The 57,124-nt window shown below is 71.6% G+C and carries 49 protein-coding genes and 1 pseudogene (2 of these 50 cut by a window edge); 28 read left to right on the forward strand and 22 right to left on the reverse strand.

The annotated features are described in order from the left end of the window. On the forward strand, window positions 1–544 hold the 3' portion of the coding sequence (locus OHT01_RS05780; protein ID WP_328552026.1) for a hypothetical protein. The gene continues 155 nt to the left of window position 1, outside the view; only the last 544 of its 699 coding nucleotides appear in the window; the start codon falls outside the window, past its left edge; it ends in the stop codon at window positions 542–544. Between the two features lie 132 nt (window positions 545–676). Here the strand turns inward: OHT01_RS05780 and OHT01_RS05785 are convergent, their stop codons facing one another. Both OHT01_RS05785 and OHT01_RS05790 read right to left on the reverse strand, forming a co-directional pair. Next, window positions 677–2,398 carry an acyl-CoA dehydrogenase gene (locus OHT01_RS05785; RefSeq protein WP_328552027.1) on the reverse strand — a complete coding sequence of 574 codons (1,722 nt, stop codon included), beginning with the start codon at window positions 2,396–2,398 and terminating at the stop codon, window positions 677–679. 425 nt (window positions 2,399–2,823) lie between these two features. Next, on the reverse strand, window positions 2,824–3,060 hold the full coding sequence (locus OHT01_RS05790; RefSeq protein WP_328552028.1) for a hypothetical protein: 237 nt from the start codon (window positions 3,058–3,060) through the stop codon (window positions 2,824–2,826). Between the two features lie 330 nt (window positions 3,061–3,390). Here OHT01_RS05790 and OHT01_RS05795 point away from each other — a divergent pair, with 330 nt between their 5' ends. Both OHT01_RS05795 and OHT01_RS05800 read left to right on the forward strand, forming a co-directional pair. After that, window positions 3,391–4,410, forward strand: coding sequence for a PHP domain-containing protein (locus tag OHT01_RS05795; RefSeq protein ID WP_328552029.1), 1,020 nt, complete (start codon window positions 3,391–3,393; stop codon window positions 4,408–4,410). 340 nt (window positions 4,411–4,750) lie between these two features. Next, window positions 4,751–5,710 (forward strand): SDR family NAD(P)-dependent oxidoreductase, encoded by a 960-nt coding sequence (locus tag OHT01_RS05800; RefSeq protein WP_328552030.1) that lies wholly within the window; start codon window positions 4,751–4,753, stop codon window positions 5,708–5,710. 299 nt (window positions 5,711–6,009) lie between these two features. Here OHT01_RS05800 and OHT01_RS05805 read toward each other — a convergent pair whose 3' ends face one another. Beyond that, entirely contained in the window at window positions 6,010–7,332 is a 1,323-nt protein-coding gene (locus OHT01_RS05805; protein ID WP_328552031.1) for an ROK family transcriptional regulator, read from the reverse strand. 168 nt (window positions 7,333–7,500) lie between these two features. On the opposite strand from OHT01_RS05805, the gene OHT01_RS05810 reads away from it, so the two are divergent. Genes OHT01_RS05810 through OHT01_RS05825 form a run of 4 tightly spaced genes read left to right on the forward strand, consistent with a single transcriptional unit; the run spans window position 7,501 to window position 12,119 of the window. Further along, a complete protein-coding gene (locus OHT01_RS05810) occupies window positions 7,501–8,814 on the forward strand; it encodes an ABC transporter substrate-binding protein (protein ID WP_328552032.1) in 1,314 nt (437 codons plus the stop codon). 14 nt (window positions 8,815–8,828) lie between these two features. After that, window positions 8,829–9,830, forward strand: coding sequence for a carbohydrate ABC transporter permease (locus OHT01_RS05815; RefSeq protein ID WP_328552033.1), 1,002 nt, complete (start codon window positions 8,829–8,831; stop codon window positions 9,828–9,830). Continuing rightward, a complete protein-coding gene (locus tag OHT01_RS05820; protein WP_328552034.1) occupies window positions 9,823–10,725 on the forward strand; it encodes a carbohydrate ABC transporter permease in 903 nt (300 codons plus the stop codon). The genes OHT01_RS05815 and OHT01_RS05820 overlap by 8 nt, the downstream gene beginning before the upstream one ends. 35 nt (window positions 10,726–10,760) lie before the next feature. After that, the gene (locus OHT01_RS05825) at window positions 10,761–12,119 is read left to right on the forward strand and encodes a GH1 family beta-glucosidase (RefSeq protein ID WP_328552035.1); all 1,359 of its coding nucleotides are present in this window, start codon (window positions 10,761–10,763) and stop codon (window positions 12,117–12,119) included. Window positions 12,120–12,430: 311 nt separating this feature from the next. Here the strand turns inward: OHT01_RS05825 and OHT01_RS05830 are convergent, their stop codons facing one another. Together OHT01_RS05830 and OHT01_RS05835 are read right to left on the reverse strand one after the other, a co-directional pair. After that, window positions 12,431–13,414: a phosphotransferase family protein gene (locus OHT01_RS05830; RefSeq protein WP_328552036.1), complete on the reverse strand. Its 984-nt coding sequence runs from the start codon at window positions 13,412–13,414 to the stop codon at window positions 12,431–12,433. Between the two features lie 137 nt (window positions 13,415–13,551). Next, complete coding sequence (locus tag OHT01_RS05835; protein ID WP_328552037.1) at window positions 13,552–14,502, reverse strand: DUF3626 domain-containing protein; 951 nt, start codon at window positions 14,500–14,502, stop codon at window positions 13,552–13,554. An 84-nt stretch (window positions 14,503–14,586) separates the two neighbouring features. Between OHT01_RS05835 and OHT01_RS05840 the strand changes: the two are divergent. After that, a pseudogene (locus OHT01_RS05840) lies at window positions 14,587–15,080 on the forward strand (FBP domain-containing protein). Between the two features lie 116 nt (window positions 15,081–15,196). Here OHT01_RS05840 and OHT01_RS05845 read toward each other — a convergent pair. After that, window positions 15,197–15,793 carry a TIGR03086 family metal-binding protein gene (locus tag OHT01_RS05845; protein WP_328552038.1) on the reverse strand — a complete coding sequence of 199 codons (597 nt, stop codon included), beginning with the start codon at window positions 15,791–15,793 and terminating at the stop codon, window positions 15,197–15,199. A gap of 119 nt (window positions 15,794–15,912) precedes the next feature. Here OHT01_RS05845 and OHT01_RS05850 point away from each other — a divergent pair, with 119 nt between their 5' ends. From OHT01_RS05850 to OHT01_RS05860, 3 genes are all read left to right on the forward strand, one after another. Then, entirely contained in the window at window positions 15,913–17,181 is a 1,269-nt protein-coding gene (locus OHT01_RS05850; protein WP_328552039.1) for an FUSC family protein, read from the forward strand. Window positions 17,182–17,297: 116 nt separating this feature from the next. Continuing rightward, window positions 17,298–18,359 carry a hypothetical protein gene (locus OHT01_RS05855; RefSeq protein ID WP_328552040.1) on the forward strand — a complete coding sequence of 354 codons (1,062 nt, stop codon included), beginning with the start codon at window positions 17,298–17,300 and terminating at the stop codon, window positions 18,357–18,359. A 113-nt stretch (window positions 18,360–18,472) separates the two neighbouring features. Further along, complete coding sequence (locus tag OHT01_RS05860) at window positions 18,473–19,723, forward strand: lactonase family protein (RefSeq protein ID WP_328552041.1); 1,251 nt, start codon at window positions 18,473–18,475, stop codon at window positions 19,721–19,723. On the opposite strand, the gene OHT01_RS05865 is transcribed toward OHT01_RS05860, so the two are convergent. Both OHT01_RS05865 and OHT01_RS05870 read right to left on the reverse strand, forming a co-directional pair. Beyond that, window positions 19,691–20,425, reverse strand: a complete 735-nt coding sequence (locus OHT01_RS05865; protein WP_328552042.1) for a DUF2470 domain-containing protein — start codon at window positions 20,423–20,425, stop codon at window positions 19,691–19,693. The genes OHT01_RS05860 and OHT01_RS05865 overlap by 33 nt on opposite strands. A gap of 138 nt (window positions 20,426–20,563) precedes the next feature. Continuing rightward, on the reverse strand, window positions 20,564–21,172 hold the full coding sequence (locus OHT01_RS05870) for a TetR/AcrR family transcriptional regulator (protein WP_328552043.1): 609 nt from the start codon (window positions 21,170–21,172) through the stop codon (window positions 20,564–20,566). Window positions 21,173–21,280: 108 nt separating this feature from the next. On the opposite strand from OHT01_RS05870, the gene OHT01_RS05875 reads away from it, so the two are divergent. Further along, a complete protein-coding gene (locus tag OHT01_RS05875; protein ID WP_328552044.1) occupies window positions 21,281–22,762 on the forward strand; it encodes a cytochrome P450 in 1,482 nt (493 codons plus the stop codon). A 76-nt stretch (window positions 22,763–22,838) separates the two neighbouring features. On the opposite strand, the gene OHT01_RS05880 is transcribed toward OHT01_RS05875, so the two are convergent. Continuing rightward, entirely contained in the window at window positions 22,839–23,684 is an 846-nt protein-coding gene (locus OHT01_RS05880; protein WP_328552045.1) for a pentapeptide repeat-containing protein, read from the reverse strand. 127 nt (window positions 23,685–23,811) lie between these two features. Between OHT01_RS05880 and OHT01_RS05885 the strand changes: the two genes are divergently transcribed. After that, the gene (locus tag OHT01_RS05885) at window positions 23,812–24,822 is read left to right on the forward strand and encodes an SDR family oxidoreductase (protein ID WP_328552046.1); all 1,011 of its coding nucleotides are present in this window, start codon (window positions 23,812–23,814) and stop codon (window positions 24,820–24,822) included. 3 nt (window positions 24,823–24,825) lie between these two features. Here OHT01_RS05885 and sigJ read toward each other — a convergent pair whose 3' ends face one another. The 10 genes from sigJ to OHT01_RS05935 form a co-directional block, all read right to left on the reverse strand. Next, window positions 24,826–25,725: an RNA polymerase sigma factor SigJ gene (gene sigJ / locus OHT01_RS05890; RefSeq protein ID WP_328552047.1), complete on the reverse strand. Its 900-nt coding sequence runs from the start codon at window positions 25,723–25,725 to the stop codon at window positions 24,826–24,828. 49 nt (window positions 25,726–25,774) lie between these two features. Further along, window positions 25,775–26,608, reverse strand: coding sequence for an enoyl-CoA hydratase/isomerase family protein (locus OHT01_RS05895; RefSeq protein WP_328552048.1), 834 nt, complete (start codon window positions 26,606–26,608; stop codon window positions 25,775–25,777). A 92-nt stretch (window positions 26,609–26,700) separates the two neighbouring features. After that, window positions 26,701–28,002 carry an alpha/beta fold hydrolase gene (locus OHT01_RS05900; RefSeq protein ID WP_328552049.1) on the reverse strand — a complete coding sequence of 434 codons (1,302 nt, stop codon included), beginning with the start codon at window positions 28,000–28,002 and terminating at the stop codon, window positions 26,701–26,703. A 135-nt stretch (window positions 28,003–28,137) separates the two neighbouring features. Next, window positions 28,138–29,163, reverse strand: a complete 1,026-nt coding sequence (locus OHT01_RS05905) for a LacI family DNA-binding transcriptional regulator (protein ID WP_328552050.1) — start codon at window positions 29,161–29,163, stop codon at window positions 28,138–28,140. Window positions 29,164–29,239: 76 nt separating this feature from the next. After that, complete coding sequence (locus tag OHT01_RS05910) at window positions 29,240–30,664, reverse strand: BNR repeat-containing protein (RefSeq protein ID WP_328552051.1); 1,425 nt, start codon at window positions 30,662–30,664, stop codon at window positions 29,240–29,242. 128 nt (window positions 30,665–30,792) lie between these two features. After that, window positions 30,793–31,113: an L-rhamnose mutarotase gene (locus tag OHT01_RS05915; RefSeq protein WP_328552052.1), complete on the reverse strand. Its 321-nt coding sequence runs from the start codon at window positions 31,111–31,113 to the stop codon at window positions 30,793–30,795. A gap of 97 nt (window positions 31,114–31,210) precedes the next feature. Continuing rightward, complete coding sequence (rhaS, locus tag OHT01_RS05920; RefSeq protein WP_328552053.1) at window positions 31,211–32,296, reverse strand: rhamnose ABC transporter substrate-binding protein; 1,086 nt, start codon at window positions 32,294–32,296, stop codon at window positions 31,211–31,213. Window positions 32,297–32,333: 37 nt separating this feature from the next. Then, entirely contained in the window at window positions 32,334–33,326 is a 993-nt protein-coding gene (locus OHT01_RS05925; RefSeq protein WP_328552054.1) for an ABC transporter permease, read from the reverse strand. Then, window positions 33,319–34,359: an ABC transporter permease gene (locus OHT01_RS05930; RefSeq protein ID WP_328552055.1), complete on the reverse strand. Its 1,041-nt coding sequence runs from the start codon at window positions 34,357–34,359 to the stop codon at window positions 33,319–33,321. The genes OHT01_RS05925 and OHT01_RS05930 overlap by 8 nt, the downstream gene beginning before the upstream one ends. Window positions 34,360–34,414: 55 nt before the next feature. Next, on the reverse strand, window positions 34,415–35,932 hold the full coding sequence (locus OHT01_RS05935) for a sugar ABC transporter ATP-binding protein (protein ID WP_328552056.1): 1,518 nt from the start codon (window positions 35,930–35,932) through the stop codon (window positions 34,415–34,417). A gap of 414 nt (window positions 35,933–36,346) precedes the next feature. Between OHT01_RS05935 and rhaI the strand changes: the two genes are divergently transcribed. From rhaI to OHT01_RS05970, 7 genes are all read left to right on the forward strand, one after another. Continuing rightward, window positions 36,347–37,507 (forward strand): L-rhamnose isomerase, encoded by a 1,161-nt coding sequence (rhaI, locus tag OHT01_RS05940; protein WP_328552057.1) that lies wholly within the window; start codon window positions 36,347–36,349, stop codon window positions 37,505–37,507. Window positions 37,508–37,972: 465 nt separating this feature from the next. Continuing rightward, on the forward strand, window positions 37,973–40,012 hold the full coding sequence (locus OHT01_RS05945; protein WP_328552058.1) for a bifunctional aldolase/short-chain dehydrogenase: 2,040 nt from the start codon (window positions 37,973–37,975) through the stop codon (window positions 40,010–40,012). 5 nt (window positions 40,013–40,017) lie between these two features. Further along, on the forward strand, window positions 40,018–41,478 hold the full coding sequence (locus tag OHT01_RS05950) for a rhamnulokinase (protein ID WP_328552059.1): 1,461 nt from the start codon (window positions 40,018–40,020) through the stop codon (window positions 41,476–41,478). Window positions 41,479–41,725: 247 nt separating this feature from the next. Next, entirely contained in the window at window positions 41,726–42,553 is an 828-nt protein-coding gene (locus OHT01_RS05955) for a (Fe-S)-binding protein (RefSeq protein WP_328552060.1), read from the forward strand. After that, window positions 42,550–44,028 (forward strand): LutB/LldF family L-lactate oxidation iron-sulfur protein, encoded by a 1,479-nt coding sequence (locus tag OHT01_RS05960; protein ID WP_328552061.1) that lies wholly within the window; start codon window positions 42,550–42,552, stop codon window positions 44,026–44,028. The genes OHT01_RS05955 and OHT01_RS05960 overlap by 4 nt, the downstream gene beginning before the upstream one ends. After that, the gene (locus OHT01_RS05965; RefSeq protein ID WP_328552062.1) at window positions 44,025–44,705 is read left to right on the forward strand and encodes a LutC/YkgG family protein; all 681 of its coding nucleotides are present in this window, start codon (window positions 44,025–44,027) and stop codon (window positions 44,703–44,705) included. The genes OHT01_RS05960 and OHT01_RS05965 overlap by 4 nt, the downstream gene beginning before the upstream one ends. Before the next feature lie 301 nt (window positions 44,706–45,006). Then, the gene (locus tag OHT01_RS05970; protein WP_328552063.1) at window positions 45,007–45,816 is read left to right on the forward strand and encodes a COG4705 family protein; all 810 of its coding nucleotides are present in this window, start codon (window positions 45,007–45,009) and stop codon (window positions 45,814–45,816) included. Window positions 45,817–46,035: 219 nt separating this feature from the next. Here the strand turns inward: OHT01_RS05970 and OHT01_RS05975 are convergent, their stop codons facing one another. Further along, a complete protein-coding gene (locus tag OHT01_RS05975) occupies window positions 46,036–46,716 on the reverse strand; it encodes a TetR/AcrR family transcriptional regulator (RefSeq protein ID WP_328552064.1) in 681 nt (226 codons plus the stop codon). A gap of 313 nt (window positions 46,717–47,029) precedes the next feature. Between OHT01_RS05975 and OHT01_RS05980 the strand changes: the two genes are divergently transcribed. The 3 genes from OHT01_RS05980 (at window position 47,030) to OHT01_RS05990 (ending at window position 50,745) form a co-directional block, all read left to right on the forward strand. Beyond that, window positions 47,030–48,604 (forward strand): acyl-CoA carboxylase subunit beta, encoded by a 1,575-nt coding sequence (locus tag OHT01_RS05980; protein ID WP_328552065.1) that lies wholly within the window; start codon window positions 47,030–47,032, stop codon window positions 48,602–48,604. A gap of 20 nt (window positions 48,605–48,624) precedes the next feature. Then, window positions 48,625–48,864 (forward strand): acyl-CoA carboxylase subunit epsilon, encoded by a 240-nt coding sequence (locus OHT01_RS05985; RefSeq protein WP_328552066.1) that lies wholly within the window; start codon window positions 48,625–48,627, stop codon window positions 48,862–48,864. A gap of 108 nt (window positions 48,865–48,972) precedes the next feature. After that, entirely contained in the window at window positions 48,973–50,745 is a 1,773-nt protein-coding gene (locus OHT01_RS05990) for an acetyl/propionyl/methylcrotonyl-CoA carboxylase subunit alpha (protein WP_328558035.1), read from the forward strand. Between the two features lie 135 nt (window positions 50,746–50,880). Here the strand turns inward: OHT01_RS05990 and OHT01_RS05995 are convergent, their stop codons facing one another. Continuing rightward, on the reverse strand, window positions 50,881–51,846 hold the full coding sequence (locus OHT01_RS05995) for a pirin family protein (RefSeq protein WP_328552067.1): 966 nt from the start codon (window positions 51,844–51,846) through the stop codon (window positions 50,881–50,883). Window positions 51,847–52,025: 179 nt separating this feature from the next. Here OHT01_RS05995 and OHT01_RS06000 point away from each other — a divergent pair, with 179 nt between their 5' ends. The 5 genes from OHT01_RS06000 (at window position 52,026) to OHT01_RS06020 (ending at window position 56,479) form a co-directional block, all read left to right on the forward strand. Beyond that, complete coding sequence (locus OHT01_RS06000; RefSeq protein ID WP_328552068.1) at window positions 52,026–52,556, forward strand: MarR family winged helix-turn-helix transcriptional regulator; 531 nt, start codon at window positions 52,026–52,028, stop codon at window positions 52,554–52,556. A 2-nt stretch (window positions 52,557–52,558) separates the two neighbouring features. After that, on the forward strand, window positions 52,559–53,032 hold the full coding sequence (locus OHT01_RS06005) for a MarR family winged helix-turn-helix transcriptional regulator (RefSeq protein WP_328552069.1): 474 nt from the start codon (window positions 52,559–52,561) through the stop codon (window positions 53,030–53,032). A gap of 109 nt (window positions 53,033–53,141) precedes the next feature. Next, window positions 53,142–53,489 (forward strand): tetratricopeptide repeat protein, encoded by a 348-nt coding sequence (locus OHT01_RS06010; protein WP_328552070.1) that lies wholly within the window; start codon window positions 53,142–53,144, stop codon window positions 53,487–53,489. A 299-nt stretch (window positions 53,490–53,788) separates the two neighbouring features. Continuing rightward, window positions 53,789–54,448 carry a peptide deformylase gene (locus OHT01_RS06015; protein ID WP_328552071.1) on the forward strand — a complete coding sequence of 220 codons (660 nt, stop codon included), beginning with the start codon at window positions 53,789–53,791 and terminating at the stop codon, window positions 54,446–54,448. Window positions 54,449–54,892: 444 nt separating this feature from the next. After that, entirely contained in the window at window positions 54,893–56,479 is a 1,587-nt protein-coding gene (locus OHT01_RS06020) for an ABC-F family ATP-binding cassette domain-containing protein (RefSeq protein ID WP_328552072.1), read from the forward strand. A 251-nt stretch (window positions 56,480–56,730) separates the two neighbouring features. On the opposite strand, the gene OHT01_RS06025 is transcribed toward OHT01_RS06020, so the two are convergent. Next, a protein-coding gene (locus OHT01_RS06025) for a dihydrolipoyl dehydrogenase family protein (RefSeq protein ID WP_328552073.1) crosses the window boundary here: on the reverse strand, window positions 56,731–57,124 show its end. It continues 1,040 nt past the right edge of the window; the window shows 394 of its 1,434 coding nt (coding positions 1,041–1,434); its start codon lies beyond the right edge, outside the window — the gene reads right to left on this strand; the stop codon is at window positions 56,731–56,733.

A 57,124-nucleotide genomic window follows, 5' to 3' on the forward strand; every position in this document is an offset into this window, starting at 1 on the left:
CGATCTCGCCAGCGGCCACGTCCTGGTGGCACTCCTGATCGCCACCCTGGGGGCCATCCTGTTCGGGGGTGTTCTGGGAGCCCTGCAATGGCTGGTCGTACGGCAGCGGGTGCCCCTTCCCCGCAAGGTGTGGATCACCGCCAACATCGGGCCGGCACTGCTGGCCTGGCTCCTCGTGATCATGCCTGCCGTGATCACCGCCCAGGACTCCGGCAAGGACGTGTCGACGACCTACCTGCTGGCCGCCAGCCAGAGCCTGGCGCTCGGCCCCCTGCTCGGCCTGTCGCAGTCCATGGTGCTCCGCAAGGTCACCGGACGCTGGGCCTGGTGGATCGGAGCCAACCTGGCCTCCTGGCTGATCGTCGACGCCGTCATCTACCTCCTGGGCCGCCTGACCGGTGACCTCGACGTCCTCACCGGCGACGGATCGCTCGTGGAGATCTACCTGACCCTGATCGCCACGACACCCCTGACCGGCCGAGCCCTGCTGTGGGTACTCGCCCCCTCGGCCCTGACCGGGACAGCGGCCGCGGAGCCGCCGTGACGGTCGGCGCAGCCCCGGGGCCGCCGTGACGGTCCCGGGCGCCGTCCCGTGGCATGCGCCGGCCGCGGACGACCGACCCGCGCGCCGGGGGCCTGCGGCCGCGGGTTCTCCGCGCGACCGCAGGCCTCCGCGTCAGGGCCGCATCTCGTAGGCGCCGGACAGGGCCTCGACCTGGGACCAGACGCGGGCCAGGCGCTCCGGGTCGGCGACCGGGCGGCGGATGGCGGCCAGCGCCCAGGCCGCCTGGTCCTCGGTGGCGGCGGCCTTGCCGTGCAGCTCGGTGGCGTAGCCGGAGAAGTCACGGACCAGGACGGCGAAGATCTCGTCCAGCAGGTCCTCGTCCAGGCCGGTCAGCTCGGCCTGCTCCAGGACCAGTTGGCCGTAGACCACGAGGGCGAAGAGGTGGCCGAGGGCGAGGGAGAAGTCGAGGTCCCGGAGCTGGGCCTTGTCGGGGGTGTGCCGGGAGAGCAGCTCGCACAGCCCGTCCGCCTGCTCCCGGAAGCGGGCGACGTTGGGCAGCGCGGCGAACCGGTCGTAGGCGATGCGCCAGTCGTGGAAGCGGATGGCACCCAGACCGCGGGCCGGACCCTGCGCGAACAGGAACGTGTCGTCCGCCGGATCGAGGCGGGTGGGCACGGGCGCGTAATCGGCGGGCTGGAACAGGTAGTTGCCCATGAACTTCTGGATGAGGGCGAGGTTGACGTGGACCGTGCCCTCCAGCTTGGGCAGGCCGCGGATGTCCCGGCACGCCTTGTCGAAGTAGGTGTCCTTCTCGAAGCCCTTGGCCGCGATGACGTCCCAGAGCAGGTCGATGACCTTCTCGCTCTCGGTGGTGACCTTCATCTTGGTCATCGGGTTGAAGAGCAGGTAGCGGCGGTCGTCGGGACCGGCGGAGCGGAAGTAGTCGGCGGCCCGGTCGCTGAAGAGCTTCATGGCGGCCAGCCGGACGTAGGCGTCGGTGAACTCACGGCGCACATGCGGGAAGTCGGTGACCGGGTTGCCGTACAGGACGCGGTTGTGGGCGTGGGTGACCGCCTCGTACATGGCGTGCTCGCAGATGCCGACGCCCACCGTGCACAGGTTGAACTTGCCGATGTTGACGGTGTTGAGCGCGGCGTCGAAGGCGGCCTGGCCGGTGTGCATCACGTCCGCGGCGCGCACCGGGTAGTCCTCCAGGCGGAACTCGCTGACGAACATCTGCGAGTTCACGACGTTCTGCACCAGGTGGTAGTCCGGGTGCCGGCTGTCCGCCGCGAAGAAGACGTAGCCCTCGGGGCCCTCGATGTCGGAGCGGCGGCCGAAGACGGAGACCAGTCCGGCGACGTTGCCGTTGCCGATGTAGTACTTGGAACCGTCGGCGCGGAAGCCGCCCTCACCGTCGGGGGTGAGGACCATGTCCGTCTGGTAGATGTCGGCGCCGTGGCTCTTCTCGGACAGGGCGAAGGCCATCACGTGTCCCTCGGAGAGCAGTCGCGCCGCACGGGCGCGCGTCTCGGGGTTCGCGCTCTGCCACACCGGGCCGAGGCCGAGGATGGTGACCTGCCAGGTGTACCAGTAGTTGAGGCCGTAGAAGCCGAAGATCTCGTTGAGGGCGGCGTTCCGGGCGGTGTCCCAGCGCTTGTTCGCGTCGCCCCCGCCGTCGGCGGACGGGGTGAGGAAGGTGGCGAACAGGCCCTCCTTGGCGGCGAACTCCAGGAAGTCGGCGTACCAGGCGCGGTCCATGTAGTCGCCCAGCAGTGCCGTCTTGCCGCGGGTCTCGAACCAGTCGATGGTCGCCCTCAGCAGGCGGCGGGTCTCCGGGTCGAAGTGCGCCGGGTCGTAGGTGTGCGGGTTGAAGAGCAGGCTGTTCGCCATGGCAAGTTTCCCTCTCGAATGCGAGTTGAGGTGTCCGCCGGTGCTCCGGCGCAGGGGACCAGGACATTGTTACCCTCCAGTAGGGTGTCATGGGCCGTGAAGTCACCTCGTTCGAGGGCGTGCTGGGCGGGGCCGGGCGAGGTGCGGTCGAATCCGATCCTGTCCCGGGCAGGGAACCCGTCGAGCCGGGCGGGGTGGCGTACGGCGTCGCCGCGGCCGTGAACGCCCCCGTTCCGGACCCCGGCGAGGAGTTTCCGTACGTGGACACGCAGCCGTTCGACGTGCCCGGCCGGCCGGGTGCGACCCGGTGCAGCAGGGTCCGGCCGTTTACAGACCGGGTTCGGCCGAGTGCGGCCGCGTTCGGCCGAATCCGCCCGGGTTCAGCCCGAGCGGCTGCGAGACGCACCCGCGGGGCCCGAGTGGCGTCAGCGCGGATGCCAGGTGAGTTTGTCGCCGCCCACCCAGCGGACCACGTCGGGGTCGTCGAGATCGTGGACCGTGATGCCGTACGCCGCCGCGTACTCCAGGACGTCCGTGATCGCCTTCGCCTCGCCGACCATCTCGCCGTCGATCTCCATGATCCGGAACGGCGGCGTGCCCGGCTGCACCCCGAGCACCATGATCCGTGGGTTGGAGATGTGAGGGCTCGCACTTTCGGTCATAGCTAGAGCGTAAAGCGGTTCCCGCCGTTCCCGCTGGTCAGCGGTGGAGCACCGGGAGCCTGCCGCCCGCGCCGCCCGGAACCCGGCGCGGGCGGCGGCGATCCGGGCGTTCGCCCAGCCGGGTGAGCCGCCCGGTCCGGCCACCGGGGACCCGCGGCCGCCCCGCCAGGGACCCGTCACGGCGCCGCGCCAGGGCCCCGGTCACAGCCGTCGCGCCGGGGACCCGTCGCAGCCCCCGGGGCGCTGATCCGCCGTGCGCTCCCGCGTCGGCTGGGCAACCCTGGGGGGTGGAGCGTGCGGCGGCCGACGCGACCGCCGGAAGGAGTGCCGATGGACCCCGTCGAGGCCCTGGACCGGATCGCGTTCCTGCTGGAACGGAGTCTGGCGCCCACCTATCGCGTCCGGGCCTTCCGGACTGCGCAGACCCTGCTCGCCGGGCTGCCCCCCGACGAGGTGCGCGAGCGCGCCGGGACGGGTGCGCTGGAGTCGCTCAAGGGCATCGGCCCGAAGACCGCGCAGGTGGTGCGGGAGGCGCTGGCCGGCGAGGTGCCGGGCTACCTGCAGAAGGTGGAGCGGGAGTCCTCCGGACCGCTCGCCGAGGGCGGCGAGGCCCTGCGGGCACTGCTGCGCGGGGACTGCCATCTGCACTCCGACTGGTCGGACGGCGGGAGCCCGATCGAGGAGATGGGACGTACGGCCGCGCGGCTCGGCCACGAGTGGGCGGTGCTCACCGACCACTCACCGCGGCTGACGGTGGCGAGCGGCCTGTCGCCGGAGCGGCTGCGCGAACAACTGGCGGTCGTCGCCGACCTCAACGAACGATGGGCTCCCTTCCGGCTCCTCACCGGCATCGAGTGCGACATCCTCGACGACGGATCGCTCGACCAGGAGCCCGAACTGCTGGAGCGGTTGGACGTGGTGGTCGTGTCCGTGCACTCCAAGCTGCGCATGGACGCGCGGCCGATGACCCGCCGGATGGTCGCGGCCGTACGCAACCCGCTCTCGGACGTGCTCGGGCACTGCACCGGGCGGCTGCTCGGCGGTCGCGGCCGGCCCGAGTCCGAGTTCGACGCGGACGCGGTCTTCGCGGCCTGCGCCGAGACCGGCACGGCCGTCGAGATCAACAGCCGCCCGGAGCGCCTCGACCCGCCGCGCCGGCTACTGCGCGAGGCGGTCGACGCGGGCGTCCTGTTCTCCCTGGACACCGACGCGCACGCGCCCGGTCAGCTGGACTGGCAGATCTACGGCTGCGCGCGCGCCGAGGAGTGCGGGGTCCCCGCGGAGCGTGTCGTCAACACGTGGGCCCTGCCCGAGCTGCTGGCCTGGGCCAGGACCCGGGAGACGCCGTGACGCACGTCACCGCCCATGGGGTCGTTCCGGGGAACACCCATAGGTAGTTACCCGTTGAACAAACCGTGGGTGCGGATGGGACAGTGTCCCCGGGCCTCACCTCTGCCCGCAGGGACGATCGTCCGGCTGAAGCCCTGCGGAGCGTTTCGCCGAGAGGCGACCGCCATCGGTGCCCACCACAGTCGACCCCGACCGCGATTCCCCCGTCCGGTCGGGGTCTTTCCCTTGCCCGGACCGAAGCACGGCGCGGCGGACCGGTCGGTCCGGACCGGGGACGCCCTTCGCCTCTCCGGCCGTGTCCGGTTGACTTCGAGTCCGCTCCAATTCGTAGCGTGCGGGCATGAGCACTGCACAGCACAGGATCGGTTCGGGATTCGGCGCCCGGAGCACCGCCGACGACGTCCTCCAGGGAATCGACCTCTCCGGCAAGCTCGCCGTCGTCACCGGCGGCTACTCGGGGCTCGGCCTGGAGACGACCAGGGCGCTGGCCGGGGCGGGCGCCCGGGTCGTGGTCCCCGCCCGGCGCCCGGCGACCGCGCGCGAGGCACTGGAAGGCGTCGACGGGGTCGAGACCGACGAGCTCGACCTCGGCGACCTGGACAGCGTGCGCGCCTTCGCCGAACGGTTCCTCGCCTCGGGCCGTGTCATCGACATCGTCATCGACAGCGCCGGCATCATGGCCTGCCCCGAGACCCGGGTCGGCCCCGGCTGGGAGGCCCAGTTCGCGACCAACCACCTCGGTCACTTCGCGCTGGTCAACCGGCTCTGGCCGGCGATCGAGCCGGGCGGCGCGCGGGTCGTGTCCGTGTCCTCCGCCGGCCACCACTACTCCGGCATCCGCTGGGACGACGTGCACTGGCGGACCGGCTACGACAAGTGGGAGGCCTACGGCCAGGCGAAGACGGCGAACGTGCTGTTCGCCGTGGAGCTCGACCGGCGCGGCCGGGACTCCGGCGTACGGGCCTTCTCGCTGCACCCCGGCGGCATCCTCACCCCGCTCCAGCGGCACCTGCCCAAGCAGGAGATGGTCGAGCGCGGCTGGATCGACGAGGACGGCAAGCCGCTCGACCCCGAGGGCTTCAAGACGCCCCGACAGGGTGCGGCCACCCAGGTGTGGGCCGCGACCTCACCGCGGCTCGCGGGACTGGGCGGGGTGTACTGCGAGGACTGCGACATCGCCGAGAACGCCCCGGCGGACGGCACCCGGACCGGCGTACGCGGCTACGCGACCGACCCCGCCGAAGCCGCCCGGCTGTGGGAACTCTCGGCGGAGCTGACCGGGGTGAACGCCTTCGCGTGAACCACGCGGGGGTGGGCGCGTCGGCTCCCTCGACTCCGGCGCCGGTTCCGGCGCCGGTTCCGGTTCCGGCTCGGGCTCCGGCTCGGGCTCCGGCGCACCAGGAGTCTGCCGTGAACTCCCTGATATCCGCGGTGAGTTGTTCGCGGCGTGCGGCGAACAGGCCGTGGCCCGCGTTCTCGTAGACCCTGAACCTGCTGTCGGGCACCAGCTCCGCCGTCGACGGGGCTCGCGGCGTACGGCATGGGGGCGCGCGAGAGCACGGGGCGGCGGCCGGTACGCCGTCCGGTGGTCCGGGAGGGTCAGTGCGGCGCCCGTTCCTCCAGGGCCGTGCGCCAGGCGGGTGACGGGCCCGTGGGTACCGGTTCCTCCCGTCGGCCGCCACGCGCGAAGAAGTCGGCCAGCGGCAGGATCGCGGCGCCGACCGTGACGGCGTCGGGGCCGAGGCGACCGAGGTCGATGGTGACCCGCTGGGCCGGATAGCGCAGGGCGTACGAGGAGGCGTACCGGCGGACGGCGGGCAGGAAGCGGGAACCGAGCTGGAGGCCGGCCCAACCGCCGATGAGGATGCGCTCGGGCTGGAAGAGGTTGATCAGGTCGGAGAGCCCCGCGCCCAAGTACTCGGCGGTCTCCTCCAGGACGGCGAGGGCGATGAGGTCCGGCTCGGTCCCCTCGGGCGGGTACGCGGCGGCGAGCATCGCGGTGAGCGCGGTCTCCTCGTCGGTGCCCTCCGGAGGACGCCCGCCCTCCTCGCGCCAGCGGTCCAGGAGCGCCTCGGCGCCCGCGTAGGCCTCCAGACAGCCGAGGGCACCGCAGCGGCAGCGGCGACCCCTGACCCGTACGGTCAGATGCCCCCATTCGACCGACCGGCCGTTCTCCACCTCCTCGGTGACCAGGCAGGCGCCGACACCGGAGCCGAAGAGGACGACCACCGCGTTGCGGGCCCCGCGTCCGGCGCCGAACCACATCTCGGCCTGGCCGAGGGTGCGGGCGCCGTTGTCCGCGAAGTACGGCACGGCGTCGGGGAGTTCGCAGGCGGAGCGGAGCAGGGACTCCAGCGGGACGGCGTCCCAGCCGATGGTCTGGCCGTGCACCACCGCGCCCCGCTCGGGGGTGCGGGCGACGATGCCGGGCACCCCGATACCGACGCCGAGGAGCTGCCCGGGGGCGATGTCCGCCTCGGCGAGGACCTCGGCGATGCCGTCCCGGATATGGCCGACGATGACGTCGACGTCGTACTCCTGGCGCCTGAGCGGGCGGTCGGTCTCGTAGCCCTGGCGCTCCAACGGCCTTTCGGCGCGGGCGAGTTCGGTCAGGGTGAGGTCGAACAGCTCGATACGGACGCGGGTTTCACCGACGTCGACGCCGATCATGTGGCCACTGCCGGGCACGACCCGCAGCAGGGTGCGGGGGCGGCCGCCGTCGGAGTCGACGCTGCCGGCCTCCTCGACCAGGCCGTCGGTGACGAGTTCGGCGACCACGTTGCTGATGGATCCGGAACTCAGTCCGGTCGCGGGACCGAGCTCGTAGCGGCTCATCGGCCCGTCGAAATACAACCGTTGTAGTACGGCGGTGCGGTTGCCCCGTCGCAGGTCACGCACTGTCCGTCCGTTCCGCCCCGCCATGTGATGTCCCTTCCGGCCTGCCCGAACTGCAAGATACCCCTGCGCGATCCCTTGACGCGACTTTCTTCCGGGTCTTAACTCACGTCCTAAATTAAGCCATGAGGATCGTTCGGGAAGTGAACGCGGACGCCCCTCCTGGCTCCCTCCGGGAAAGGGACATAAGCAGCCATGCGCAGAATCCGAGCCGCGGCCGCAGGTGCGGTCACCATCTCTCTGCTGACCGCCGCGACCGCCTGTGGCGGCGGCTCGTCGAGCGGCGGGTCCAACGCCTCGCCGAAGACGCTCACGTACTGGGCGTCCAACCAGGGCGCCAGCATCGAGATCGACAAGAAGACGCTCGCCCCCGAACTGGCGAAGTTCGAGAAGCAGACCGGCATCAAGGTGAAGCTGGAGGTCGTCCCCTGGTCCGACCTGCTGAACCGCATCCTCACCGCCACCACCTCCGGCCAGGGCCCCGACGTCCTCAACATAGGCAACACCTGGAGCGCCTCCCTGCAGGCCACCGGCGCGCTGCTGCCGTGGGACGCGAAGAACTTCGCCAAGATCGGCGGCAAGGACCGCTTCGTCGACTCCGCGCTCGGCTCCACCGGCGCGGCGGGCAAGGACCCCGCCGCGGTGCCGCTGTACTCGATGGCGTACGCGCTCTACTACAACAAGAAGTCGTTCGCCGACGCCGGTATCTCGGGCCCGCCGGCCACCTGGGCCGAGCTGGTCGCCGACGGCAAGAAGCTCTCCAAGGGCGGCAAGTGGGGCCTCGGCGCCGAGGGTTCGAACGCCTCGGAGAACATCCACCACGCCTTCGTCTTCGCCAAGCAGCACGGCGCCGACTTCTTCACCGCCGACGGGACGGCCGACTTCACCAACGACGGGGTCGTCTCCGCGGTCAAGCAGTACGTCGACCTGATGGCGAAGGACAAGATCATCGCCCCGGGCAACGCCGAGTACGCGCAGAACCAGTCCGTGAGCGACTTCGCCAAGGGCAAGAACGCGATGCTGCTGTGGCAGTCCGCGGCCGCCAACCTCAAGGCGCAGGGCATGAGCGAGGACGCGTACGGCATCGCTCCGGTGCCCGTGCAGTCCGGCACCCCGGGCACGGGCGCGAACGTCAACTCGATGGTCGCGGGCATCAACCTCGCGGTGTTCAAGAACACCAAGAACCTCGACGGCGCCACGAAGTTCGTGAAGTTCCTGACCAGCGACGCCGAGCAGAAGATCCTCAACGGCGCCTACACCTCGATCCCGCCGGTCAAGACCGCCCAGACGGACACCGCGTTCAACTCCCCCTCGAACGCGGTTCTCAAGGACACCCTGGCCAAGAGCGCCGCGGCACTGCCGCAGGTCGCCGACGAGTCCCAGTTCGAGACCGCGGTCGGCACGGCCATCAAGGGCCTGTTCGCCGACGCCGCCGGCGGCCGTGCGGTGACCACCGCGTCGGTGAAGGCGGCGCTCGAGAAGGCCCAGCAGCAGATGCCGAAGAAGTGAGTGCGGACACCTCCATGACCACCACGACCGCCGCCTCCGCCGAATCCGGCGAGCGGACGGTGCGCAAGAGCTCCCCCGGTGCGGCGCGCGGCCCGCGCCGCACCGGGCGGATCAAGCGCATCGGACTCCCCTACCTGCTGCTCCTGCCCGCGCTGGTGCTCGAACTCCTCGTCCACCTGGTGCCGATGGTGATCGGCATCGTGATGAGCTTCAAGGAGCTCACGCAGTTCTACATCCGCGACTGGGGCACGGCGCCCTGGGCCGGCTTCGACAACTACTCGGTGTCGGTGCACTTCGACGAACCCGTCGGCGAGGCGCTGCTGCACTCCTTCTTCGTCACCATCGCCTTCACGCTCCTGTCGGTCGGCCTGTGCTGGCTGATCGGCACCGCGGCCGCGATCTACATGCAGGACAACTTCGTGGGGCGGGGTGTGCTGCGGGCCCTGTTCCTGGTGCCGTACGCGCTGCCCGTGTACGCGGCCGTGATCACCTGGGTGTTCATGTTCCAGCACGACAACGGCCTGGTGAACCACGTCCTGCACGACCAGCTGCACCTCACCGACAAGCCGTCCTTCTGGCTGATCGGCGACAACAGCTTCTACGCGCTGCTCACCGTGTCCGTGTGGAAGGGCTGGCCGTTCGCCTTCCTGATCGTCATGGCGGGCCTGCAGAACATCCCGGGCGAGCTGTACGAGGCCGCCGCCCTGGACGGCGCGGGCCTGTGGCAGCAGGTGCGCCGCATCACACTGCCGTCACTGCGGCCGGTCAACCAGGTGCTGGTACTGGTGCTCTTCCTGTGGACGTTCAACGACTTCAACACGCCGTTCGTCCTGTTCGGCAAGACCGCCCCGGACGCGGCGGACCTCATCTCGGTCCACATCTACCAGGCGTCCTTCGTCACCTGGAACTTCGGCACCGGCTCGGCGATGTCCGTGCTGCTGCTGCTCTTCCTGCTCGTGGTGACCGGCGTCTACCTGCTGCTGACCTCCCGGGGAAGGAAGACGGCCGATGTCTAGCATCTCCACCACCACCCGCCCGGCCACCGCCCGGTCGGCCGCCCCCCGCTCGCCGATGGCGCCGCCGCGGTCCTTCCTGTGGTCGCGGCGGATCTTCCTCACCCTGCTCACCGGCTTCGTCCTGGTGCCCGTCTACGTCATGGTCTCCAGCTCGCTGAAGCCGCTCGCGGACGTCTCGGGGAAGTTCCGCTGGATACCGAGCGGCCTGACGCTGCGGCCGTACGTCGACATCTGGTCGACGGTGCCGCTCGCGCGGTACTTCGTGAACTCGCTGATCGTGGCGGGCGCGGCCACGATCTGCTCGGTCGTGATCGCCGTCTTCTCGGCCTACGCGGTCAGCCGCTACAACTTCCGCGGCAAGCGTGTCTTCACGGTCACCGTGCTGTCCACCCAGATGTTCCCCGGCATCCTCTTCCTGCTGCCGCTGTTCCTGATCTACGTCAACATCGGCAACGCGACCGGGATCGCGCTGTTCGGCTCGCGCGGCGGTCTGATCCTCACGTATCTGACCTTCTCGCTGCCGTTCTCCATCTGGATGCTGATCGGGTACTTCGACTCGGTGCCGCGCGATCTGGACGAGGCGGCGCTGGTGGACGGCTGCGGGCCGCTCGGCGCGCTCTTCCGGGTCGTCGTCCCGGCCGCGATCCCCGGCATCGTCGCCGTCGCCGTCTACGCCTTCATGACCGCCTGGGGCGAAGTGCTGTTCGCGTCGGTGATGACCAACGACGCCACCCGCACCCTCGCCGTCGGACTGCAGGGCTACTCCACGCTCAACGACGTGTACTGGAACCAGATCATGGCCGCCTCGCTGGTCGTCAGCGTCCCCGTGGTGGCCGGCTTCCTGCTGCTCCAGCGCTATCTCGTCGCCGGTCTCACGGCGGGCGCCGTCAAGTGAGCCATGCCAACCCCATTGATGACGAAGGGACTTCAGTGACCATCGACTTTGCCGCCCTCCCCGAGGACTTCCTGTGGGGAACGGCCACGTCGGCCTACCAGATCGAGGGAGCCGTCGCCGAGGACGGCCGCTCCCCCTCCATCTGGGACACCTTCTCGCACACCCCCGGCAAGATCGACAACGGCGACGACGGGGACGCCGCCTGCGATCACTACCATCGCTGGCGCGAGGACATCGGGATCATGCGCCAACTCGGCACGAACGCCTACCGGTTGTCCATCGCCTGGCCGCGGGTGATGCCGGGCGGCGACGGCCCGGTCAACGCCAGGGGGCTCGACTTCTACGACGCGTTGATCGACGGTCTGCTGGAGGCGGGCATCACGCCCTCGGTCACCCTCTACCACTGGGACCTGCCGCAGGTGCTCCAGGACCGGGGCGGCTGGCCGGCCCGTGACACGGCGCACCACTTCGCGGCCTACGCGTCGGTCGTGGCGGAGCGGCTCGGGGACCGCGTCCAGCACTGGACCACCCTCAACGAGCCGCTGTGCTCGGCCTGGATCGGCCACCTGGAGGGGCGGATGGCCCCGGGCCTGACCGACCTGACGGCCGCGGTCCGCGCCTCCTACCATCTCCTGCTCGGCCACGGGCTCGCCACGCAGGCGATCCGCGCCGCGGCGCCGGGTGCTCAGATCGGCATCGTCAATAACCTCTCCAGCATCGAGCCGAACACCGACCGTCCCGAGGACGTCGCGGCGGCGAAGCGGCTGGACGGGCACACCAACCGGTGGTGGCTCGACCCGGTGCACGGCCGCGGCTTCCCCGCCGACATGCTGGAGGTCTACGGGGTCGAACTCCCCGAGGCCGCCGGTGACCTGGAGACGATCGCCGCGCCGCTGGACTGGCTGGGGCTCAACTACTACTTCCCGTCCAGCGTGGTCGACGACCCCACCGGTCCGGCCCCGCACGTGCGCACGGTCAGCCGTCCCGGCGTGCCCCGCACCGGGATGGACTGGGAGGTCGAGGCCGCCGGCATCGAGCGCCTGCTGCTCCGCCTGACGAACGACTACGGGGCCCGCAAGCTGTACGTCACGGAGAACGGCTCCGCCTATCCCGACGTCGTACGCCCCGACGGCAGCGTTCACGACCCGGAGCGCCTCGCGTATCTCGAACAGCACCTGGCGGCCTGCGCCTCGGCCGCCCGCAAGGGCGTCCCGCTGGCCGGCTACTTCGCCTGGTCGCTGCTGGACAACTTCGAGTGGGCGTACGGCTACGACAAGCGGTTCGGTCTGGTGCACGTCGACTACAAGACCCAGCAGCGGACGATCAAGGGCAGCGGTCACCGGTACGCGGAGATCGTCCGCAAGCACCGCGGCAGCGCACGCGACGCGGCCTGACGGCGACGGCGACGGCGCGCGAGCGGCACCAGGTCCTGTCCCGCAAGGGGCAGTTCGCCGCGGAGGCCGCGCCAGGTGCTCCTGCCGGGAACGGCGCGGCGCGGAGCCGCGCCGGGTGAACCTGCCGAGAAGCTCGGTGCTGAAGCCGCGCCAGGTGCTCCGGTCGGTCCGGAGCACTTGGCGCGGCTGCCGCGCCGAACGCCCCCACCGGGAACGGCCGGCGCGGCAGCCTCGCCGAACGCTCCCGCCGGAACGGCTGGCGCGAGCCTCGCCGAACGCTCCCGCCGGGAATCGGCAGCGCGGGAGCCGCGCTAGCCGTTCCCGTCGCCAGGAGCGGCCGCGATGCCGGCGATCTCGTCGAGGGCGGCCGTCAGCAGCGGGGCCACCACCTTGCGCACCCACGCGACGCGTTCGTCGCCGGGAGCGCGGGGCACGGTCTCGACGAGCATGATCAGGTAGAGGTAACTGCGGTACAGCGCAAGTCGTTTCGTGGCCGATTCGTCGAACTCGACCGACCCGGCCAACTCTCGATAGCCCGTCAGGAAGTGAGCGTCACCTCGGATGTCTCCGAGCAGGGCCAGGGAGACGAAGTCGGCGAGCGGGTCCCCCCAGAGCATGCGCTCACCGTCGATCAGACCGCCGATCCTGGGGCCCGCCGCGGTCCGCTCGACCAGGATGTTCCCCTGCCACAGGTCGAAGTGGACGAGGCTGGGGACGGTGACCTCGTCCAGCGCGTCGAACGCGGTCCGCGCCACGCGGGCCACCTGGTCCACGGGGCGAGGGAGCCAGGCCCGGTAGCGGCGGGCGTCGTCCAGAAGGGCGTCGTACATCGCGGTGAACGCGGTCCGCCAGTCGGGGGCGAGCGGGCCCAGCGCTCCGGAGGGATAGCCGAAACCCGGGCCGGACACCCGGTGCAACCGGGCCACCATCCGGCCCAACTCCTGTCGGAGCGGACCTCGTTCACCATCGGGGAGGTTCCCCCAGGGCTCGCCGGGACAGTGCGTCATCAGCAGGTGGCCGTCGCCGGGTTCCCCGACCGTCCGGGGCACCGGTACGCCGGCTTCGGCCGCCCGACGATAGAACTCCGCCTCGGAGAGCAGGAGATGCCTCTCGTAGGCCAGGGCCGGGGCGGTGTCCGGCGGTGGGACCTTCAGTACGTATCTGGTTCCGTCGGTGAGCCGGAGCTCCTCGACCGCGTTGTAGGTGCCGCCGGACAGCATCCGGCACCCGGCAAGGCTCCCGGACGCCAGGCCCGCTTCGTCGAGCACCCGTCTCGCCCGCTCCCAACTGTCCACGCCTTCCCCCTCGGGTCGCCCAACTGGCGCGTCCACTTTGCCAGATGGGACCACGGGGCCGCCGCCGATGTACGGCGTCGAGTCCACCGCGCCCGGCAGAACGCAGGGGGTGTCCTCCCGTACCCGGCCGCTCGCTCCTACCCGCTGGACGTCCTGGCGCCTGCGGTGTCGCGTGTCGCCGTGCCCGCGCCCGGGGGAGCGCCGAAGCGGGCGAGGCAGTGCCAGACCTTCTTCAGGTCCTGCGGGTCGTGGCGGCCGCTGCGGGCGGCGTCCCCGATGATCCGCGGGTCGAGGACGCCGTCCTCGGCGATACGGGCGCCGAGTTCGACGAATTCGGGACCCCGGAAGCCGGGGTGCAGGCGCAACTCCTCCGTGCCCAGCCGGTATCCGGGATGCCAGGCGAGCGGGCAGGGCAGGAGACGTGCGGCGGCCTCGACGGGTGTGCCCCGGTAGCAGGCGTCGAGGACCAGCGTCTCGACGTCTCGGGCTACCTCGACCCGTCCGTGCACCTGTGCCTCGATGTAGTCGTCGAGGGCGTCGCGTCCGTCCGCCTCGGCCTCCTCGACGAGGGACATCCCGGCCGCGACGCCGAACGCGGACGGCTCGGCCGCGCTGTCGGGGTAGCAGAAGGTGGCGCGGCGCAGTGTCGCACCGGTCAGCCGGAAGTACGAGGAGCCGAACCGGGGTGCCGCCCCGACCGGTTGGCGACGGAAGTCGAGGGCGCCGTAGACCGGGCGCTCGTCGGGAGGGGCGGTGTCGTAGGCCCCTCCGAAGATCCGGCTCTCCCAGCGCCACCGGTCGCCGCCTGGGTGGGCGGTCAGCCCGCCGTTGCTCGTACCCGTGACGAACTGCGAGCGGTAGAAGCCGTCCTGGGCCAACGCCTCCAGGATCGAAGTCCCGCGCACGCGCCGGTCCGGGTGGAAGTTCAGGGTCAGCCGCAGCGCGGGATCGAGTGCGGGCCCCGAGGACCGGGCCGCGACATGGCGCAGGGCCCGCTCCCGCGGGGTGCCCCGGTGCCCTGCCGTCGGGGCACCCCCGAACCGCGGCCCATCCCCGTGCCGCTCCGTCGGGCCTTCCCCGAAATCCATTGGTTCCCCCCTCATGAAACTAGATACCTTCGACAAAAACCTAGGACCCCTAGGTTCTGTCGTCGGCACCCAGGAGGACTCCCCATGAGATCACTCACCGAGCGGGACATCCGCACTTCTTTTCTCAACTGCTCCCGGGGCGAGGCCAAACGGCTCGCGACGCCTCGCGATCTCGACGAACGTCCCTGGGACGACCTGGACTTCCTGGGCTGGCGAGATCCCGGAGCCCCGGACCGCGGCTATCTCGTCGCCGAGCGGGACGGTGGCCTAGCCGGCATCTGCCTGCGCCTCCCCTCCTCCCGGCGCGGGCTCCGCACCGCAGCATGTGTTCGCTGTGCCTGACCACGCACCCGGGCGACGGGGTCTCCCTGATGACGGCCCGCAAGGCGGGTGCGGCGGGCCGCGAGGGCAATTCCGTCGGCATCTACAGCTGCGCCGACCTCGCCTGCTCCCTCTACGTCCGCGGGAAGAGGGACCTCCGCTCGGGAAGCCGCTTCGAGGAGACCCTCACGACCGAGCAGCAGATCGCCCGGACGGTCGGCAATCTGTTCGCCTTCCTGGCCAAGCTGGACGACTGACCCGCGACGGGTCCGGCACCGGGGCCCAGGGGGAGGCGGGGCTGGTACGTCGTGGAGCGCCGGGCTCCACGACACGCATCCGGCCGCTCTCCGCCGCGGGCCCGGCGCCGGACGCGTCAGGAACCGGCCGGGGTCCAGTGCGGGTCGCGGCCCAGGAAGGCGAGCAGTTCCTCGGCCCGGCCGGCGCCCTCCGGGACCTCGCGCGCGGCGGCGAACACGCCGAACGACGCGCGGAGGTGGTCGGCCAGCCGGTCCGCAGCGAGCCGGATGCCCTCGGCCAGATCGTCGTCCAGCGGGGAAGTCTGGCCGGTCGCCACGGCGATGTCCCAGGCGTGCACGCCCGCGTCCATGGCAGCGGCCGCGGCCGCCACCCGCAGCGGCAGGGGGCCGAGCGGCGTCGCCACCTCGTCGGCGTCGGCGGGCAGCCCCGCGTAGACGCCGGCGACATCGGCGAGGACCTTGTCGAGCGATGCCGTCGCGTCGGCGCCCAGCCCGTCGACGGGGTGGAAGGCGTCCTCCTCGGGCCACCCGCTGCCGGTGATCGCCGCGCCGTACGCCTGCTGATCGAGTCGCGCGTGGTTGAGCACCTGGCGCACCGTCCACTCGCCGCACGGAGTCGGCGCGCCCCACGCGCCCTCCGGGACGCCGGCGACCGCCTCGCGCAGCCGGTCGTGCGCCCGCGTCAGCAGTTCGATGCCCTCGACCTTGCTCATTCCGGTGCCTCCTGAAGCCGTACGACCCAGTTGATGCCTTCAATCTAGAACCCCTTGCGGACAGATACGGTCCGCAAGCAGGACGTTCGGTACCCCTGTTAAACGGGAAGGCCCCAAGGATGCAAGAGGCACGTGGTGAGTGGTCGGCATCCGTCGCGAAGATCGTGGAGCGGCGCCGGGAGCCGGTGGTCGTCCAGACACTTCGTTCGACGGCCGCCGCGACGATCGCGTACGTGGTGGCCATCCATCTCAGTCCCGAGCCCGCGCCGCTGACCGCGCCCCTGACCGCGCTGCTGGTCGTCCAGGTCACCCTGTACTCCACGATCACCACCGCCGTCCGACGGGTGAACTCCGTGGTGGCGGGTGTCGTCATCGCCATCGGCTTCAGCAGTCTCGTGGGCCTGACCTGGTGGAGCCTGGGCCTGATCATCCTCGCCTCGCTGGCGGTGGGCCATCTGGTCCGGGTCAGCGAGTTCGTGCCCGAGGTGGCGATCAGCGCCATGCTGGTCCTCGGCGTCACCAGAGTGGGCGACACGGCGTGGGCCCGCGTGCTGGAGACGCTGATCGGAGCGGTCGTCGGGCTCGCCTGCAACCTCGTGCTCGCGCCACCGGTGTGGGTGGGGGTCGCCGGTGAGTCCATCGAGGATCTGGCACGCCGGATGCGGCAGTTGATGATCCGGGTCGGCGAGCAGGCCGCCGGACACACCCCGTTCCATGTGGCGGCCGAGCGGCTGCACGAGGCCCGTCGGCTCGACCACGACATCGCCGGGGTGGACGCGGCCCTGCGGCAGGCCGAGGACAGCCTCAAGCTCAACCCGCGGGTGCGCGAGGGGCTGCTGCACCGGGTCGTCCTGCGCACCGGCCTGGACACCCTGGAGATCTGCACCGTGGTCCTGCGGGTCCTCGCGCGCAGCCTCACCGACCTCGCCAAGGAGCGGGAGCCGCAGCCGCTGTTCGAACCCCAGGCGGGGGCCGTCCTGGAGGAACTGCTGTCCGAGATCGCCGACGCGATCGTCAGCTTCGCGGTGCTGGTGACCACCGATGTCGCCCAGAACGCCGCGTCCGCCGAGGAGCGGCTCAGCGCGGAACTGTCCACGGCCGCCGCCACCCGCGACAAGCTGGCCCAGCTGTTCCTCGAAGAGGTCCAGCGCGACGCGAGCCAGTGGCAGCTCCACGGCTCGGTCCTGACCGAGGTCACGCGCATCATCGACGAACTCGACACCGAGCACCGGACGCGCCGCCTCCTGGAGGAACTGGACCGCTGTGCCGCCGCGGAACGCGAACGCCGGCCCCGCCTGACACGGTTGCGGCGCCGGCTGCGCCTGCCGTCCCGACTGCGCCGGAGGCGGAACCGTTCGGCGGCGTCCGATCGTTCTCGTTCTCAGTGACAGGTTCCGTATGACGAGTTCCGTATGGACGAGTTCCGTATGAGGCAGTGGCACGACGGGGTGGAGCGGCCGGCCGCCCGGCGTCGCCGACGGCAGGACGACGAGGGGGCGGGCGGATGACCGAGGACACCGTGCGGATCGACGGGGACGCACTACGGCTGCCGGGAGGGGTGCAGGTGCGGTTCATCCGGACCCTGCGCCTCCCTGAGACGGGCACGCACGCGCTGCCGCCGGGACTCGGCGAGTTCCCCGTGCGGCGCGTCGAGGACTACGGGGACCGGGTGCCCGCCGAGTGGCGGGCCCGCGGCGGTGTGATGCTGCCGGTGTATCTGCGCGAGGCCATGTGGCTGAGCTTCGCCGGGACGACGGAGCCGGCCGCGCTGCAGGTCGGCGTGGGCAAGGTGTGCGCCGTCTCGGGCAGGCCGTGGAGCTCCCGGCTCGGCCGCGACCCGCAGAACTACCTCGTGCTGCCCCGCCAGCCATGGCTCGACGGAATCAACTCGGGCAAGGGCACGGTCCGCCAGTTCGTGGCCGTACCCCTGGGCCTCGGTGCGACGGTCGAGGGCCAGGTCACCGGCGAGGAGGTCTGGGGCGGCGTCCAGCTCCAGTCGTTCCCGCTCGCCCCGGAGGAACTCGCGGCGTGGCGCGAGGCCGAGCGCCGCAAGGCGCAGGAGCGGCCGCGGATGCACGCGCCCGGCGCGTACGGAGGCGCGATGCCGATGATGGCCGCGCCGCCCGCTCCCGGCGCCGCTCCCGGAGCCGCGCGTCCCGGGGGTGCCCCGCGTGCGCGCAGCGCCCCGGCGATGGGGCTCGGCGTCGGCGGCTCGATGCGCCAGGAGGTCTACCGCGACGACCGGCCGCTGAAGGCCTGGGCGAAGGAGCCGGCCGGACGCGTGTTCGTCCACCTCGTGACGCCTCCGGAGTGGCGCCGCATCACCGGCGAGGCGCCCCCGCCGTCCCCGGTCGACCGTGCCGCGTACACCCGCGCGGGGCTTCCCTGGTTCGACTACTACGACCAGGACGCCACCGATCTGGCCCCCACGGACGAGCTGGGATCGGTGCAGCCGGTCGGTGACTGGCTGGGCGACGACCACGAGCCCTGGCAGCAGCCCTCACCCCACCAGGTGAAGCCGCTCGGTGACGCCCCGGGCAAGCCGGTCGAGGACGGCGACTGGTAGAAGGCCCTGGCGTTGCGGCGGATGCAACAGGCATTGCCGTGCTTGCAATTCCGGGGTGTCGCACGCCATGGTGGCCGTCCCGGCCGAGGCAACCGACACCCCGAGGGGCAGGCATGAGCAGCAGTGGTGCGGAGCCGTCGCGCGGCGCGGGCGGCGGCTGGACCAGACGCCGCTTCGCGGGCGCGCTGGCGGGGGCCGCGGCGATCGCGACGGTCCCGGCACCGGCCGCCCCCCGGCCCGACCCGGCCGTGGCGGCACCGCTCCCGAAAGCGCCCCCGGCCGGCCCCGCCCCGTCCGGGGGGCCTTCGGCGACGCCGTCCGCCGCGCCCGGTCCGGGCCCCCGCCCGCTCTTCGTCGGCACCTACACGTCGGGTGACAGCGGCGGGAAGGGGATCGGTCGCGCCACTTACGAGGCGGCGACCGGCACGGTCACCGGTGGCGGTGTCGTGACGGGCGTCGCCAACCCGTCCTTTCTGGCGGTGCATCCGGACGGCCGCACGCTGTACGCCGTCGAGGAGCAGCCCGCGGGCGCCGTGACGGCCGTACGCCTCCCCGGGACCGAGGTGCTCGGCAGCCGCTCCACCGGGGGCTCGGGTCCGTGCCATCTGTCCGTGCACCCGGGCGGGCGCTGGCTGCTGAGCGCGAACTACGCCTCGGGGAGCGTCGCGGTGCATCCCCTCGACGGGTCCGGCGCGCCGGGCGAGCGCACCGACCTGGTCACGCACACGAGCCCGGCGCCCGGTCCCGGTCAACAGGGGCCGCACGCGCACCAGTTCATCACCAGTCCGGACGGCGGGCATCTGCTGGCCGTCGACCTGGGCACGGACACGGTGTACACGTACCGCCTCGACGAGACCCGGGGCACGCTCACCGAGGTGTCGCGGGCGCGGACGAGACCGGGCGCGGGTCCGCGGCATCTGACGTTCCACCCCGGGGGCCGGTACGCCTACCTCGCCAACGAGGTCGACAACACGGTGACGGTCTGCGGCTACGACCCGGCGACCGGCCGTCTCACGGTGGGCGAGCCGCAGTCCACGGGCACGGGGAGCGGCACGAGTTACCCGGCCCAGTTCCTGGTGACGGCGAACGGCTCGTACGCCTACCTCGCCAACCGGGGCCACAACAGCCTGACGCGCTACGCGATCGAGGCGGACGGCGCCCGGCTGCGGCTGCTGGACACGGTGCCGGTCGACGGTGACTTCCCGCGTCACATCGCGTTCTCCCCCGACGGACGGCTGTTGTTCGCGGCGAACCAGCGCTCGGGCACGGTCAGCGTCTTCCAGGTCGACACCGGGAACGGTGAACTCCTGCGCGTGGGCGAGCCGTTCGCCTCACCCGTCGCCGTCTGCGCGCTGCCGCTGTAGGGCGTGGGGCGCGCGGGGGCAGGCGGCCAGACCCGCCTGGGTGAGCAGGACGTGCATGCGCTCCGTGAGCTGGGAGACGTCGTCGGCGGGCGCGTGGAACGGCAGGCGTACGTCGCCGTTTCCGCGCACCCGCTCGATGCGCAGGGTCAGTCCGTGCCGGTCGACGGCGAGGGGCTGGACCCGCACCGCGCCGTGCAGGCTGTCCGGTTCGACGAGGCGGGTGAGCCGCTCGACGGCGTCCGGGTGGGCGTCCGCGAGATGGGTGAGGAGCTGGGCCTCGGCGAGGGCGAGCGGGTCGGGCCCGGCGTCGGCCAGTTCGTCCAGGTCGACCACCACGGTCCCGCCGGGGCGGCGCAGCACCGCGCGGGTCGGGCGGAACGACAGGTGTCCGTCCTCGGGGACGAACCAGCCCGCCAGCCAGAGCCGGGCACGGATCCGGTTCCGTACGGGAACCGGCGCGACGTCGGCGAACTCCAGGACGGCGGACGGCTCTCCGCGCGGCGAGCAGACGGCGGCGGCGAGCAGCGCGCTGTCCTCCGGTACACGCAGGAGCACCCGGCCGTCGGCGGCGACGGTGTGCGCGCCGACGAACTCCTCCCGGCCGCTCTGCGCGGTCACCGCGCAGGACCAGGCCGCGGCGAGCACCGAGCGGGCGTGCTCCGCCGCGGGGGGCGCGGCCGTCCAGGTGTGACGGTCACCCATCAGCTTCCTCCTTAGGTAAGGCTTGCCTAACCTATCGAAGATCGGGGCGTACGCCAACCACGCCTCGCCGGTCGGACGGTTCGCCCCCGGACCAGGGGCCGAGCGGTACCCGGTCGCGGCAGCACCGCGGGACGGGACTCAGGGCGTGATCGCGCCGAGCAGCGCCCGCGCGCACAGGTCCCGCACCTGGTCGCGGGTCAGGTCCGCGCCCCTGAGCCATTCCAGGCACACGGCCGTGGTGAAGGCCAGCCAGCCGCGGACGGCGACACGGAGTTCGAGCCGGTCCTCGGACGCCCGGCCGAGCTCGGGATCCGCGGCGAGCGCCTGAAGGATCTGCGACTCCTGCGCGGCGAGCGACTGCTGGTAGACCCTGCGCACGGCCTGGTCACCGGCCGCGTCGGCGCGGTGGAAGGCGCGGAACCCGTGCGCGTGCTCCTCCACGTACCCGAGGAAGGTGTCCAGACCCGCGCCGAGCTGCTCGCGCACCGGAACGCCGGGCACCGCCGCGGTCATCCGCAGCATCCGCCCGCTCTCCCGCTCGACCACGGCGGCGAAGAAATCGCGCTTGGTCGGGAAGTAGTGGTACAGCAGACCGCGCGAGACGCCCGCGATCTCGGCGACCTGCTCGATCCACACGTCGTCGTACGGGCTCTCCGAGAACAGCCGGGCACCGACCGAGAGCAGTTGCTCCCGCCGCTCCTCGGTACTGAGCCGCCGACGCCCGCGCGCCCCCTGCTTCCCGGTCATGCCCGCACTTTACTTGACGTCGGTTCAACAACGGGATCAGACTGAACACCACTATTGAACTCGCGTACAACAGAGTCAACCGGCCCGGGGCACAAGGGAGATGGCGTCATGGCGGAGACGACGGAGGCACCACTGCCCAAGGGGTTCCGCAGTGCGGAACTGGGCTGGCCGGAGCTGTACCGCATCCCGCACCCGCCACGCCGTGTGCCCCTGGTCGGTGACGTGATCGGCGCGAACGTCCGCTCACCGCTGCAGGACTCCATGAGGTTCGGGCGGCAACTCGGGCCGATCTTCCGGCGCAGGGCCTTCCGCAACGAGATCGTCTTCGTCTGGGGCGCGGAGCTCGCCGCCGAACTGGCCGACGAGTCGCGGTTCGCGAAACACGTGGGCCTCGGGGTCGCCAACCTCCGTCCGGTCGCCGGGGACGGACTGTTCACGGCCTACAACCACGAGCCCAACTGGCAGTTGGCGCACGACGTCCTCGCCCCCGGATTCAGCCGCGAGGCCATGGAGGGCTACCACCCGATGATGCTCGACGTGACCGAGCGACTGACGGACCGCTGGGACCGCGAGCAGGCGGCGGGCCACGCGGTCGACGTGCCCGGGGACATGACGAAGCTGACGCTGGAGACGATCGCCAGGACCGGCTTCGGCCATGACTTCGCCTCCTTCGAACGGTCCCGGCCGCATCCCTTCGTGAACGCGATGGTCGGCACGCTGACCTACGCGCAACGCCTCAACGTCGTCCCGCTCCCGCTGGCTCCGCTCCTGCTGCGGAGCGCCTCCCGGCGCAACGCGGCGGACATGGCCTTCCTCAACCGCACGGTCGACGCCGTGGTGGCCTCCCGCCGGTCCGCGGGCGGCGAGGGAGACCTGCTCGACCGCATGCTGGAGACCGCGCACCCGGAGACCGGGGAGCGGCTCACCCCCGAGAACATCCGCCGCCAGGTCATCACCTTCCTGATCGCCGGCCACGAGACCACTTCGGGCGCCCTCTCCTTCGCCCTGCACTACCTCGCCCGGCACCCGGAGGCCGCCGCCCGCGCCCGCGCCGAGGTCGACCGCGTCTGGGGCGGCACGGAGCGGCCGGACTACGACCAGGTCGCCAAGGCCCGTTACATCCGCCGGGTTCTCGACGAGTCGCTGCGCCTGTGGCCGACGGCACCGGCGTTCGCGCGCGAGGCCAGGCACGACACCCTGCTCGGCGGTGTCCACCCGATGAGGCAGGGGGCGTGGGCGCTGGTCCTCACCGCGATGCTGCACCGGGACCCGCAGGTGTGGGGCGCCGACGCGGAGGAGTTCGACCCGGACCGTTTCGACGCGAAGGCGGTACGGGCCCGGCCCGCGCACACCTTCAAGCCGTTCGGCACGGGGGCGCGCGCCTGCATCGGCCGCCAGTTCGCGCTGCACGAGGCGACTCTGGTCCTCGGGCTGCTGCTGCGCCGCTACGAGCTGCTGCCCGAGCCCGGATACCGGCTGCGGGTGGCCGAGCGGCTGACCCTGATGCCGGACGGCCTGCGCCTGCACCTCGAACGGCGTACGCCCGTGGTGCGGGAGCGTGAGGCCCCGCTGGCCCGCGCGGCCGAGTGAGGCCGGGCTCCCTGGCCGGGTCCTTCGCCGAGCGAGGTACCGCTCGGGCGCTCCCGGCTCGGGCGCGTCCTCGCCCTCAGCCCCGGGAGGTCCAGTGGTCCGGGCGGCCGACCGATCCGGGGAGCCGGGTGCCGGCGCTGCCACGGGCCGCGTTCAACTGCGGCTGGGTGAGGAAGAGGGCTCCGGTCAGATCGGCGTCGGTGAGGTCGGTGTCCCGGAGGTCGGCACCGATCAGGTCGGCGCCCCGCAGATCGGCCCCGGTGAGATCGGCGGCGATGAGACGGGCGCCGCGCAGACTCGCGCCCCGCAGATCGGCGCCCTGGAGACGGGCACCCATCAGATCGGCGCCGCGCCGGTCCTTCCTCCTGCCCCCGCCGGCCCCGGCCCGTACCAGCTCACTGGTCCGCAGCAGCACTTCGCTGACCTTCTGCCGGTGCGCGCCCAGGTCCAACGCACCCAGTTCCTCGGGGGTCTGGCCCGCGAGGCGCTCCGTCGTGGCGAGCAGGCGCCGGACGTCGGCGTGCGCGGGACGCGCGGCGGGGAGCGTCAGCGCCTCGTCCAGGTACCGGAGCAGTTCGTGGAGGTGGCGTACGACGGGGAACACGTCGAACATCTGCCGGGCGCGTTCCTTGGAACCCGAGCGCCAGTCCACTCCGCCGAAGGTCCGCTGGGAGACGCGCTGCCCGGCACCGAAGCAGTCGTAGACCGTGCAGCCGTTGAAGCCCGTCTCCCGCAGCCGGGTGTGGATGCCGCAGCGGAAGTCGCTCTCCAGATTCGGGCAGGGCTCGCCGGCGCCCTTGTCGATCGCGAAGTCGGCCGAGCGGGCGAAGGGCAGCGCGACACAGCACAGCCCGAAGCACTGACCGCAGTCGGCTCGCAGGTCGAGGCGCGGGCCGGGGTGCGTGCTGACGTCTTCTCGCATGTCCCCCAGCCTACTGAGCCGGTGGCACACCCCTGAACCGCGCGAACCTGTGGGCCGGCGCCTTCGCCGGGTGATCCTCGTGCTGTCTGTCTGGATGTTTGACGGCGCACCGGGTATCGAGGTCGCCATGGTTTCCACAGCGCTCCCCGGTCTCCCTTCCCCTCCCCCGCTGGGCGCGAGTGCCCTGCCGTCCGGGACGTACGACGGCTCGCTGGTGCTGGTCACCGGTGGCGGTACCGGACTGGGGAGGGCGGTCGCGGCGGAGTTCGCCCGGCTGGGCGCCGATCTGCTGATCGTCAGCCGTCGCGAGCGGCATCTCGCGCCCGCCCGGCGGGAGTTGGCGAAGCTGGGCACCCGGGTCTCGTCCGCCGTCTGCGACATCCGGGACCCGAGGCGCATAGCCGAGGTGTTCGACGGGTGCGCGCTCCCCGATGTACTGGTGAACAACGCGGCCGCCAACTTCCCCGTCCCCACCGAGGACATGTCCCCGAACGCCTGGCAGGCCGTCGTCGACATCACCCTCACGGGAACGTTTCTGATGACCCGTGAGTTCGGACGGCGTCATCTGGCCGCGGGCACACCCGGGTCGGTCATCGACATCGGGGCGTCCTACGCCTGGACGGGCGGCCCCGGTTTCGCGCACAGCGCGGCGGCCAAGGCGGGCGTGGAGAGCCTCGTGCGAACGCTGTCCGTGGAGTGGGGTCCGTACGGCATCCAGATCAACGGTCTGGTGCCGGGGCTGATGCCGCACGAGGACATGACGGACGACATCCGCGGCAACCTGGCACGGGCAGCGGCGGACACGGCCACCGCGGACCGTGGGAGCCGGGAGGACGGCGGGGACGGCCCTGCCGCTGGGGACGCCGAGGGCGGCAGCGGCAGTGGCCACAGCCCGGAGGCCGGGGACCGCGGGGACCACCGGAGAGGGGACGCGCACGACCGTCGGCAGCCGGCCCTGCGCGTCGGCGCACCCCGCGAACTCGGCTGGGCCGCCACCTTCCTGGCGTCCCCCTACGCCCGATTCATCACCGGTCACACCCTGGTGGTGGACGGTGCGAACTGGCAGCGCAGGGACCTCGTCGGCCCGCCGGTCACGCCGGTGCGGGAGCAGCTCGGGCGCGGCCCCTTCACCGGCTGACCTTCACTCCCCCGCCCCCGGGAAATCGAGCCGGGCGATCCGGTCGGGGTCGGCCAGGATGTACATCGCGGCGATCCGGCCGCCGACGACGGTGACGCCCATGACCGACTGCGGCCTGCCGTCGACGAGCGCCACGACACCCACCTCCCCGTTGACCAGGACGAGCCGGGGCGTCGCCGCGAACCGCGCGAAGGCGAGCGCCTGCCGGGCCACCGTCTCGGCGCCGCGGACCAGCCTGGACACGGCCGGACCGACGGCCTTCGGGCCCGCGTCGGCGCGCAGCACCACATCGGGGTCGAGGACGGCGACGAGTGCCTCGAAGTCCCCACCGCGCGAGGCCGCGAGAAAGGCGTCGAGGACCTCTCGCTGCCGGGTGACGTCCCGCTCGGGCTCGGTGGCCGCCGACTTGACGCGGCGGCGCGCCCGGCTGGCGAGCTGACGGGTGGCGGCGGAGGAGCGGCCCACGACGGGCGCGATGTCGTCGAACGGCACCGCGAACATGTCGTGCAGCACGAAGGCGAGCCGCTCGGCCGGCTCCAGCGCCTCCAGGACGACGAGCAGGGCGAGCCCGACCGAGTCGGCGAGCAGCACCTCCTGCTCGGGGTCGATCCGGTCCAGGGAGCTGACGACGGGGTCGGGGACGAAGGTGCCGGAGGGGTCCAGGGGGTCCTCGCGGCGGGCGGCGCGCGAGCGCAGCATGTCCAGGCACACCCGGCCGGCCACGGTGGTGAGCCAGCCGCCCAGGTTCCTGATCTCGCCCGGGTCGGTGCGGCCGAGCTTCAGCCAGGTCTCCTGGACCGCGTCGTCCGCCTCGCTCAGCGATCCCAGCATCCGGTAGGCCACCGCGCGCAGCCGCCCCCGGTGCTCCTCGAACCGGCCCGCGAGGAGTTCACTGTCGTCCATCGGTCCCCCTGCCTCGTCGTACGAACCGTGACCGATCAAAACACGTGGGTCACCTTCCCTCGAAGCGGGGCGCGCGGCGGGCGCCCTTGGCCGCGTACCCCTCCCCCGCGTCCTCGGAGGTCAGTGTGAGGGCGGCCGACAGGGCGGTCCGGTCGAGGGCCGCGGCGAGCCCGGCGTCGGCGAAGGCGTCGATGTCGTGCTTGACGCCCTGCACGGCGAGCGGACCGTTCGCCGCGATCTCGGCGGCGACGGCTCGGGCCACCTCGTCCAGTTCGCCTTCCTCCGCGAGGAGTTGGACGAGGTGCAGGCGCTCGGCCGTCGCGGCGTCCAGCCGTCTCCCGGTCAGCGCGAGGAACTTGGCCCACCCCGCGCCGGCCTCGCGCGCGATCCGCAGATCCCCGCCGGCGTCGACAGCGAGCCCCAACTGGGTCTCGGGCAGGGCGAACACGGCGTCGCGGGCGGCGATCCTGATGTCCGCCATCAGCGCCAGTTCGAACCCGAAGCCGAGGCAGTACCCCCGTACGGCTGCCACGACGGGCTGCGGCAGCCGCGCGAAGGCCGCGAAGCGCTCGTGGGCCCAGCGGATGCCCTCGTAGTAGGCGCGGGCGCGCTCGGCACCCGAGCGGCCGGTGATCGCGCCGCCCGGGGCGCTCACATCGATCCCCGCGCAGAAGGCCCGCCCCTCGGCCCGCAGCAGCACCACCCGGATCGACGGGTCGAAGCGGATCCGGTCGGCGAACAGGCCGAGTTGACGGGTGGACTCCCAGCTCCACGCGTTGAGCTTGGCCGGGCGGCACAGGGTGAGGACGCCGATCCCGTCCTGGACGTCGAGGCGGAGCCTGTCCTCACCCTCCGGGATGTCCGTACGCGTGGTGTCGATCATCCGTACCCCCTCAGCATTCTGACTGACCGTCAGAATACTGAGGGAGGACGTCGACCGTCCCGGCCCGGACGCCCGGAGTGACGCTCGGGGCCTCAGACCTCGTCGCGGGTGAGCGCCAGCAGCCGGTCCAGTACGCGCGGACCACCGGCCCGCACCCCGTCGTGCTCGAACTCGTCGGTCACCCAGGTGCGCAGGCCCCGTACGGCACGCGCGGTGCGCAAGGAGTGCTCCGCGTCGACGTACATGTCGTCGTGGTAGACCGCCGCCGCGACCGGTACCTCGTTCACGGCGAGGCGGGCCGGGTCGTACAGCGGCGCCCAGTCGGTGCGGGCGGCCAGTTCCTCGGCGGTCTCGCGCAGCGGGCGCAGCGCAGGGTCGGTCTCGAACATCCAGGGGTGCACGGACTCGCCGGTGAACAGCAGCGGTCCGTCTTCCGCGAGGGTCTTGGCCGCGTCGAACTGCGGGAACTCGGCGCGCACCCGCTCGGCGGACCAGGCCGTGGGGCGGTCGCCCTGGGCGTAGCAGGCCTCGTGGACCAGCGCGTACAGGGGGTGACCCGCGTACGAGAGGAGGCCCTGGACCTCCTCCTGGAAGGCGTCGGACAGGGCCGTTCCGTGCGGGGTGCGCACGAAGGCGTCCTCCAGCAGGTAGTGCAGGCGGTGGCTGCCGTCGCTGCCGCCCAGCAGGATGCCCAGCGACTGGAAGGCCTCGGCGGTCAGGCGGTAGCCGCCGCTCAGCACCGGCTCGTGCTGGAGCAGGTACTCCGCGATCCGGCGGGCGCGCTCGACGTCCTGCGGGTAGCGCGCGTAGTGCGCGGCGACCTTGCGCTCGATACGCGGGTACGCGGCGCGGTAGACGTCGTCCGCGTGGCCGTCGAGGGAGGGCAGGCCGCCGGTGACGACGGCGGCGCTCAGCCCCTCGGGGGCGCTGGACAGGTAGCGCACGGTGCAGAAGCCGCCGAAGCTCTGGCCGAGGACCGTCCAGGGGGCGCCGCCGGTGAGTGCGGGCCGGATGGCCTCGCAGTCCCGGACGATGGAGTCGGCGCGGAAGAGCGCGAGGTGGTCGGCCTGCTCGCGGGGGCCGCCGCGCAGCGGGAGCGTCTGGCGGTTGGCGGGCGTGGAGAACCCGGTGCCGCGCTGGTCGAGCAGCAGGACCCGGTAGTCCTCCAGGGCCCGGTCGAGCCAGGACTGCCGGCCGACGAAACGATTCGCCCCGAAGCCGGGGCCGCCCTGGAGGTAGACCAGCCAGGGCAGGGGCTGGTGCGCCTTGTCGCTCGCGACGACCTCGCGGGCGAACAGTTCGATGGTCTCGCCCGCCGGATGGTCGTGGTCGAGAGGCACGGTGAAGCGGTGATCGGTGAGGACGACACCGGGCTGGCGGTAGCTGACGGTCAACAGGGCTCCCGAGACGTTACGGATTCCAGGCTGCGTCCCAGTTGAGCACATGCGCCCCGGGCTCCGCGGCCCGGGGATCAAGAAAATGAACTGAACAGTGACTCAGCAGGCCGTGGCCGGGAACTGAACCACTGGTCAGCGCGCCGCGAGGCTGGAGTGGCGCACCACCAGCTCCGGCTGGAGCACGACCCGCCGGTGCTCGTGCGGTGTGGGAGCGGTCTCCGCGTCGATCTCCTCCAGCAGCAGCTCCGCGGCGAGGGCGCCCATGGTCACCGCAGGCTGACGCACGGAGGTGAGCGGGACGGCCGCGGCGGCGGCGAACTCGATGTCGTCGTAGCCGACGATCGCGAGGTCGTCGGGTACGCCGACACCGGCCGCGTACATGGCCTGCAGGACGCCGAGCGCGAGCAGGTCGTTGGCGCAGAAGACGGCGGTGGGCCGCTCGGCGAGGCCGAGGAGCCGGGCGCCGGCGTCCCGCCCGGCGGCCACGTCGAGTCGCTCGGTCGGCAGCTCGCGCAGATTGGCCGGGCCGAGCCCCGCCTCGGCGAGGGCGTTCAGCGCGCCCGTTCGGCGGTCCCTCACCTGGCTGAGGCCGGGAGGTCCGCTGACGTACGCGATCGAGCGGTGTCCCGCGTCCACGAGATGCCGGACGGCCAGCGCGCCGCCCGCCACGTCGTCGACCGACACCGAGCACTCGGTGGTGCCGACGGCGACCCGGTCGACCAGCACGAAGGGGATGCCGTTGCGGCGGAACGCGTCGATGTTGCGGCCGCTCGCGTCGGTGGGGGTCAGCAGCACTCCGCGCACCCGCTGCTCGGCGAAGAGCGACAGGTAGTCGGACTCCTCGCTCGGGGACTGGGCGCTGTTGCAGACCATCACCCCGAGTCCGGCGTCGCGTGCCGCGCGCTCGGCCCCGCGCGCGACGTCCACGAAGAACGGGTTGCCCATGTCGAGGACGAGAAGCCCCATGATCCGGCTGCGCCCGGCCCGCAGTTGGCGTGCCGACTCGCTGCGTACATAGCCGAGCCGGTCGATGGCGGACAAAACGCGTGCCCGCGTCTCGGAGGCCACCGAGTCCGGCCGGTTGATCACGTTCGAGACCGTGCCGACGGAGACTCCGGCGGCACGGGCGACGTCCTTGATACCCACCGACTGGGCCATCAGGCGGGAACCTCCAGGAGAGCGAGAAGCGGCAGGCAGGCCCTCACATTACCCGCGAACGGGCCGAATTCAGTGGTCATGAGGGCAGCCGGAAATCGATGACGTGCAGCGCCGAGGGCGTGGTCCCACTGGACTTCTCCTGGTACATCACGGACAGCGTTCCGTCCTGCGGGACGCGTGTCTCGTCGATCACGACCTCGCCGAACGCGTTCAGGCCGCTGCCGTCGAACAGGAGCTTCCAGTCGGTGTGTCCGGAGGACTTCGAGGCACCGGCGATCCGCCCGAACGGCATGATCGCGTAGGCGTTGTCGTACCGGTCCAGGACCAGCCTGGTGCGCTGGCTGGAGTTCAGGGCGAGCGGGATCTCGGTCTTGGTCCAGCCGCCCGAGGAGTTCTTGCGCAGATGGAAGGCCCGGCCGTTGGCCGTGCGGTCCGTGACGTAGTTCGTGGTGCACTGGCCGAAGCGTCCGGGCACATAGCTGATGATCGCGTGCGGCAGACCGGCCGAGTCGGTGGCCTGGCTCTCCTGGTTCATCAGGGAGTGGTCGGGGTCGAGGGCGTCGACGACGAGTCCGGCGTCGGTGACGGCGACGGTGCCGGAGGTCCCGGTGGTGCCGACGACGGTGCCGGCGTCGTTGCGCCAACTGCGGCCCCGGTCGGTGGAGTAGACGTAACCGGTGTCGTGGTTGGTGATCCCGCCGGCGTTGCACATCACGGCTGCGTTCTGCTCGCGCCAGGTGAAGAAGGAGTGCAGCCGGCCGTTCACGTCGTAGTCGATCCCGTGCAGATACATGTTGCGTGCCGTGCTCGACCCGTGCGCGCTGGTGTAGGTCCCCGTGGAGGCGGACCACTCGCCGAGCGCGGTCCAGGACGAACCGTCGTACTCGGCGAGGGCGTTGCGCCCGTTCCCGGAGACGCCGACCCGGTAGCTGAGCTGGAGGCCGCCGGACGGGGTCGCGACGAACTGCGGATAGGTGAACTGCGTGGTGAGCGCGAGGCCGTCCAGTGAGGTCTGGACGGCTCCGAGGACGGCGGAGGTCCAGGCCGTCGACGCGGCGTTGTCGAGCAGCCCGGCCACCGACTTGACGTAGAAGAAGCCGTCGCTGTGCGAGTCCATGTTCAGGTGCAGTCTGCCGTCGGTCCGGGAGACGCCCATGGAGATGACGTTGTGGGAGTCGTCGCTCTTGAGCTTGTGGCCCAGCGTGATCTTGGACCAGGTGGTGGCGCCGAGCGCGCGGCGGGCGACGACCGCGCTGCGGTCGGCGGTGTACCAGGCCGCGTACTGGTAGCCGTTGTAGGTCAGCAGGCCGTTCTTCTGGAACGAGTTGTTGTTGACCAGACCGTCATAGGAGACGAAGTAGACGGCCTGGGAGTCGAGCTGGGTGGTGCCCGACTGGGTGACGGAGGGGCCGGGAGCGGCCGCTCGCGCCGTCTGGGCGGTGAGGGCGGGGCCTGCCACGGCGCCCAGCAGGGCCGTCGTCAGTACGGTGCGTCGTCTCATGTACGGGCTCCTCGATCGGACTGCGGACGGATGGTCGGGACGGGCTTGTTCGGGCCGGTTGTTCAAGGGGGTTGTCCGGGCCGACTGTTCAAGAGGGTTGTTCGAGCGGGATGTTGGACAGTCCGTGTTCAGGCGAGGTGGAACACCTCGGTGAGCGGTTTCATGGCCTCGTCGGGTCTGGCGCCGTCCAGTGAGGTGAAGAACGGCGCCATCTCCGTCTGCCAGCGGGCATTGACGTCGGTGGCTTCCATGGCGGCCCGCGCGGCCGCGAAGTCCTCGGTCTCCAGGTAGCCGACCAGCAGGCCGTCCTCGCGCAGGAACAGCGAGTAGTTGTGCCAGCCGGTGGCCGAGAGAGCGTCGAGCATCTCCGGCCACACGGCGGCGTGCCGCTCGCGGTACTCGTCGAGGCGGTCCGCACGGACCTTCAGCAGAAAGCACACACGTCGCATCAATGACCCTCCAGGGCCTGGGAGTCGGACCGGCGAGGCGGTCGGGACGTCGGATCGTGAAGACATCGGACCGCCGGGCCGTCGGACCGCCGGACCGTCAGAAGTTGAACTGGTCGATGTTCTTGGCGTCGAAGACGGTCGGCTTGCCCAGGTTGATCACGCCGTCCTTGCCGATGGTGAAGGAGCCCATGTCGCCGGCCTTGAAGGTCTCGCCCTCCTTGCCGGTGATCTGTCCCGAGGACAGCGCCACGGCCGTACGGGCGGCCAGCTCGCCGAGCTTCGCCGGGTCCCACAGCTCGAAGCCCTCGACGGTGCCGTTCTTGACGTACTTGCGCATGTCGTTGGGGGTGCCGAGGCCGGTCAGCTTGACCTTGCCCTTGTACTTGGAACCGGACAGGTACTGCGCGGCCGCCTTGATGCCGACGGTGGTCGGGGAGATGATCCCGGCGAGCTTCGGGTATTCCTGGAGCAGGCCCTGGGTCTGCTGGAAGGACTGCTGCGCCTCGTCGTTGCCGTAGGCGACCTTGACCAGCTTGACGTCCTTGTACTTGGGGTCCTTCAGCTCCTCCTTCATGAAGTCGATCCAGGTGTTCTGGTTGGTCGCGGTCTGCCCGGCGGACAGGATCGCGATCTGGCCCTTGTAGTTGATCTGCTTGGCGAGCAGCTGCACCTCGGTGCGGCCCAGGTCCTCGGCGCTGGCCTGCGAGACGAAGGCGTTGCGGCAGTCGGCCTTGGTGTCGGAGTCGTAGGTGACGACCTTGATCTTGTTCGTCATGGCCTGCTTGAGCGCGGTGCACAGGGCGCCCGGGTCCTGCGCGGAGACCGCCATCGCGTCGACCTGCTGCTGGGTGAGCGTGTTGACGTAACTCACCTGGCCGCTCGTGTCGGTGGCGCTGCTGGTGCCGACCTCCTTGTACTTCGAGCCCAGTTCGGTCAGGGCCTTCTCGCCGCCCTTGTCGGAGGAGGTGAAGTAGGGGTTGTTGACCGCCTTGGGCAGGAAGCCGACGGTCAGCCCCTTCTTGGTGGCCGCGTTCGGGTCGGCCTTGGCGCCGGCGGCGGCGTTGGAGCCGCCGGAGTCCTTGACGTCGTTCTTGGTGGTGCCGCCGCAGGCGGTGACGGCCAGGGCGAGGGAGGTGACGGCGGCGAGCGCCGCACAGGTACGGCGGATCGAAGACTTGCGCATGGCAGACGGTTCCTTTACGAGGGTGAGCGGAACGGGGTTACGAGATCGGAGTCGAGGCGGCACGGCGGCCCGCCCTCGCTACGGAGATCTGGCGCCCGACCCGGGGGCCGAGCACGGAGACGACGAGCAGAACGCCGGTCACGACGATCTGCGACTGCGCGGAGACGTTGAGGAGGCTCATCACGTTCTGCAGGGCGCCGAGCAGGAAGACTCCCGCTATCGCGCCGCCGAGCGTGCCCTTGCCGCCGTCGAAGTCGATACCGCCGAGCAGGACCGCGGCCACGACGGAGAGTTCGAGCCCGGTGGCGTTGTCGTAGCGGGCACTGGCGTAGTGCAGGGCCCAGAACACGCCGGTCAGGGAGGCCATGAAGCCGGTCGCGACGAACAGGAGCAGCTTGTGCCGCTTGACCCTGACGCCGGCGAACCGCGCGGCTTCCTCGTTGGCGCCGATCGCGAACGCGGAGCGCCCGAAGGGGGTGGCGTGCAGCACGACCACGGCGACGGCGAGCAGCACCAGGAAGAGCGGCAGTGCCTGCGGGACGAAGGTGTCCCCGATCCGACCGGCCGCGAAGTCCTGGTACTGGGTGGGGAAGTCGGTGACCGCGTCGGAGCCGAGCACGATCTGCGCGATGCCCCGGTAGGCGGCGAGCGTGCCGATGGTGACGGCGAGGGACGGCAGTCCGAGCCGGGTCACCAGCAGGCCGTTGACGAGCCCGCACACCACACCGAGCACCAGGCACAGCGGGATGATCGTCTCGATCGCCATGCCCTGGTTCCACAGGGCACCCATCACCGAGCCGGAGAGCCCGGCCGTGGAGGCGACGGAGAGGTCGATCTCGCCGGCCACCACGAGCAGCGTCATGGGCAGGGCGATCAGCGCGATCGGCAGGGTGTTGCCGATCAGGAACGACAGGTTGAGGGCGTTTCCGAAGCCGTCGACGAAGGAGAAGGAGAAGAGCAGCAGGACGATGAGCAGGGCGCCGACGACCGTGTCCCAGCGGACGGCGCGCGCGAGAGCGGAGTCAGCCATGGCGGGCGTTCCTCTTCTTCAGGGCGGCGGCCACGCGCAGGGCGACGATCCGGTCGACCGCGATGGCGAGGATGAGCAGGACGCCGTTGATGGCGAGCACCCAGACGGAGCTGACGCCGAGGGCGGGCAGGACGCTGTTGATGGAGGTGAGCAGCAGGGCGCCGAGCGCGGCTCCGTAGACGCTGCCGGAGCCGCCGGTGAACACGACGCCGCCGACCACGACCGCGCTGACGACGGTGAGTTCGTAACCGGTGCCGGTGCCGGAGTCGACGTTGCCGAACCGGGCGAGGTAGAGGGCTCCGGCGAGACCGGCGAGACCGCCGCAGACGACGTAGGCGGTCAGGATGCGGTTGCGGACCGGGATGCCGGCCAGCCGCGCTGCCTCCGGGTTGGAGCCGAGCGCGTACAGCTCGCGGCCGCTGCCGAAGTGCTTGAGGTAGTACGCGGCGACCACCAGGACGGCCAGGGCGATCAGCGCGAGATACGGGACCGCCGAGATGCCGCCGGAGCCGAAGTCGACGAATCCGCCGGGGAGATCGGCCGCCGTGATCTGACGGGAGCCGACCCAGATGGAGTCGATGCCGCGGATGATGTAGAGGGTGCCCAGGGTGACGACGAGCGCGGGTACCTGGCCGAGGCTGACGAGCGTGCCGTTGACCAGTCCGCAGCCGATGCCGAGCAGCACCGCGAGGACGACCGCGACGACGGGATTGCCGCCGCCCTGCAGATAGGTGCCCGCCGCGAAGGCGCTGACGCCGAGCGTCGAGCCGACCGACAGGTCGACGTTGCGGGTGATGACGACGAGGGACTGGCCGGTGGCGACCAGCACGAGGATGGTCGCGTTCAGCAGCAGGTCCTTGATGCCCTGCTCGGACAGGAACTCGCTGTTGCCCATCTGGGTGATGGCGATCATCACCAGGAAGACCGCCAGGATGGCGAGTTCGCGCATCTTGAAGACACGGTCCACCAGCCGGGTGCCGCTCGACCTGGGCACCTCGGTGGCGGGGGCGGGGGTGGGCGCGGTCACCGTCATACGGCGGCCCTCCGGGGGATGGTCGGGGTCATTCGGGCAGCCCTCTCGATGGCTGTCATGCGGCGGCCCTCCCGGTGGCGGCGGCCATCACGGATTCCTCGGTGGCTTCGGAACGTGGGATCTCGGCGGTGAGCCGGCCCTCGTGCATCACGAGCACGCGGTCGGCCATGCCGAGGATCTCGGGCAGATCGGAGGAGATCATCAGGACGGCGACCCCGTCGGCGGCCAACTCGCTGAGCAGCCGGTGCACTTCGGCCTTGGTGCCGACGTCGATGCCGCGGGTGGGCTCGTCGACGATCAGCACCTTGGGGCCGGTGGCGAGCCATTTGGCGAGGACGACCTTCTGCTGGTTGCCGCCGGAGAGCGTGGAGACGGTGTCGGCGATCCGGGCGTACTTCACCTGGAGCTTGACCGCCCAGTCGAGGGAGCGGCTGCGCTCGGCCCCGCGGTCCATCAGACCCGCCCTGACCGTCGTACGCAGCCCGGTCAGGCCGATGTTGCGCTCGATGGACATGTCCATCACCAGGCCCTGGGCGCGGCGGTCCTCGGGGACGAGGGCCAGCCCGGCGGCCATGGCGGCGGAGGGTGCGCCGTTCGTCAGCGCGTGGCCGTCGACCTCCACCTCTCCGGCGTCCCAGCGGTCCACGCCGAACACCGATCGGGCGACCTCCGTGCGCCCGGCGCCGACGAGCCCGGCGAGTCCGACGATCTCGCCGCGCCGGACGTCGAAGGAGACATCGGTGAAGACGCCCTCGCGGGTCAAGCGGCGCACGCTCAGGGCGACTTCGCCCGCCTCGACGTCCTGCTTGGGGTAGAGCTCGTCCAGGTCGCGGCCGACCATCCGGCGTACCAGGTCGTCCTCGGTCATACCCTCAAGCGGCTCACTGGATATCAGGGCGCCGTCGCGCAGGGTCGTGACGCTCCCGCAGATCTGGAAGATCTCCTCCAGCCGGTGCGAGATGAACAGCACCGCCGAGCCCTGCTCGCGCAGGGTGCGGACCACACCGAACAGGCGGGCCACCTCGCTGCCGGTGAGGGCCGCGGTCGGCTCGTCCATGATCAGGACACGGGCGTCGAAGGAGAGCGCCTTGGCGATCTCGACGATCTGCTGGTCGGCGATGGACAGACCGCGCGCCGGGCGTTCGGGGTCGAGTTCGACGCCGAGGCGCTTCATCAGGGCGGCGGTCGCCGCGTGGGTCGCCTTGTGGTCGATGCGGCCGAGCGCCCGCCGGGGCTGGCGGCCCATGAAGATGTTCTCGGCGATCGAGAGGTCGGGGAAGAGCGTGGGTTCCTGGTAGATCACCGCGATGCCCGCGTCCCGGGCGTCGGCGGGGCCGTGGAAGACGGTGGGTTCGCCGTCCAGCAGCACCTGGCCGGCGTCCGGTCGGTGCACGCCGGCGAGCGTCTTGATGAGGGTCGACTTGCCCGCGCCGTTCTCTCCGGCGAGCGCGTGCACCTCGCCGGGGAACAGTTCCAGGGACACGTCCCGCAGGGCGCGTACGGCACCGAAGGACTTCGAAAGGTCCTTGAGCGCCAGCACCGGGGTCGGTCCCGTGTCGGACGGGTGGGTCATGAGGGGCTCCCTGACGACGCCGGCGGGACGGCCCCCACGGCGTCGTGAAAGGTTTCAATTGGGTTGCCGGGACGTTAGGCATGTCACCCAGGTCACGTCAATGGGTTCGCGTCGAAATTCTCAGACAGCCGTGTGTCACAACAGGGTCACGGCGAACGGTCACCGCCGAAGGGGTTGACAGCCCCCCGAGGGGCTCATAGCTTCACCTTCTGAATCGTTTCAGACGTTGCGTTCAGGAAGCCGTGCGAGCAGGACGCCGGGAAGCCCTTCGGGGACCACTCCGAAAGGCCCCGCGAGGAGCCTTCCGGGAAACCCGCCGGCGCTTCCACCGGGCCCGCCCCGCACGACCGTCGCCGAGCGGTTCACGAAGCAGTCGAACAAGCCGTTGCCATTCGAAGTCGTAGGAGTCCCGAAGTGACCGAGTTCGCCGCGGTGAAGGCCGCGCTCAAGACCCAGGCCGTCGAGACGCCGTCGTGGGCGTACGGGAACTCGGGAACGCGTTTCAAGGTGTTCGCGCAACCGGGCGTGCCCCGGACCCCGCAGGAGAAGCTCGACGACGCGGCCAAGGTGCACGAGTTCACCGGCGCGGCCCCGACCGTCGCGCTGCACATCCCCTGGGACAAGGTCGACGACTACGCGGCGCTGGCGAAGCACGCCGAGGAGCGCGGCCTGAAGCTGGGCGCGATCAACTCCAACACCTTCCAGGACGACGACTACCGGCTGGGCTCCGTCTGCCACCCGGACGCGGCGGTGCGCCGCAAGGCCGTCGGCCACCTGCTCGAATGCGTCGACATCATGGACGCGACGGGTTCGAAGGACCTGAAGCTGTGGTTCGCCGACGGGACGAACTATCCCGGCCAGGACGACCTGCGCGACCGCCAGGACCGGCTGGCCGAGGCGCTGGCCCAGGTGTACGCGCGGCTCGGCGACGACCAGCGGATGCTGCTGGAGTACAAGTTCTTCGAGCCCGCCTTCTACGCGACGGACGTCCCCGACTGGGGCACGGCCTACGCGCACTGCCTCAAGCTCGGCCCCAAGGCGCAGGTCGTGGTCGACACCGGCCACCACGCCCCCGGCACCAACATCGAGTTCATCGTCGCCACGCTGCTGCGCGAGAACAAGCTCGGCGCCTTCGACTTCAACTCCCGCTTCTACGCCGACGACGACCTGATGGTGGGCGCGGCCGACCCCTTCCAGCTCTTCCGGATCATGTACGAGGTGATCCGCGGCGGCGGCTTCACCCCGGACGTCGCCTTCATGCTGGACCAGTGCCACAACATCGAGGCGAAGATCCCCGCGATCATCCGCTCGGTGATGAACGTGCAGGAGGCCACGGCCAAGGCTCTCCTCGTCGACGGCGCCGCTCTGGCCGAGGCACAGCGGAGCGGGGACGTCCTCGCCGCCAACGCGGTGGTCATGGACGCGTACAACACGGACGTACGGCCGCTGCTCGCCGAGGTCCGTGCGGAGCTGGGGCTCGACCCCGATCCGGTGGCCGCGTACCGCCGGTCCGGATGGGCGGAGCGGATCGCCGCGGAGCGGGTCGGGGGCACCCAGGCGGGCTGGGGGGCCTAGGGCGTGTTTCGAAAGTCCCGTCTGGCTCGCGACGCCTGGCACGGCCCCTCGCCGCGTTGTCGGGATCGCCCGAGTACGCCCAGTACGCGGACGACCCTCCGCCTTGCGATGCACCGCACCAGACGCCGCGAGCCCCGCCCTCCGGGCGGACGACGCTACTTTCGAAACACGCCCTAGGGCCTGTCCGGCCCCGGCCTCTCACCGGCGCCCGCTCTCTCCCCAGGGGCCGGGGCGCCGACTCCAGCGCCGCCCACCGGCCCACGGGCGCGGGACCTGAAGGTCGACGCCCCGCCCTGTCCGTCACGCGGGCCGGGGTCCAGCCCCGTACCGCGTCTGCCCCGCGAGGCCCGTCGCGGGCCGCGGGTCGTCCTGGGCTGATCGCGCAGTTCCCCGCGCCCCTGAAGGGCGCTCCTCCTCGGGTTCGTCCGCAGTGCACCCACTCACTCTCCCTAAGGACCTGGAAACATGGCACCCCATCCCGAAGCCGCCGCTCTGCTGGCCCGGTCGCGCCGGCTCGGCGCCGATCCACGCAACACCAACTACGCGGGCGGCAACACCTCCGCGAAAGGCACCGACACCGACCCCGTGACCGGCGGTGACGTGGAGCTGATGTGGGTGAAGGGGTCCGGTGGCGACCTCGGCACCCTCACCGAGGCCGGACTCGCGGTGCTGCGCCTCGACCGGCTCCGGGCGATGGCCGAGGTGTACCCGGGCGTCGAGCGCGAGGACGAGATGGTCGCCGCGTTCGACTACTGCCTGCACGGCAAGGGCGGTGCCGCGCCGTCCATCGACACGGCGATGCACGGGCTGGTCGACGCGCCGCACGTCGACCATCTGCATCCCGACTCGGGGATCGCGCTCGCCTGCGCGGCCGACGGGGAGAAGCTGACCGCCGAGTGCTTCGGGGACAGCGTGGTGTGGGTTCCGTGGCGCCGGCCCGGTTTCCAGCTCGGTCTGGACATCGCGGCGGTCAAGGAGGCCAACCCGGGGGCCATCGGCTGCGTCCTCGGCGGCCACGGCATCACCGCGTGGGGCGCGAGCGCCGAGGAGTGCGAGCGCAACTCCCTGCACATGATCCGCACCGCCGAGGCCTTCCTCGCCGAGCGGGGGAAGGCGGAACCCTTCGGACCCGTCGTCGAGGGCTACGCGGCGCTCGCCCCGGAGGACCGCCGTGAGCGGGCAGCCACGCTCGCGCCGCACATCCGGGCCATCGCCTCCCAGGACCGCCCGCAGGTCGGCCACTTCACCGACTCCGAGGAGGTGCTGGACTTCCTGGCCCGCGCCGAGCACCCGCGGCTCGCGGCGCTCGGCACCTCGTGCCCGGACCACTTCCTGCGCACCAAGGTCAGGCCCCTCGTCCTCGACCTGCCGCCGGCCGCCTCCCTCGACGAAGCCGTCGCGCGGCTCGCGGAGCTGCACGCCGAGTACCGCGTGGAGTACGCGGCCTACTACGAGCGGCACGCGCTGCCCGACTCCCCCGCGATGCGCGGCGCGGACCCGGCGATCGTGCTGGTCCCCGGGGTCGGCATGTTCTCCTTCGGCAAGGACAAGCAGACGGCGCGGGTGGCGGGCGAGTTCTACGTCAACGCGATCAACGTGATGCGCGGGGCCGAGGCCGTCTCGGCGTACGCGCCGATCGAGGAGTCGGAGAAGTTCCGCATCGAGTACTGGGCCCTTGAGGAGGCCAAGCTCCGGCGGATGCCGAAGCCCAAGCCGCTCGCCACCCGGGTCGCCCTGGTGACGGGCGCGGGCAGCGGGATCGGCAGGGCCATCGCCGAGCGCCTGGTGGCCGAAGGCGCGTGTGTCGTGGTCGCGGACCTGAACGCCGAGGGCGCCGAGCGGGTCGCCGCCGAACTGGGCGGCCCCGACAAGGCCGTCGCCGTCGGCGTGGACGTCACCTCCGAGGAACAGATCGCCGGGGCGTTCAAGACGGCGGTGCTGGCCTTCGGCGGTGTCGACCTGGTGGTCAACAACGCGGGCATCTCGATCTCCAAGCCGCTCCTGGAGACCACCGCCAAGGACTGGGACCTCCAGCACGACATCATGGCCCGCGGCTCCTTCCTCGTCTCGCGCGAGGCGGCCCGGGTGATGATCGCGCAGAAGCTGGGCGGGGACATCGTCTACATCGCCTCCAAGAACGCGGTCTTCGCCGGTCCCAACAACATCGCCTACTCCGCCACCAAGGCCGACCAGGCGCACCAAGTACGGCTCCTGGCAGCCGAGTTGGGCGCACACGGCATCCGGGTCAACGGCGTCAACCCCGACGGGGTGGTCCGCGGCTCGGGCATCTTCGCGGGCGGCTGGGGCGCGCAGCGGGCGGCGACGTACGGCATCGAGGAGGAGAAGCTCGGCGAGTTCTACGCCCAGCGGACCATCCTCAAGCGGGAGGTGCTCCCCGAGCATGTCGCGGGTGCCGTCTTCGCACTGACGGGCGGGGACCTCACGCACACCACGGGGCTGCACATCCCGGTCGACGCCGGCGTCGCCGCCGCGTTCCTGCGATGACGTCCATGAACGCCCCGCACTCCCGTGCCACGCACGCCTTCGCCGCGGTCGACCTCGGCGCGTCCAGCGGGCGGGTCATGGTCGGCCGCGTCGGCCCGGACACGCTCGACCTGGCCGAGGCGCACCGCTTCCCGAACCGGCCGGTCCGGGTCCCCGAGGGGCTGCGCTGGGACATCCTGGCGCTGTACGCGGGTGTCCTCGACGGGCTCCGGGCGGCCGGGCGGGTCGACTCCGTCGGCATCGACAGCTGGGCGGTGGACTACGGCCTACTGGACGCGGACGGCGCGCTGCTCGGCAATCCGGTCCACTACCGCGACGCCCGCACCGAGGGCGTCGCGGAGAAGGTGTGGGCGAGCGTGCCCGCCGCCGAACTGTACGCGGCGACGGGGTTGCAGTACGCGCCCTTCAACACGCTCTACCAGTTGGCGGCCGCCCGCGGCTCCGCACAACTCGCCTCCGCCGAGCGTCTGTTGCTCATTCCGGACCTGCTGTCCTACTGGCTCACGGGCGAGGCGGGGACCGAGCTCACCAACGCCTCCACCACCCAGCTCATCGATCCGAGGACCCGCGACTGGTCGTACGGTCTCGCGGAGCGCCTCGGTGTCGACCTCGGGCTGTTCGCGCCGCTGCGCCGTCCCGGCGACCGGGCCGGGACCCTGCTGCCCCGGGTGCTGGAGGAGACCGGGCTGACCGGCCCGGTGCCGGTGACGACGGTCGGTTCGCACGACACCGCCTCGGCGGTGGCCGCGGTTCCCGCGACCGGGGAGCGGTTCGCCTACATCTGCACCGGCACCTGGTCGCTGGCCGGGCTGGAGCTGGACGCTCCGGTCCTCACCGAGGCGAGCCGGGCCGCCAACTTCACCAACGAGCTGGGCCTGGACGGCACGGTCCGCTACCTGCGGAACATCATGGGCCTGTGGCTGCTCCAGGAGTGCGTACGGGAGTGGGGCGAGACCGATCTGGGTGAACTCCTCGCGGCCGCCGCCGGGGTGGCGCCGCTGCGGTCCGTCGTGGACGCGGGCGACGCGGTGTTCCTCGCGCCGGGCCGGATGCCGTCGCGGATCGCGGAGGCCTGCCGGAACTCGGGGCAGCCGGTTCCCGAGTCCCGCGCCGAGATCACCCGCTGCATCCTCGACTCCCTCGCGCTCGCGCACCGCCGGGCGATCGAGCGGGCACGGTCCCTGGCGGACCATCCGGTCGACGTCGTGCACATCGTCGGCGGCGGCACCCGCAACGAGCTGCTGTGCCAACTCACCGCCGACGCCTGCGGACTGCCGGTCGTGGCGGGTCCGGCGGAGGCCGCCGCGCTCGGCAACGTCCTCGTCCAGGCGCGGGCGCACGGGCTGGTGGGCGACCGCGCCGAGATGCGGGCGCTGGTGGCAAGGACCCAGCCGCTCCGCCGCTACGAGCCGCTGGGCGACACGGCCGCGTGGCGCGCGGCCGAGGCGCGGCTGGGCACGCCGTGAGAAGCGCGGCATGAAGCCCACAACGCGAAGACCACACCGCGGAGCGCACATCGTGCAACACGCATCGTGCGACACACGCGGTGGAGCGCGCACCGTGGAGCGGGCGCCGTGGAACGGGCACCGTGACGTGGCCGTTGCGCAGCGCGCCGTGCGGCGCGCCGCACGGACGGCGGGCGCGCGCTGCCCTCCGGCCGCGTGCCCGCCCCGTACCCTGCCCCCATCCGACGACCGAGACCGAGGAGCCGCGATGCGTGTCGCCCTGTTCCTGACCTGTGTCAACGACACGCTGTATCCGGACACCGGCCGCGCCGTCGTGAAACTGCTGACCAGACTGGGGGTCGACGTCGATTTCCCGATGGGGCAGACCTGTTGCGGGCAGGCGCACTACAACACCGGGTACCGCCATGAGGCCGAGCCGCTCGCCCGGCACTTCTCCGATGTCTTCGGGGAGTACGAGGCGATCGTGACGCCGTCCGGATCGTGCGGGGCGATGGTGCGGGAGCTGTATCCGCGGATGGGTGAACGGGCCCGCGCGGAGGGGCGCGGCGACACCCTGGCCAGGACGCTGGCGCCGGTCGTGCCGAAGACGTACGAGCTCACCGAGTTCCTCGTCGACGTGCTCGGGGTGACGGACGTCGGGGCGTACTACCCGCACACGGTCACCTATCACCCCACCTGTCACGGCCTGCGGAGCCTGGGGCTCGGCGACCGGCCGCGCCGACTGCTCCAGGCGGTCAGGGGACTTGAGCTGCGGGAACTGCCCGGAGCCGACGAGTGCTGCGGCTTCGGCGGCACGTTCGCCGTCAAGAACCCGGATGTCTCCGCGGCGATGGGCGCCGACAAGGTGCGCAACGCCGAGTCGACGGGCGCCGAGGTGCTGTGCGCCGCGGACAACTCGTGTCTGATGCACATCGGCGGCACGATGGGCCGCCTGAGGACGGAGATGCGTCCCGTGCACATCGCGGAGATCCTGGCGAGCACGGAGGCGGGCGTGGACGCGGGAACGGCAGCCGGCCCGGAATCACGCGCAAAGGTGAGCACGGACACGGGCGCGGAAGAGGAGCCGAGCGCATGAGCGGAACGTTCGTCGGTATGCCGGCCTTCCCGAAGGCCGCCCACGAGGCCGTCAACAACGCCACCCTGCGCGGCAATCTGCGCCACGCCACGCACACCATCCGCACCAAGCGCGCCAAGGCCGTCGCGGAGCTCTCCGACTGGGCCGAGCTGCGCGAGGCGGGCAAGCGCATCAAGGACCACACACTCCGTCATCTCGACCGCTATCTGACGCAGTTGGAGGAGTCGGTGACCGCGGCCGGTGGCGTCGTGCACTGGGCCGCCGACGCCGAGGAGGCCAACCGGATCGTCACGGCCCTGGTGAAGATGACCGGTGAGAGCGAGGTCGTCAAGGTCAAGTCGATGGCCACCCAGGAGATCGGCCTCAACGAGGCCCTGGAGGCCGCGGGCATCCACGCGTACGAGACCGATCTCGCCGAACTCATCGTGCAGTTGGGCAAGGACCGGCCGTCGCACATCCTCGTCCCGGCGATCCACCGCAACCGCGGCGAGATCCGGGACATCTTCGTCCGCGAGATGGGCGAGTGGGGCCGCCCGGCGCCCGAGGGACTCACCGACACGCCCGCCGAACTGGCCGAAGCGGCGCGGCTGCACCTGCGCGAGAAGTTCCTGCGCGCCAAGGTCGGCATCTCCGGCGCCAACTTCATGGTCGCCGAGACCGGCACCCTCGTGGTCGTCGAGTCCGAGGGCAACGGCCGGATGTGCCTGACGCTCCCCGAGACGCTGATCTCCGTCGTCGGCATCGAGAAGATCGTGCCGAGCTGGCGGGACCTGGAGGTGTTCCTGCAGACCCTGCCCCGCTCCTCGACCGCCGAGCGCATGAACCCGTACACCTCGATGTGGACGGGCACCACGGACGGGGACGGTCCCCAGACCTTCCATCTGGTCCTGCTGGACAACGGCCGCACCGACACGCTCGCCGACGAGGTCGGCCGCCAGGCGCTGCGCTGCATCCGCTGCTCGGCCTGTCTCAACGTCTGCCCGGTCTACGAGCGGGCGGGCGGCCATGCCTACGGCTCGGTCTACCCGGGCCCGATCGGCGCGATCCTCAGTCCGCAACTGCGGGGCACCGCGAGCGAGATCGACGCCTCGCTGCCGTACGCCTCCTCGTTGTGCGGCGCCTGCTACGAGGTCTGCCCGGTCGCCATCGACATCCCGGAGGTCCTCGTCCATCTGCGGGAGCGGATCGCGGAGGGCGGCCGGGTCACGAAGGACGGCAACACGGTGGTGCTGAAGCCGGCCAAGGGGCACGCGGCCGAGCGGGCGGCGATGCGGGCGGCGCGATGGGCGTTCAGCCATCCCGGTGCGATGGGCGCCGGGCAGCGGCTCGCGTCCCGGACCCGCCGCTTCCACCCGCGGACCCTGCCGGGCCCCGGCCGGGCGTGGAGCGCGACCCGTGAACTGCCCGCGGTTCCGGCTGAGTCGTTCCGCGAGTGGTGGCAGCGTACGCGGGGCGGAAAGGACACGACGAAGTGAGCAGCAGGGATCTGATCCTGGGTCGGGTGCGCCGGGCCCTCGCGGACGTCCCCCGGGACGGCGCTCCCCCAGCGCCCGAACGGCCCGGGAAGGACTCCCCGTACGAGGAGGCCGTCGCCCGGAGCTATCTGCGCGAGCACGGCTCCCGGAGCGTCGCGGAGACGGTGGATCTGCTCGCGGAGAACCTGGCGGACTACCGGGCGATCGTGCACCGCAGCACCGAAGAGGAGCTGCCGTACGTCATCATGCGGCTGCTCGCCGAACGCGGGGCCCAGTACGTGCTCGTGCCGCCGCGGCTGCCGCCGGAGTGGATGTCGGCGGCGGATCCCACCCAGGTCCACGACCGTGCCGTGAGCACGCCCCATGAGCTCGACAGGGTGGCGAGCGTGGTGACCGGCTGCGCCGTCGCCGTCGCCGAGACCGGCACGATCGTCCTGGACGGCTCGCCCGACCAGGGCCGCCGCCGGATCACCCTGATCCCGGACCACCACATCTGCGTCGTCCGGGTCCCCGACCAGGTGGTGGCCTCCGTACCGCAGGCCCTGGAACGCCTCGATCCGGCGCGCCCGCTGACCTGGATCTCCGGCCCCTCGGCCACCAGCGACATCGAGCTGGACCGGGTGGAGGGGGTGCACGGTCCGCGCACCCTGGAGGTGGTGCTGGTGAGCGGGGAGTGACGGGCGCGAAGGGGGATCGATCGGCGGAGGGGTTGCCGGAACCGGTCCCGGGGGTCAGGCTCGACCCGCGACGGACGGTGCCGGCACCGGCGCCGCACCGCACCGCACCGCACCCAGTGCACGCGGACCGCTCGACCCCCCTTCGTATCACCGGGATCATGGCCCCGACCAGGCATTCCGGCGGGCCGTTCAGGTTGCGTTCAGGCTCGTCGCGGCTCCCGGCAAGTCCTGCTCCAGAAGCGTCCAAGCGATGGCAAAGACCTCTGTGGCAGCACCGGTCGGGCGTGTCATGGTGCGGACCATGAGCACCGAGCACCTCACCCGTCACTCTCGAAGCGCCCCGCCTGCCGCCGTCCTGGCGAGCAAGGTCCCGGAAGTCACGTTGTACTTCTGGATCATCAAGGTGCTGACCACCGGAATGGGAGAGACGGCCTCCGACTACCTGGCCCACCTGTTCGGGCCCGTGCCCGCCGTGGGGCTCGGCGGGGTGGCTCTCGTGGCCTCGCTGGCGCTCCAGTTCGCCGTGCGCCGCTATGTGGCCTGGATCTACTGGACCGCGATCGTCATGGTCAGCGTGTTCGGCACGATGGCCGCGGACGTGCTCCATGTCGGTCTCGGTGTTCCGTACGTGATCTCCACGCCGCTCTTCCTGGTCGCGCTGTGCGCCGTGTTCGCCGTCTGGTACGCCAGTGAGCGCACGCTCTCCATCCACAGCATCCGCACCCGCCGCCGCGAGGCCTTCTACTGGGCCACCGTGCTCGCCACCTTCGCCCTCGGCACGGCGGCCGGGGACCTCTCCGCCACCGTCGGCCTCGGCTACCTGGGCTCGGCCGTCCTGTACGCCGTCGCCATCGCGGTCCCGGCCGTCGCCCACAAGTGGGGTTCCCTGAACGCCGTCGCCGCGTTCTGGACCGCGTACGTCATCACGCGCCCGCTCGGCGCGTCGGTCGCCGACTGGATGGCGCTCGGCCACGCGCGCGGCGGTCTCGGGTTCGGCCTCGGCCCGGTCACGGCTTCCTGGACCGTCGCCATCGTCGGCTTCGTCGGGTACCTCGCCCTGTCCCGGCGGGACGTCCAGAACGACTCGCCCGGGACGGTGGAGCCCGTCTGACCGAAGGCGCGGGGCTCGCTCCGCGCCTCCGTCGCCGCCCGAGCCCGGTCGGCGTTCCGCGGAGAACCCCTCCGCGGAACGCCGGCCGGGCTCACCGGCATGACCGGATGCCCCGGTCCGTACGCTCTCCCGCACGGCTTCGGCCCCAGCCGGGCAGGTCCGGTGAGGCCGCGTCCTCGTACGCGCCGGCTCGGCGTGTCCCCGGCCGCGGGGCGGCCCTCAGTGCTCGGACCCGCCCTCGACTAGCCGCCTCAGCGAGGGAAGCAGGGCGTCGATGTCCTGACCGGTCCGGAAGGCGACGACCGTGGTACCGGCTCCGGTCACCGGCGAGTCGGACGCCGGGAAGAGCGCGAGCACGTCACGCATCGCCTCGTCCACCTCGCCGACCGGATCCGTGGTCTCCCCGCGGAGCCAGCGGCGCAGCACATGGTTGTGGGCCGCGACCACCGCGGCCGACATGAGTTCGGCTCTGAGTGACGCCGACTGGGCCGAGTCGCCCATCCAGTCCGCGATGAACTCACGGAACAGTCGCTGGTAGCGCGCCACACTGGCGATCTCGCGGTCGCGGAGCGCGGACACCTTGCTGGTGAGCGCGTACCGACGGCGCGCGAGGTCGCCTTCGTCGAGGTAGTGCAGCAGAACCAGGCGGACCGCGTCGGAGACGGCGACCAGGGCGGTGCGATGACTCGAGGTCGCCAGCCTGTCCCTGATCAGGTCGAGGAGCCGGTCGTGGTCGGGGAAGATCACGTCTTCCTTGGACCGGTAGTGCCGGAAGAACGTCGTGCGTCCCAGTCCGGCGCGTTCGGCGATGTCGTCGACGGTCGTCTGCTCGTATCCGCGCTCGTCGAAGAGCGCGAAGGCGGAGTCAGCGAGTCGGGACCGCGCGGATGGCTTGCTCATGATCGCCCATCTTTCCCCGTCTCGGCCTTCGGAGGCCACTTGCCTTCCTGAATGGTACTGCGTACCGTCGAGGTGAGATCGAGTACCGAGGAGGTTCGGTGTGAGTTCCGTGGCCCGTGCCGAGCGACCCGCCAGTACAGCCGCCCTACGACGGCTCGGCACCGAAGGGGCGGCACCGGCGACGTCCTGCCGCCTATGCGTGAAGCACTGAAACTGCGCGCCACGGGAGGCGAGGTCTCCCACGCCCTGCGCGACGTCTGGGGTACCTACGTCCCCCGCGAAACCTTCTGACGAACGGGACACAGCACGCGTCATGAACGACATCGACATCCACACGACCGCGGGCAAGCTCGCGGATCTGCAGCGCCGTATCCAGGAGGCGACGCACGCCGGCTCGGAGCGCGCCGTCGAAAAGCAGCACGCCAAGGGCAAGCTGACGGCTCGTGAGCGCATCGAGCTGCTGATGGACGAGGGCTCCTTCGTCGAGTTCGACGAGTTCGCGCGGCACCGCTCGACCGACTTCGGCCTGGAGAACAACCGCCCCTACGGCGACGGCGTGGTCACCGGCTACGGCACCGTCGACGGCCGCCCCATCGCCGTGTTCTCCCAGGACTTCACCGTGTTCGGCGGCGCCCTCGGCGAGGTCTTCGGCCAGAAGATCATGAAGGCGATGGACTTCGCGCTCAAGACCGGCTGCCCGGTCATCGGCATCAACGACTCCGGCGGCGCCCGCATCCAGGAAGGCGTCAGCGCGCTCGGCATGTACGGCGAGATCTTCCGCCGCAACACCCACGCCTCCGGCGTCATCCCGCAGATCAGCCTGGTCGTCGGCCCCTGCGCGGGCGGCGCCGTCTACTCCCCGGCCATCACCGACTTCACGGTCATGGTCGACCAGACCTCACACATGTTCATCACCGGCCCCGACGTCATCAAGACCGTCACCGGCGAGGACGTCGGCTTCGAGGAACTGGGCGGCGCCCGCACCCACAACGCCGTCTCCGGCGTCGCCCACCACATGGCCGGCGACGAAAAAGACGCCATCGAGTACGTCAAACAGCTCCTCTCCTACCTGCCGTCCAACAACCTCAGCGAACCCCCGGTGTTCACGGAGGAGGCGGACCTCGCCCTCACCGACGAGGACCGCGAACTGGACACCATCGTGCCGGACAGCGCGAACCAGCCCTACGACATGCACACCGTCATCGAACACGTCCTGGACGACGCCGAGTTCTTCGAGACCCAGGCCCTGTTCGCACCCAACATCCTCACCGGCTTCGGCCGCGTCGAGGGCCACCCGGTCGGCATCGTCGCCAACCAGCCGATGCAGTTCGCCGGCTGCCTCGACATCGACGCCAGCGAGAAGGCCGCCCGCTTCGTCCGCACCTGCGACGCCTTCAACGTGCCCGTCCTGACCTTCGTCGACGTCCCCGGCTTCCTCCCCGGCGTCGACCAGGAACACACCGGCATCATCCGCCGCGGCGCCAAACTCATCTACGCCTACGCCGAGGCCACCGTCCCCCTGATCACCATCATCACCCGCAAGGCCTTCGGCGGCGCCTACGACGTCATGGGCTCCAAACACCTGGGCGCCGACCTCAACCTCGCCTGGCCCACCGCCCAGATCGCCGTCATGGGCGCCCAGGGCGCCGTCAACATCCTGCACCGCCGCACCATCGCCGCCGCCGAGGACCAGGACGCCACCCGCGCCCGCCTCATCCAGGAATACGAGGACACCCTCCTCAACCCCTACACCGCGGCCGAACGCGGCTACATCGACGGCGTCATCATGCCCTCCCAGACCCGCGCCCACGTCGTCCGCGGCCTGCGCCAACTCCGCACCAAACGAGCATCACTGCCCCCGAAGAAGCACGGAAACATCCCGCTGTGACGCCGACGACGAGGTCAGCCGTGGACCGCGCCCCCGCCACGGCGGCCGCACCCGGAGCGAACCCGCGCCTGGAGATCACGCGCGGCGCTCCCTCGCCCGAGGAACTGGCCGCGCTCGTCGCGGCCCTCTCGGTCCTCCGCCCGGCGACCGCCGCCCCCGCCGCCCAACGCGCCGACGGCTGGTCCGCACCGGAGCGTGGACTGCGCGCCCCGCATTTCCCCGGGCCCGACGGCTGGCGGGCCTCGGCGCGTCATCGCTGACCCTCCGAACGGAGACACCATGAACACCCCGCATCAGCCGATGCGCAAAGCAGGCCCAGGAGCACCACGCGCCGGGTCCCACGACAAGAGCACTCTGGAGCCCGCATGTTGAGGAAGATCCTCATCGCCAACCGTGGCGAGATCGCTGTCCGCGTGGCCCGGGCGTGCCGGGATGCCGGGATCGCGAGCGTTGCCGTCTATGCGGAACCGGACCGGGACGCTCTGCATGTGCGTGCGGCGGACGAGGCGTTCGCGCTGGGCGGTGACACCCCGGCCACCAGTTACCTGGACTTCGCCAAGGTGCTGCAGGCCGCCAAGGACTCGGGCGCGGATGCCGTCCACCCCGGTTACGGCTTTCTTTCGGAGAACGCGGACTTCGCCCAGGCGGTGCTGGACGCGGGACTGATCTGGATCGGCCCGCCGCCGCAGGCGATCCGTGACCTGGGCGACAAGGTCGCCGCCCGGCACATCGCGCAGCGCGCCGGCGCCCCGCTCGTCGCGGGCACCCCGGACCCGGTCTCGGGGGCGGAGGAGGTCGTGGCGTTCGCGCGGGAGCACGGGCTGCCGATCGCGATCAAGGCCGCGTTCGGTGGCGGCGGCCGCGGCCTGAAGGTCGCCCGGACCCTCGAAGAGGTCCCCGAGCTGTACGAGTCGGCGGTGCGTGAGGCCGTCGCGGCGTTCGGGCGCGGGGAGTGCTTCGTGGAGCGCTACCTCGACAAGCCCCGCCATGTGGAGACGCAGTGCCTGGCCGACAGCCACGGCAACGTGGTCGTCGTCTCCACCCGGGACTGCTCGCTCCAGCGCCGCCACCAGAAACTGGTCGAGGAGGCCCCCGCCCCCTTCCTGTCCCGGGCGCAGGTGGACGAGCTGTACGCGTCGTCCAAGGCGATCCTGAAGGAGGCCGGCTACGTCGGCGCGGGAACGGTGGAGTTCCTCGTCGGCACGGACGGCACGATCTCCTTCCTGGAGGTCAACACCCGCCTGCAGGTCGAACACCCGGTCACCGAGGAGGTCGCCGGCCTCGACCTGGTGCGCGAGATGTTCCGCATCGCCGACGGTGAGGAACTGGGCTACGGCGATCCCGAACTGCGCGGACACTCCATCGAGTTCCGGATCAACGGCGAGGACCCGGGCCGCGGCTTTCTGCCCGCCCCCGGCACCGTCACCCTGTTCGCACCCCCCACGGGCCCCGGCGTCCGGCTGGACGCGGGCGTCGAGACCGGGTCCGTGATCGGCCCGGCCTGGGACTCCCTGCTCGCCAAACTGATCGTCACCGGCGCCACCCGCGAGCAGGCCCTGCAACGGGCCGCCCGCGCACTGGCGGAGTTCAAGGTGGAGGGCATGGCCACCGCGATCCCCTTCCACCACGCGGTGGTCACCGACCCGGCGTTCGCCCCCGAACTCACCGGCTCCAGCGACCCGTTCACCGTCCACACCCGGTGGATCGAGACCGAGTTCGTCAACGAGATCAAGCCCTTCACCGCCCCGGCCGACACCGACACCGACGACGAGCCCGGCCGCGAGACCGTCGTCGTCGAGGTCGGCGGCAAACGCCTGGAGGTCTCCCTGCCCGTCTCGCTGGGCATGTCGCTGGCCCGCACCGGCCTGGCCGCCGGCGCCAAACCCAAACGCCGCGCCGCGAAGAAGTCCGGCCCCGCCGCCACCGGCGACACCCTCGCCTCCCCGATGCAGGGCACCATCGTCAAGGTCGCCGTCGAGGAGGGCCAGGAGGTCAAGGAGGGCGACCTGATCGTCGTCCTGGAAGCCATGAAGATGGAACAGCCCCTCAACGCCCACCGCTCCGGCACCGTCAAGGGCCTCACCGCCGAGGTCGGCGCCTCCGTCACCTCCGGCGCCCCCATCTGCGAAATCAAGGACTGACGAATCCGGCCGCCCGCCGACTCGGTGGGTCTGCCGACTCGCCGGTCCGCCGAAGCCTTCCGCCCGCCCGAAGGACCGGGCGGGCGGAGGGCTTCGCGGGCTCCAGGGGCCGGACCGCGCTCATGCCGTGGCGGCTCAGCGCACGCGTCCCCGCGGCTTCAAGGCGACCGGTGGCAGTTCCGGTGCGGGCAGCGGTGCGCCGTCGTATCCCTTCACCTCACCGAAGCGGGTGCCCTTGGCCCAGTCCTGGCGGGCCTCCTCGATGTCCTCCTGGGTGCGCCCGATGAAGTTCCACCACATGATCAGCTCCTCCTCGAACGGTTCACCGCCCAGGAGCATGAGGCCCGCGTCCGTCGCGGCCCGCAGCGGGAGTTCCGTACGGCCGCAGCCGAGGTAGAGCATGGAGCCCGGGACCACCGGCACGCCGTCGACCTCAGCCTCGCCGGACATGGCGAGGACCGCGTACTCGAAGTCGGGCTCCAATGGCAGTCGTACGTCGGCGCCACCGGTGAGGGCCAGGTCGGCGCCGACGATGGGCGTGTACGCCGTGCCGGGCGAGGTCGTGCCGTCGAGCGTGCCGAGCAGAAGCGTGGCCCGGAGCCCGGGGGCGGTGACGACGGGCAGTTCGGCGTGGTGCTCGAAGCGCGGGTCGGTGTGCCGGTGGCTGTCCGGCAGGGCGACCCAGAGCTGTGCGCCGTGCAGCAGGCGGGAGTGCGCGCGGGGGCTCTCCTCGGAGTGGCTGATGGCGCGGCCCGAGGTCATGAGGCCGAGTTCGCGCGGGCGGATCGTCTGGAGGCTGCCCGTGGAGTCGCGGTGCAGCACCTCGCCCTCGTGCAGCCAGCTGACGGTCTGCAGGCCCATGTGCGGGTGCGGCGGAACCTGCATGCCGGGCTCGTCGGCGATGTCGTCGGGCCCGTAGTGATCGACGAAGCACCACGCGCCGACCATGCGGCGGCCCAGATTGGGCAGCAGGCGGCGGACTTCGGTGGCCTCGCCGAGCTTGACCCGGCGGGGGCTGAGGAGTTCGCGCACCGGCTCGGCCACCACGAAGCCGCGGCCACCGCAGGGGGCGGGAACCGCCTCCCGATCAAGATTGCTCATGGCGCCCAACCTAGCCCCGTCGGGGACCTCTCGTCAGGCCATCGATCCGCCCATCGAGGGGCACTTGGCTCAGAACCGGCGCGGCGGCCCAGGACTCCGGCCCCGGCTTCCGTGCGCCGGGAACGGGCCGTTCGAGTAAACAGTAGCCATGTACATAGTAGCCATGTACTGTTTCTTTCATGAGTTCAGCGAAGGCGGCATACGAGCACGCGACACCCGGCTTCCTCGTCTGGCGCCTGTCGATGAAATGGCGCGTCGCGGTGGACCGGGCGGTGGGCCCCCTGGGTCTGACGCACGCGCAGTACTCGCTGGTGGCGTCGCTGTACAGCATGAACCGGGGTGGACATCACCCCAGCCAGCGCCGGCTCGCCGACCACACCGGACTCGAACCGCTCTACGTCTCGAAACTGGCCCGCTCGCTGGAGGCGGCCGGCCTTGTCGACCGCACCCGCGATCCCGCGGACCCGCGCGCGGTGCGGCTGTCCCTCACCGAGGACGGGCGCGCGATCACCCTCCGCGCGATCACCGTGGTCCAGGGTCTGCTGGAGCAGCTTCTCGAACCACTGGGCGGCCTCCGAGGCGACCGCACACGGGAGTTCAGCCGCGAACTGGCCGTCCTGCTCGACGTACCGCTCGATCCGCGCACCGGAGCCGAGTCACGATCCGACGAGGCTTCGGCCACGCCCGAAGAGGATTCACCCGAGGAGTAGTCATGACCACCTCCATTCCCTCCATTCCCTCCGTACCCTCCACGCCCGCCCCGTCCGTCAACGGGCGGGTCATCGGCCTCGCCCACTACGCGAGCCGCGCCGCCCTGGAGCGGGTGCTCGCGCGCAGCGGCACCACCTTCGAACAGTCCGTGGCCCTGCGGGCCGTCTCCGACAACGGTGGAACGGTCGAGCGCGCCCGGCTCGTGGCCCGGTTGACCGGCGGACTCAAGATCGAGGAGTCGGCCGCCGGGCGGACGGTCGAGGAGATGACGGCCCACAAGCTCCTGGCCGAGCCGTCGGCCGACCAGGTGTCCCTCACGGACAGCGGCCGGGAACTGTTCGAGTCGATCCGCACCGCCGGCGACGAGATCGCCGCCCGGCTGTACGCCGGGATCCCGGCCGAGGACCTGGCGACCGCGGGGCGTGTTCTGGCCCTCGTCACGGAGCGGGCCGACGCGGAACTGGCCGGCGCGTAGCCGCTCCGAGGCGAAGCGGACGCCGGGCGCCTGGCGCCCCACGAGCGCGAGTCGTTCGTGGAATATTCAACCAAACCTCGCGGTTGTGGTCCCTCGAAGGAGGTCAGTGGTGGACATGACGTACTACGACCACGGGACGGCCGCGGAGCGCTGGGAGCGCGCGAGGCTGTTCTTCGAGGCCAAGGACTTCGCGTCGGCGGCGCGGGTGCTGGGCGGACTGGTCGAGGAGGCGCCGGAGCAGACCGGACCCCGGCTGCTGCTGGCACGCTCCTACTACCACTCGGCCCAACTGCGCCGCGCCGAAGCAGAGTTGCGGACCATCGTGGAGCTCGACCCCGTCGAGCACTACGCCCGGCTGATGCTGGGACGCACATTGCAGCGCCTCGGCCGGGCCGAGGAGGCGGCGTCGCACCTGCGGATCGCCTCCGCGCTCGCGGGCGACTTCGAACAGGCTTGATGCGGATTGTTCCGCGTTGATCCGGTCCCACCCGGGAGATCCAGGGTCCGACCGGGGCCCCGTACCGCGAAGGCCCGTCATTTCGGTGACGGGCCTTCCCGCGTATCGGGGCTTCGCGCGTGACGGGCATCCTGTGTGACGGGCTTCGTGTGTGACGGGCTTCGTGTGTGACCGGTCTTCCCGCCGCCTGGGTGTTTTCAGGCGCTTCGGGGGTTCGCACGACGAGACACGGCGGGAAAGTCGCGGGACTCGCCCTGCGCCGCCTCGATCGGCTCCCCCGGGCTTGGCATCCTGACACGATGGCATCCGAACGTGACCGCAGCTCCGCACCCACCACCCTGAGCGACCTGGTCGAGGAACTCCTCGGCCACGAGGGTCCGTTGCCGATCGTCGCGGCCGGTGACCCCGTGCTCCGCCGGGGCACGGAGCCGTTCGACGGGCAGCTGGACCCTGGTCTGCTGGCCCGCTTCGTGGCCGCCCTGCGCGCCACGATGCACGCGGCGCCGGGTGTCGGTCTCGCCGCGCCGCAGGTCGGCGTACCGCTGCGGCTCGCCGTCATCGAGGACCCGGCGCCGGTGCCGGAGGAGGTGCGCGTCGCACGGGGGCGGGTGCCGCAGCCGTTCCGGGTGCTGGTCAATCCGTCGTACGAGGGGATCGGTCCGGGGCGCGTCGCGTTCTTCGAGGGCTGTCTGAGCGTTCCGGGCTGGCAGGCCGTGGTGGCCCGGCACACCGAGGTTCGGCTGACGGCGCTGGACGAACACGGGCGAGCGGTCGACGAGGTGTTCAGCGGCTGGCCCGCGCGCATCGTCCAGCACGAGACGGACCACCTGGACGGCGGGCTCTACCTCGACCGCGCGGAGCTGCGCTCACTGTCCTCGAACGAGGCGACGGCGGAACTCTGGGCCCAGCCGACACCGCGACTGGCGGCCGAAGCACTCGGCTTCACCCTGCCGGGCTGACATGCCTGCCGGCTGACATGCCTGCCGGACTGACCATCCCGGGTGGCCGCCATCCCGGACAGGCGTCACGGGCCGACCGGCCGGATGCCATCGGGCGGACGGGAGACCAGGCGGACGCCTTGGGACGCCGGGCGGACACCGGCGGACCACCTCGCCGGGCGGACACCGGCGGACCACCCACCCCGCTGGTCGGGCGGCCGACGGACCACGCCGCTGGTCGGGCGACGCGGCGGACCGACCTGCCATCGGACCGCCGCGTCGCCGAACCGCCGGACAGCCGAACCGCCGCTCGCCGGGATGTACCGGCGGCTAATTCGGAGGCGCCTCGCCCCGCGCCTCCGTTAGCCTGATTCGCATGTCCACGCCCCGCGTCTCTTAGCTCCAGGACCCGCTTCCACGCCACCCGTGTGTCCTTGAGCCGATTGACTTCTGGAGCGTCTTCCCATGATCACCGTTCGCGGTGCCGACGTGCGCGTCGGCGCCCGGCTGCTGCTGTCCGACCTGTCCTTCCACGTCTCCCCCGGCGACCGTATCGGCCTGGTCGGCCGGAACGGCGCCGGCAAGACCACTCTCCTGAGCACCCTGGCCGGGCAGCGGCCCCCCGCCGCCGGCTCCGTCTCCCGTACCGGAACGGTCGGTTACCTCTCCCAGGACCCGCGCGCGGCGGACCCCGCGGTCACGGTCACCGACCGGATCCTGTCGGTCCGCGGCCTCGACCGTGCCGTACGAGCCCTGCGCACGGCCGAGACGGCGATGGCCGACGGATCCGAGCGCGCGATGAACGCCTACGCGCGCGCCGAGGCCGAGTACCAGGTGCTCGGCGGATACGCGGCCGAGGCCGAGGCGGCCCGGGTCGCCGCGGGCCTCGGACTGCCGGCCCGGGTGATGGACCAGCCGATCGGCACCCTGTCCGGCGGCCAGCGACGGCGTGCCGAACTGGCCCGCGTCCTGTTCGCGGACGACGGCACGCTGCTCCTCGACGAGCCGACGAACCATCTGGACGCCGGCGCGACGGCCTGGCTGCGCGGGTTCCTGGCCGGCCATCAGGCGGGGTTCGTCCTCATCAGCCACGACATCTCCCTGCTGGCCGACGTGGTGAACCGTGTCTTGCACCTGGACCCGGACCGTGCCGCGCTCGACGTGCACAACACCGGCTGGGCGGCCTACCTCGCCCAGCGCGACGCCGACGATCGCCGCCGCGGCCGGGAACGGGCGAACGCCGAGCGCAAGGCGGCGGCGCTGCACGCGCAGGCGGACAAGATGCGCGCCCATGTGTCGACGGCCGTGGCGGCGAAGAACATGGCCCGCCGCGCCGACCGGCTGATCGCGGGACTGGAACCGGTGCGGCGGTCGGAGAAGGTGGCGCGCATCCGGCTGCCCGAACCCGCGCCGTGCGGACGGATGCCGCTCGGCGCGGTCGCCCTGACCAGGTCGTACGGCGATCTGCGTGTCCTCGGCGGTGTCGACCTCGCCGTCGACCGGGGCAGCCGCCTGGTGGTCCTCGGCCCGAACGGCTCGGGCAAGACCACCCTGCTGCGGCTGCTCGCCGGTCACGACCGCCCCGACAGCGGGCGGGTGGTGCGCGGGCACGGGCTGCGCCTCGGCTACTTCGCCCAGGAACACGACACGCTGGACCCCGCCGGCACGGTCCGCGGCCATCTCGCCGCCGCCGCGCCGCATCTCACCGACGGCGAGGTACGGCGGGTGCTCGGTTCGTTCCTGTTCACGGGTGACGACGCCGACAAGCGGGTCGGGGTCCTCTCCGGAGGCGAGAAGACCAGGCTCGCCCTGGCGGGTCTCGTCCACTCGGGCGCCAACGTGCTTCTCCTGGACGAGCCCACCAACAACCTCGACCCGGCGTCCCGCGCCGAGGTCCTGGCCGCGGTGGCCACGTATCCGGGCGCGCTCGTCATGGTCACCCACGACGAGGGAGCCGTCGACGCGCTGCGCCCGGACCGGGTACTGCTGCTCCCGGACGCGGACGAGGACCTGTGGAGCGAGGAGTACCGGGAACTGGTGTCACTGGCCTGACCGCCGGTCGTACGGGTGCGCGCCCCCAAAGGCGCGCACCCCCCGGGCGGCACACCACTCGGCGCGGCGCCCTGGGGCGACACGCCGCACCACGCGGCACCGGGGTGCCGTCCCCGGTACGCCGGCCGTGTCGTCCCTGCGCGTCGCCCGCCGTGTGTCGCCCGCCGTGTGTCGCTCCGGGGGCGAATGGCGCGCAGGGCCCGGCGTCCCCGCTCGGGCCATGCACAGCGGCCGCCCGCGTGCCGCGCGCCTCACGCGTCCCGGTACGCCTCCAGGAGCCTCAGCCACACCTCGCTGACCGTCGGGTAGGACGGGACGGCGTGCCACAGGCGGTCGATCGGCACCTCGCCGACGACGGCGACCGTCGCGGAGTGGATCAGTTCGCCGACGCCGGGGCCGACCAGTGTCAGACCGACGACGACCTCGCGGTCGAGGTCGACGACCATGCGGGCCTTGCCCCGGTAGCCGTCCGCGTAGAGTCCCGCGCCCGCGACCGAGGCCATGTCGACGTCCACGGCCCGGACCCGGTGACCGGCCTGCTCCGCCTCCGCGAGGGAGAGGCCCACGGCCGCCGCCTCGGGGTCGGTGAAGACGCACTGCGGGACGGACGCGTGGTCGGCGGTCGCGGCGTGCGCGCCCCAGGGG

This window comes from Streptomyces sp. NBC_00358 (assembly GCF_036099295.1).
Taxonomy (GTDB): Bacteria; Actinomycetota; Actinomycetes; order Streptomycetales; family Streptomycetaceae; genus Streptomyces.

Coding starts and splice junctions, on each gene's coding strand:
- OHT01_RS05875 (WP_328552044.1), top strand. CDS start 21,281: ATGGCGGAGACGACGGAGGCACCACTGCCCAAGGGGTTCCGCAGTGCG.
- OHT01_RS05835 (WP_328552037.1), bottom strand. CDS start 14,502: ATGGATTTCGGGGAAGGCCCGACGGAGCGGCACGGGGATGGGCCGCGG.
- OHT01_RS05870 (WP_328552043.1), bottom strand. CDS start 21,172: ATGACCGGGAAGCAGGGGGCGCGCGGGCGTCGGCGGCTCAGTACCGAG.
- sigJ (WP_328552047.1), bottom strand. CDS start 25,725: ATGGACGACAGTGAACTCCTCGCGGGCCGGTTCGAGGAGCACCGGGGG.
- OHT01_RS05885 (WP_328552046.1), top strand. CDS start 23,812: ATGGTTTCCACAGCGCTCCCCGGTCTCCCTTCCCCTCCCCCGCTGGGC.
- OHT01_RS05910 (WP_328552051.1), bottom strand. CDS start 30,664: ATGAGACGACGCACCGTACTGACGACGGCCCTGCTGGGCGCCGTGGCA.
- OHT01_RS05855 (WP_328552040.1), top strand. CDS start 17,298: ATGACCGAGGACACCGTGCGGATCGACGGGGACGCACTACGGCTGCCG.
- OHT01_RS05975 (WP_328552064.1), bottom strand. CDS start 46,716: ATGAGCAAGCCATCCGCGCGGTCCCGACTCGCTGACTCCGCCTTCGCG.
- OHT01_RS05810 (WP_328552032.1), top strand. CDS start 7,501: ATGCGCAGAATCCGAGCCGCGGCCGCAGGTGCGGTCACCATCTCTCTG.
- OHT01_RS05815 (WP_328552033.1), top strand. CDS start 8,829: ATGACCACCACGACCGCCGCCTCCGCCGAATCCGGCGAGCGGACGGTG.
- OHT01_RS05980 (WP_328552065.1), top strand. CDS start 47,030: ATGAACGACATCGACATCCACACGACCGCGGGCAAGCTCGCGGATCTG.
- OHT01_RS06000 (WP_328552068.1), top strand. CDS start 52,026: ATGAGTTCAGCGAAGGCGGCATACGAGCACGCGACACCCGGCTTCCTC.
- OHT01_RS06020 (WP_328552072.1), top strand. CDS start 54,893: ATGATCACCGTTCGCGGTGCCGACGTGCGCGTCGGCGCCCGGCTGCTG.
- OHT01_RS06005 (WP_328552069.1), top strand. CDS start 52,559: ATGACCACCTCCATTCCCTCCATTCCCTCCGTACCCTCCACGCCCGCC.
- OHT01_RS05915 (WP_328552052.1), bottom strand. CDS start 31,113: ATGCGACGTGTGTGCTTTCTGCTGAAGGTCCGTGCGGACCGCCTCGAC.
- OHT01_RS05860 (WP_328552041.1), top strand. CDS start 18,473: ATGAGCAGCAGTGGTGCGGAGCCGTCGCGCGGCGCGGGCGGCGGCTGG.
- OHT01_RS06015 (WP_328552071.1), top strand. CDS start 53,789: ATGGCATCCGAACGTGACCGCAGCTCCGCACCCACCACCCTGAGCGAC.
- OHT01_RS05930 (WP_328552055.1), bottom strand. CDS start 34,359: ATGACGGTGACCGCGCCCACCCCCGCCCCCGCCACCGAGGTGCCCAGG.
- OHT01_RS05850 (WP_328552039.1), top strand. CDS start 15,913: ATGCAAGAGGCACGTGGTGAGTGGTCGGCATCCGTCGCGAAGATCGTG.
- OHT01_RS05800 (WP_328552030.1), top strand. CDS start 4,751: ATGAGCACTGCACAGCACAGGATCGGTTCGGGATTCGGCGCCCGGAGC.
- OHT01_RS05865 (WP_328552042.1), bottom strand. CDS start 20,425: ATGGGTGACCGTCACACCTGGACGGCCGCGCCCCCCGCGGCGGAGCAC.
- OHT01_RS05820 (WP_328552034.1), top strand. CDS start 9,823: ATGTCTAGCATCTCCACCACCACCCGCCCGGCCACCGCCCGGTCGGCC.
- OHT01_RS05970 (WP_328552063.1), top strand. CDS start 45,007: ATGAGCACCGAGCACCTCACCCGTCACTCTCGAAGCGCCCCGCCTGCC.
- OHT01_RS05995 (WP_328552067.1), bottom strand. CDS start 51,846: ATGAGCAATCTTGATCGGGAGGCGGTTCCCGCCCCCTGCGGTGGCCGC.
- OHT01_RS05785 (WP_328552027.1), bottom strand. CDS start 2,398: ATGGCGAACAGCCTGCTCTTCAACCCGCACACCTACGACCCGGCGCAC.
- OHT01_RS05845 (WP_328552038.1), bottom strand. CDS start 15,793: ATGAGCAAGGTCGAGGGCATCGAACTGCTGACGCGGGCGCACGACCGG.
- OHT01_RS05880 (WP_328552045.1), bottom strand. CDS start 23,684: ATGCGAGAAGACGTCAGCACGCACCCCGGCCCGCGCCTCGACCTGCGA.
- OHT01_RS05905 (WP_328552050.1), bottom strand. CDS start 29,163: ATGGCCCAGTCGGTGGGTATCAAGGACGTCGCCCGTGCCGCCGGAGTC.
- rhaS (WP_328552053.1), bottom strand. CDS start 32,296: ATGCGCAAGTCTTCGATCCGCCGTACCTGTGCGGCGCTCGCCGCCGTC.
- OHT01_RS05960 (WP_328552061.1), top strand. CDS start 42,550: ATGAGCGGAACGTTCGTCGGTATGCCGGCCTTCCCGAAGGCCGCCCAC.
- OHT01_RS05805 (WP_328552031.1), bottom strand. CDS start 7,332: ATGGCGGGGCGGAACGGACGGACAGTGCGTGACCTGCGACGGGGCAAC.
- OHT01_RS05925 (WP_328552054.1), bottom strand. CDS start 33,326: ATGGCTGACTCCGCTCTCGCGCGCGCCGTCCGCTGGGACACGGTCGTC.
- OHT01_RS05795 (WP_328552029.1), top strand. CDS start 3,391: ATGGACCCCGTCGAGGCCCTGGACCGGATCGCGTTCCTGCTGGAACGG.
- OHT01_RS05895 (WP_328552048.1), bottom strand. CDS start 26,608: ATGATCGACACCACGCGTACGGACATCCCGGAGGGTGAGGACAGGCTC.
- OHT01_RS05935 (WP_328552056.1), bottom strand. CDS start 35,932: ATGACCCACCCGTCCGACACGGGACCGACCCCGGTGCTGGCGCTCAAG.
- OHT01_RS05790 (WP_328552028.1), bottom strand. CDS start 3,060: ATGACCGAAAGTGCGAGCCCTCACATCTCCAACCCACGGATCATGGTG.
- OHT01_RS05945 (WP_328552058.1), top strand. CDS start 37,973: ATGGCACCCCATCCCGAAGCCGCCGCTCTGCTGGCCCGGTCGCGCCGG.
- OHT01_RS05950 (WP_328552059.1), top strand. CDS start 40,018: ATGAACGCCCCGCACTCCCGTGCCACGCACGCCTTCGCCGCGGTCGAC.
- OHT01_RS05955 (WP_328552060.1), top strand. CDS start 41,726: ATGCGTGTCGCCCTGTTCCTGACCTGTGTCAACGACACGCTGTATCCG.